At 37.2% G+C, this 43,394-nt stretch carries 36 protein-coding genes; 27 read left to right on the plus strand and 9 right to left on the minus strand.

Translation table 11 applies throughout. The annotated features are described in order from the left end of the window. Positions 1 to 141: 141 nt before the first annotated feature. Positions 142 to 1,392, minus strand: a complete 1,251-nt coding sequence (locus tag AC3WOM_RS17810) for a BaiN/RdsA family NAD(P)/FAD-dependent oxidoreductase (protein WP_492447808.1) — start codon at positions 1,390 to 1,392, stop codon at positions 142 to 144. Between the two features lie 294 nt (positions 1,393 to 1,686). Here AC3WOM_RS17810 and asnB point away from each other — a divergent pair, with 294 nt between their 5' ends. The 4 genes from asnB to AC3WOM_RS17830 all read left to right on the plus strand — a co-directional run bounded on the left by asnB (position 1,687) and on the right by AC3WOM_RS17830 (position 8,159). Further along, entirely contained in the window at positions 1,687 to 3,534 is a 1,848-nt protein-coding gene (gene asnB, locus AC3WOM_RS17815; RefSeq protein WP_492447809.1) for an asparagine synthase (glutamine-hydrolyzing), read from the plus strand. A gap of 600 nt (positions 3,535 to 4,134) precedes the next feature. After that, positions 4,135 to 5,748 (plus strand): putative polysaccharide biosynthesis protein, encoded by a 1,614-nt coding sequence (locus tag AC3WOM_RS17820; protein ID WP_427542968.1) that lies wholly within the window; start codon positions 4,135 to 4,137, stop codon positions 5,746 to 5,748. An 8-nt stretch (positions 5,749 to 5,756) separates the two neighbouring features. Beyond that, positions 5,757 to 6,470: a pseudouridine synthase gene (locus tag AC3WOM_RS17825; protein WP_492447810.1), complete on the plus strand. Its 714-nt coding sequence runs from the start codon at positions 5,757 to 5,759 to the stop codon at positions 6,468 to 6,470. Positions 6,471 to 6,641: 171 nt separating this feature from the next. Next, positions 6,642 to 8,159: a GGDEF domain-containing protein gene (locus AC3WOM_RS17830; protein ID WP_492447811.1), complete on the plus strand. Its 1,518-nt coding sequence runs from the start codon at positions 6,642 to 6,644 to the stop codon at positions 8,157 to 8,159. Positions 8,160 to 8,228: 69 nt separating this feature from the next. Here AC3WOM_RS17830 and AC3WOM_RS17835 read toward each other — a convergent pair whose 3' ends face one another. After that, complete coding sequence (locus AC3WOM_RS17835) at positions 8,229 to 9,398, minus strand: MDR family MFS transporter (protein WP_492447812.1); 1,170 nt, start codon at positions 9,396 to 9,398, stop codon at positions 8,229 to 8,231. 292 nt (positions 9,399 to 9,690) lie between these two features. Beyond that, positions 9,691 to 9,912 (minus strand): DeoR family transcriptional regulator, encoded by a 222-nt coding sequence (locus AC3WOM_RS17840; RefSeq protein WP_036118795.1) that lies wholly within the window; start codon positions 9,910 to 9,912, stop codon positions 9,691 to 9,693. 502 nt (positions 9,913 to 10,414) lie between these two features. Here AC3WOM_RS17840 and pepV point away from each other — a divergent pair. The 7 genes from pepV to AC3WOM_RS17875 all read left to right on the plus strand — a co-directional run bounded on the left by pepV (position 10,415) and on the right by AC3WOM_RS17875 (position 18,372). Beyond that, entirely contained in the window at positions 10,415 to 11,821 is a 1,407-nt protein-coding gene (gene pepV, locus AC3WOM_RS17845; RefSeq protein WP_492447813.1) for a dipeptidase PepV, read from the plus strand. A gap of 27 nt (positions 11,822 to 11,848) precedes the next feature. Further along, positions 11,849 to 12,703 carry a D-amino-acid transaminase gene (gene dat / locus AC3WOM_RS17850; RefSeq protein WP_492447814.1) on the plus strand — a complete coding sequence of 285 codons (855 nt, stop codon included), beginning with the start codon at positions 11,849 to 11,851 and terminating at the stop codon, positions 12,701 to 12,703. Between the two features lie 391 nt (positions 12,704 to 13,094). After that, positions 13,095 to 14,099 carry a nuclease-related domain-containing protein gene (locus AC3WOM_RS17855; protein ID WP_492447815.1) on the plus strand — a complete coding sequence of 335 codons (1,005 nt, stop codon included), beginning with the start codon at positions 13,095 to 13,097 and terminating at the stop codon, positions 14,097 to 14,099. Positions 14,100 to 14,102: 3 nt separating this feature from the next. Beyond that, on the plus strand, positions 14,103 to 15,053 hold the full coding sequence (locus AC3WOM_RS17860; protein WP_492447816.1) for a diacylglycerol/lipid kinase family protein: 951 nt from the start codon (positions 14,103 to 14,105) through the stop codon (positions 15,051 to 15,053). 76 nt (positions 15,054 to 15,129) lie between these two features. Then, positions 15,130 to 15,777: a tRNA (guanosine(46)-N7)-methyltransferase TrmB gene (gene trmB / locus AC3WOM_RS17865; RefSeq protein WP_427542992.1), complete on the plus strand. Its 648-nt coding sequence runs from the start codon at positions 15,130 to 15,132 to the stop codon at positions 15,775 to 15,777. An 11-nt stretch (positions 15,778 to 15,788) separates the two neighbouring features. After that, positions 15,789 to 16,652 carry a YtnP family quorum-quenching lactonase gene (locus AC3WOM_RS17870; RefSeq protein WP_492447818.1) on the plus strand — a complete coding sequence of 288 codons (864 nt, stop codon included), beginning with the start codon at positions 15,789 to 15,791 and terminating at the stop codon, positions 16,650 to 16,652. 493 nt (positions 16,653 to 17,145) lie between these two features. After that, the gene (locus AC3WOM_RS17875; RefSeq protein WP_492447820.1) at positions 17,146 to 18,372 is read left to right on the plus strand and encodes a carboxylate--amine ligase; all 1,227 of its coding nucleotides are present in this window, start codon (positions 17,146 to 17,148) and stop codon (positions 18,370 to 18,372) included. 54 nt (positions 18,373 to 18,426) lie between these two features. Here AC3WOM_RS17875 and AC3WOM_RS17880 read toward each other — a convergent pair whose 3' ends face one another. Next, entirely contained in the window at positions 18,427 to 18,741 is a 315-nt protein-coding gene (locus tag AC3WOM_RS17880) for a hypothetical protein (protein WP_283869213.1), read from the minus strand. Between the two features lie 165 nt (positions 18,742 to 18,906). Between AC3WOM_RS17880 and AC3WOM_RS17885 the strand changes: the two genes are divergently transcribed. The 9 genes from AC3WOM_RS17885 (at position 18,907) to AC3WOM_RS17925 (ending at position 28,841) form a co-directional block, all read left to right on the plus strand. After that, positions 18,907 to 19,983 (plus strand): M42 family metallopeptidase, encoded by a 1,077-nt coding sequence (locus AC3WOM_RS17885; RefSeq protein WP_492447822.1) that lies wholly within the window; start codon positions 18,907 to 18,909, stop codon positions 19,981 to 19,983. A 62-nt stretch (positions 19,984 to 20,045) separates the two neighbouring features. Further along, a complete protein-coding gene (locus tag AC3WOM_RS17890; RefSeq protein WP_427543006.1) occupies positions 20,046 to 20,567 on the plus strand; it encodes a DUF84 family protein in 522 nt (173 codons plus the stop codon). Between the two features lie 95 nt (positions 20,568 to 20,662). Beyond that, positions 20,663 to 21,181: a hypothetical protein gene (locus AC3WOM_RS17895; protein WP_492447823.1), complete on the plus strand. Its 519-nt coding sequence runs from the start codon at positions 20,663 to 20,665 to the stop codon at positions 21,179 to 21,181. A 148-nt stretch (positions 21,182 to 21,329) separates the two neighbouring features. Then, positions 21,330 to 22,154: a DUF1444 domain-containing protein gene (locus AC3WOM_RS17900; RefSeq protein WP_492447824.1), complete on the plus strand. Its 825-nt coding sequence runs from the start codon at positions 21,330 to 21,332 to the stop codon at positions 22,152 to 22,154. Next, a complete protein-coding gene (ytpR, locus tag AC3WOM_RS17905) occupies positions 22,151 to 22,765 on the plus strand; it encodes a YtpR family tRNA-binding protein (protein ID WP_492447825.1) in 615 nt (204 codons plus the stop codon). The genes AC3WOM_RS17900 and ytpR overlap by 4 nt, the downstream gene beginning before the upstream one ends. A gap of 188 nt (positions 22,766 to 22,953) precedes the next feature. Beyond that, positions 22,954 to 26,049: a DNA translocase FtsK gene (locus tag AC3WOM_RS17910; protein WP_492447826.1), complete on the plus strand. Its 3,096-nt coding sequence runs from the start codon at positions 22,954 to 22,956 to the stop codon at positions 26,047 to 26,049. Positions 26,050 to 26,278: 229 nt separating this feature from the next. Further along, the gene (murC, locus tag AC3WOM_RS17915; RefSeq protein ID WP_492447827.1) at positions 26,279 to 27,592 is read left to right on the plus strand and encodes a UDP-N-acetylmuramate--L-alanine ligase; all 1,314 of its coding nucleotides are present in this window, start codon (positions 26,279 to 26,281) and stop codon (positions 27,590 to 27,592) included. 111 nt (positions 27,593 to 27,703) lie between these two features. Continuing rightward, on the plus strand, positions 27,704 to 28,210 hold the full coding sequence (locus AC3WOM_RS17920) for a DUF948 domain-containing protein (protein WP_427543024.1): 507 nt from the start codon (positions 27,704 to 27,706) through the stop codon (positions 28,208 to 28,210). Positions 28,211 to 28,340: 130 nt separating this feature from the next. Beyond that, positions 28,341 to 28,841 carry a YtxH domain-containing protein gene (locus AC3WOM_RS17925; RefSeq protein WP_427543027.1) on the plus strand — a complete coding sequence of 167 codons (501 nt, stop codon included), beginning with the start codon at positions 28,341 to 28,343 and terminating at the stop codon, positions 28,839 to 28,841. Between the two features lie 58 nt (positions 28,842 to 28,899). Here AC3WOM_RS17925 and pilM read toward each other — a convergent pair whose 3' ends face one another. Next, positions 28,900 to 31,053 carry a pilus assembly protein PilM gene (gene pilM / locus AC3WOM_RS17930; RefSeq protein WP_427543030.1) on the minus strand — a complete coding sequence of 718 codons (2,154 nt, stop codon included), beginning with the start codon at positions 31,051 to 31,053 and terminating at the stop codon, positions 28,900 to 28,902. Between the two features lie 173 nt (positions 31,054 to 31,226). Here pilM and AC3WOM_RS17935 point away from each other — a divergent pair, with 173 nt between their 5' ends. Then, positions 31,227 to 32,312 carry a bifunctional 3-deoxy-7-phosphoheptulonate synthase/chorismate mutase gene (locus AC3WOM_RS17935; RefSeq protein WP_427543033.1) on the plus strand — a complete coding sequence of 362 codons (1,086 nt, stop codon included), beginning with the start codon at positions 31,227 to 31,229 and terminating at the stop codon, positions 32,310 to 32,312. A 182-nt stretch (positions 32,313 to 32,494) separates the two neighbouring features. After that, complete coding sequence (gene ccpA, locus AC3WOM_RS17940) at positions 32,495 to 33,499, plus strand: catabolite control protein A (protein WP_492447828.1); 1,005 nt, start codon at positions 32,495 to 32,497, stop codon at positions 33,497 to 33,499. A 203-nt stretch (positions 33,500 to 33,702) separates the two neighbouring features. Here ccpA and AC3WOM_RS17945 read toward each other — a convergent pair whose 3' ends face one another. The 3 genes from AC3WOM_RS17945 to AC3WOM_RS17955 are packed head-to-tail and all read right to left on the minus strand — an operon-like array spanning position 33,703 to position 36,168. Beyond that, entirely contained in the window at positions 33,703 to 34,863 is a 1,161-nt protein-coding gene (locus AC3WOM_RS17945) for an acetoin utilization protein AcuC (protein ID WP_492447829.1), read from the minus strand. Beyond that, positions 34,860 to 35,510 carry an acetoin utilization AcuB family protein gene (locus AC3WOM_RS17950; RefSeq protein ID WP_427543043.1) on the minus strand — a complete coding sequence of 217 codons (651 nt, stop codon included), beginning with the start codon at positions 35,508 to 35,510 and terminating at the stop codon, positions 34,860 to 34,862. The genes AC3WOM_RS17945 and AC3WOM_RS17950 overlap by 4 nt, the downstream gene beginning before the upstream one ends. A 25-nt stretch (positions 35,511 to 35,535) precedes the next feature. Then, positions 35,536 to 36,168 carry a GNAT family N-acetyltransferase gene (locus AC3WOM_RS17955; protein ID WP_427543046.1) on the minus strand — a complete coding sequence of 211 codons (633 nt, stop codon included), beginning with the start codon at positions 36,166 to 36,168 and terminating at the stop codon, positions 35,536 to 35,538. Positions 36,169 to 36,513: 345 nt separating this feature from the next. Between AC3WOM_RS17955 and acsA the strand changes: the two genes are divergently transcribed. Beyond that, positions 36,514 to 38,241 carry an acetate--CoA ligase gene (gene acsA, locus AC3WOM_RS17960; protein WP_427543049.1) on the plus strand — a complete coding sequence of 576 codons (1,728 nt, stop codon included), beginning with the start codon at positions 36,514 to 36,516 and terminating at the stop codon, positions 38,239 to 38,241. Between the two features lie 67 nt (positions 38,242 to 38,308). Here acsA and AC3WOM_RS17965 read toward each other — a convergent pair whose 3' ends face one another. After that, a complete protein-coding gene (locus tag AC3WOM_RS17965) occupies positions 38,309 to 38,674 on the minus strand; it encodes a hypothetical protein (RefSeq protein ID WP_492447830.1) in 366 nt (121 codons plus the stop codon). A 312-nt stretch (positions 38,675 to 38,986) separates the two neighbouring features. Here AC3WOM_RS17965 and argC point away from each other — a divergent pair, with 312 nt between their 5' ends. The 4 genes from argC (at position 38,987) to argD (ending at position 43,271) form a co-directional block, all read left to right on the plus strand. Beyond that, positions 38,987 to 40,021 (plus strand): N-acetyl-gamma-glutamyl-phosphate reductase, encoded by a 1,035-nt coding sequence (argC, locus tag AC3WOM_RS17970; protein WP_427543055.1) that lies wholly within the window; start codon positions 38,987 to 38,989, stop codon positions 40,019 to 40,021. 103 nt (positions 40,022 to 40,124) lie between these two features. Continuing rightward, positions 40,125 to 41,357 carry a bifunctional glutamate N-acetyltransferase/amino-acid acetyltransferase ArgJ gene (gene argJ, locus AC3WOM_RS17975; RefSeq protein WP_427543058.1) on the plus strand — a complete coding sequence of 411 codons (1,233 nt, stop codon included), beginning with the start codon at positions 40,125 to 40,127 and terminating at the stop codon, positions 41,355 to 41,357. Next, positions 41,320 to 42,108 (plus strand): acetylglutamate kinase, encoded by a 789-nt coding sequence (gene argB / locus AC3WOM_RS17980; protein WP_427543061.1) that lies wholly within the window; start codon positions 41,320 to 41,322, stop codon positions 42,106 to 42,108. The genes argJ and argB overlap by 38 nt, the downstream gene beginning before the upstream one ends. Before the next feature lie 32 nt (positions 42,109 to 42,140). Then, the gene (gene argD / locus AC3WOM_RS17985; protein WP_492447832.1) at positions 42,141 to 43,271 is read left to right on the plus strand and encodes an acetylornithine transaminase; all 1,131 of its coding nucleotides are present in this window, start codon (positions 42,141 to 42,143) and stop codon (positions 43,269 to 43,271) included. Positions 43,272 to 43,394 lie beyond the last annotated feature (123 nt).

A 43,394-nucleotide genomic window follows, 5' to 3' on the forward strand; every position in this document is an offset into this window, starting at 1 on the left:
CGTTTTGAAAAAGGGCTATACTTTTTAATTTGTCACCTTGATGTCATTGACATAATAGTATTTCAACAACATGAAAAACGTGTCCTATTTCCAGGACACGTTTTTCAATGATAAGAAGCGCCTTATTCACGTGGTAAATTATTAAAGTCCTGCGTTCATTCCAGCGATACGTCCAGTAACAAGCGCAGATGTAATATTATAGCCTCCTGTATAGCCATGAATATCTAGGATTTCTCCGCAGAAGAATAAACCATTCTTTTTCTTAGAGGCCATTGTCTTGGGCTCTATTTCCTTAATAGAAATACCCCCGCCAGTGACAAATGCCTTTTCAAGTGATTGTGTACCACTTACAGTCATCGTAAAATTGACAAGCAAACGAGCTAAATGACGGATTTTTTCCTGTGCTATTTCAGTGCCTGTCATCTGTACATCTATGCCAGCACGTTCACACAAAAACAGTAGCCATCGTTCAGGGGCTATCCCTTTCCACACATTTTTAACTGCCCTTTTTGAATCCACTTTCCATAGCTTATTTAAGTATTGCAGACATGTTTCTTCATTATAATGCACAAGCGTGTGAATACGGATTGTCACTGGTTCATAACCTGTTTTCATTAATTCTTTTACGATAAATTGACTACAGCGTAAAATAGCAGGACCACTTAATCCGAAATGAGTAAAGAGCATGTCCATTTGATGGGTTACGAGCACTTTGCCTTTTTTATTTAAAACAGAAACAGCAACCTCTCGTAAAGCCAATCCCTGAAGCTCACGATTTTGTATAAAGTCCTCCTTCGAGAGCACAGGAACCTCGGTAGGGAATAGCGTTGTAATTGAATGACCCGCTCTCTCTGCCCATGGATAACCATCACCAGTTGAGCCTGTCTGTGGAACAGCTTTCCCACCTACAGCGACTATTACAGCCTCACTCCGGACTTCTAATCCGTCTGCAAGGCGAACACCAAGAATTTTTTCATCATCCATTAATAGCTTACTGACAGGGGTATTTAACCGAACTTCTACATGCAAACGCTGTAATTGACGAATTAATGCGTCAACAACATCTTGCGCTCGATTAGACACAGGAAACATACGCCCGTGATCCTCCTCTTTTAGAGCAACGCCTAGCCCTTCGAAAAAGGAAATAATATCCTCATTATTATAAACTGTAAATGGGCTATATAAAAACCGCCCATTACCCGGTATATGTTTAACAATTTCTTCTATAGGTAAACGATTTGTCACATTACAGCGACCCCCGCCAGAAATAGCAAGCTTTTTACCAAGCTTATTCCCTTTTTCTACTAGTAATACTTTCTTTTTTCGTTCTCCAGCAGCGATTGCAGCCATTAAGCCTGAGGGACCTCCACCAATAACAATTACATCATACATATATAGAAACTCACTTTCTATTCAAATTAGGAATCCTTCCTATTATACATGAAGTCTATATATAGGGGCTTCTTTCGCATTGAAAATATTACGAAAGTGTTTTATAATTCCTTATCTCATCTAAACAGATGAAAAGTGGTTTTTTGATAGATAGAAGAATCGGTGTACGATTATTCATGTAAAATAGGCTACCCGATGAAAGTTTTTCATTATCTGTATTGTCAGCATGAAATGAACGTCTATTCGTGCTATTATGGAAAAGGTTATGCACTAAATTATGAGGTGAAAAATAGAATGTGCGGATTTATAGGCTATATTAATGGAACAAATGTAATCGATCATCATCAAACGATTGAAAATATGATGAATACAATTATTCACCGTGGACCAGATAGCGGTGGTATTCACAGTGACGATAAAGTAACGTTAGGATTCCGACGATTAAGTATTATTGACTTGTCAGATGTGGCAAACCAACCATTGTACAGTGCAGATGGTAACATTGTTCTTGTATTTAATGGAGAAATCTTCAACTTCCAAGAGCTGCGTGAAGATTTAATTGCAAAGGGACATACATTTAAAACACAATCTGATAGTGAAGTTATTATTTATGGTTATGTGGAGTATGGTGTAGAGTTTGTTAAGCAATTACGAGGTATGTTTGCATTCTGTATTTGGGATAAAAAGAATGATTTACAATTCATTGCTCGTGATGGCTTTGGTATTAAGCCATTATATTACTCAGAAAATACAACAGATAGTACCTTTATTTTCGGTTCAGAAATTAAGTCCTTCTTACCCCATCCATCCTTTATAAAAGAATTAAACAAAAATGCTCTTCGTCCATATTTAACTTTCCAATATTCATCAATGGATGAAACCTTCTTTAAAGGTGTTTTTAAACTACCACCAGCGCATTATATGTTAATTCAAAGTGGGAAAAAGAAAATTGTGCAATACTGGGATAAAAAATTCCATGCGAAAGAGGCACCAATTGAAAAATATGTAGAGGACATTCGTTCTACAGTAAGAGAATCAGTTGAGGCACATCAAATCAGTGATGTAAAGGTTGGTTCATTCCTATCAGGGGGAATTGATTCAAGTTATATTACGGCATTACTGCGTCCAGATAAATCCTTCTCTGTTGGTTTTTCTGACTATGAAGATATGTTTAATGAAACAAACCTAGCAAAAGATTTATCAGATACATTAAACATTCAAAATGAGCGTAAATATATAACAGCTGATGAATGCTTTGAGGCATTACCAAAAATTCAATGGCATATGGACGAGCCGCAATCTAATCCATCTTCTGTACCGCTATACTTCCTTTCAGAGCTTGCTTCAAAGGACGTAACAGTCGTCCTTTCAGGTGAAGGCGCGGATGAAATTTTTGGCGGCTACTCATGGTATCAAAACTCAGGTAAAATGCAACAATACGAAAAAATTCCTTTTGGTATTCGTAAAGCATTCCGAGGTATTGCAGAAGCATTACCTAAAAATCAATACACAAGCTTCCTTGTAAAAGGCGGTCAAACTGTGGAAGAACGTTTTATAGGTGAAGCGGTTGTCTGGGATGAAGAAGATGCATTAAATGTATTAAAGCCAGACTATAAAAATGGTCCATCTGTTAAGTCCATTACAAAACGTATATATGATGAAGTACCTGGCGATGATGACGTAACAAAAATGCAGTATTTAGATTTAAATCTATGGATGCCAGGCGATATTTTATTGAAAGCAGATAAAATGAGCATGGCGCATTCAATTGAACTACGTGTACCATTTTTAGATAAAGAAGTAATGGAATTAGCCAAGGACATTCCATCACGATATCGTGTCAACGACATTGATACGAAATATGTACTTCGTCAAGCAGCTCATCAGGAATTACCAGAAGAATGGGCAAAACGTCCAAAGCTGGGCTTCCCAGTGCCAATCCGTCATTGGCTGCGTGAAGAGAAATACTACAACATGGTAAAAGAGATGTTTACAACTGATTTTGCCAATAAATTCTTTGATACAAAGCAATTAGTAGGCTATCTCGATGAGCATTATGAGGGTAAGGCAAATCGAGGACGTTATATTTGGACTGCCTATGTATTTTTAGTATGGTACAAACAATTTTTTGTGGACATGTAATAGCTTTTGAATCGGTGGAGGTTTTTTAATCTCCACCGATTATTTTGAGCATTTTATAATTAGTGGGTAGAAACTTACTGTCTTTTTGATGGAATCGTCTATAGATAGAACTTTTTGATGGAATAATGCGTCTGTTTACCTATAAATATGTTAAGATTACAATTGGTTTACTTATATTGTGCTTATAATTTATATTTGACAGCGTTTGCATGCTGCTAAAGAAGTGGAAATTGCTTGAGATTGAGTAACCTGCTCAGGTATCCAGTAAATCCGCTCAGTTGACTGGCAAAACCGCTCAGGTACCAAGTAAAACTGCTCAGTAGACAGTCAGAACTGCTCGGGTATCCAGTAAACTGCTCAGTAGACAGTCAGAACTGCTCGGGTATCCAGTAAAACTGCTCAGTAGACAGTCAGAACTGCTCGGGTATCCAGTAAACTCTCTCAGTGGACTAGTAGAACTGCTCGAATACCAAGTAATATCACTCAGTAAGCAGCTAACTCGCTTAGATACCAATAAATCTGATTATAGTGAATATTTTCCAAATGTTATTCTGTGTGTTACGATGAAATTATTGATTTTACGATGAATGGATGGGTACAATGTCCAATTTAATGAAAGGTACTGCGATATTAACAATGGGGATGTTTTTATCGAAAGTACTCGGATTAATTTATATTTTTCCGTTTTATGCAATTGTGGGTGAGGAAAATATTGCACTCTATCAATATGCATACATTCCCTATTCGATTATGCTGGCAGTAGCCATCTCGGGAGCGCCAATTGCTGTATCTAAGTTTGTTTCTAAATATAATGCCATTGGTGATTATCAATCAGGTCGCAAGCTTATGAAATCAGGCATACTGATTATGATGATAACTGGTCTGGCCGCATTTACTGCCCTTTTTATATTAGCTACACCAATAGCGGGTCTTGTCATTAAAAGTGATGAGCAGGCATTTACAGTCGAGCAAATTGCTTCCGTTATTCGTTGGGTTAGCTTTGCTTTAATTGTTGTACCATTTATGAGTCTTTGGCGTGGATTTTTCCAAGGTTATGACAAAATGGAGCCTACAGCAGTTTCGCAATTGGTTGAACAAATTGTTCGTATTGTTGTGTTATTAGGTGGATCATTCCTAGTAGTAGTTGTCTTTAATGGCAAACCACAAACAGCCGTTTCCTTTGCAGTATTCGCTGCCTTTATCGGGGCTATTGGTGGATTGATGGTGCTCTATTATTATTGGAAAAAATATCAACCTGAATTTAACTTATTGCGCAGTCAGAGTGTTACATCTACCCAACTGCCAATGTCCAATATTTATAAAGAAGTTATTACGTATTCCATTCCAATGGTATTCGTAGGTATTGCCAATCCATTATTCCAACTAGTGGATATGTTAACGTTTAACGGTGCAATGACATCCATAGGCTTAGCAGAGGTAACCGATAAGTATTTATCAATGATAAACTTTACAACACATAAGGTTGTGATTATTCCGGTTATGCTAGCAACAGGTTTTTCGATGGCGTTAGTACCGACGATTACTAAGTATTTTACACAGGGTGAATATTTATCACTGCGACATGCAATGGATAAGACCTATCAAATATTAATTTTTATTACATTACCTGCTGTAGTAGGTATTTCGTTGTTAGCGAATGAAATATACTTTATGCTCTATTCTGAAAGTGAAATGGGGGCTACTATTTTAGCTCACTATGCGCCTGTTGCTATTTTATTTGCATTGTTCCAAGTAACAGCAGCTTTATTACAGGGAATTGACTTCCAAAAATGGATTGTCTTTAGCTTATTATCGGGTATTTTTGTCAAGCTAGCGATTAACATTCCTTTAATTCGATGGATTGAGGCTGATGGAGCCATTCTTGCCACAGCAATTGGCTATGGTGTTTCAATTATTATTAATATGTTAGTACTAAGAACAGCACTAAATTACAAATCAGAGATGGTTCTTCGCCGTGTCATGCTCATCTCTATTTTGACTCTAGCAATGGTAATAAGTGTATTGATCGTGCATAAGCTGTTAGGCTTAGTGATGGGACCAGTAGATGGAAAATTCTCTGCATTTGTTTACTCAGTTATCTGTGCTGGCGTAGGCGTTGGGGTATACGGTTATTTATCTTTACGTCTAGGCTTAGCTCAGAAACTACTCGGTGAACGACTAACAAAAATTACGAACAAACTTGGAATTAAATAGGAGGATTTATGCGTTTAGATAAATTGCTAGCAAATATGGGGTATGGGTCACGCAAGGAAGTGAAGCAGCTTCTTAAGCAAAAGGCAGTAACTGTAGATGGAGCATATGTAAAGGATGCAGCATTACATGTAGACCCTGAAAAACAAGATGTTTCCGTTTTTGGTGAACGTGTTGTTTATACAGAATTTGTATACTTTATGATGAATAAACCTCCTGGCGTTATTTCTGCAACAGAGGATGTACAAGATGACACGGTCATTGATTTGTTAGAGCCCTTACATCAACATTTTAAGCCTTTTCCAGTTGGGCGTTTAGATAAAGATACAGAAGGATTACTGCTACTAACGAATGATGGTCAGCTAGCGCATAATTTATTATCACCCAAAAAACATGTGCCTAAAGTTTACTATGCACAAATAGCAGGACTCGTGACAGAGGAAGACTGCAAAAAATTTGCACAGGGTGTAGAGTTGGACGACGGTTATATGACTAAACCAGGGGAGCTCAATATCTTAAAATCTGATCTTCAATCGGAAATCGAGCTAACCATTCAAGAAGGTAAGTTTCATCAGGTGAAGCGTATGTTTGAGTCAGTTGGTAAACGTGTTACCTATTTAAAACGTTTATCAATGGGAAGTCTAAAGCTTGATGACAATTTAGCTTTGGGAGAATATAGAGAATTAACTACAAAAGAACTAGATGACTTACAAAATAGGGATTAATAAGTACCTTGATGCTAATACGAATTAGTATCGAGGTATTTTTATATACATTCATAAACCAGTCACTGTATAATATAATGTAACCTTTAATAAGTTTATTATTTAGTCTTTAGAACTAATTTCAAAAAACTTCAGAAAAATGATTGTGGGAAAATAATAGAGGATACGTGCATGAAAAACCTTAGAATTAAATTATTAATCTCCTTAATTGCCTTTGCCCTAATATTGGTTGCAGTGATTTCTTATGTAAACAGGCAAATACTAGTGGCAGATATCGAACAACAAGAATCCATGAATAGGGCGTTAATTGAAAATCATATTTTGACTGATATGCAAACTGTAGATAATGCGCATTTTTATTTTGATCAAAATCTTTCAGATAAGATGGAGCAAGTACTCCGAAAGCTAGTTACATATTATGAAGAAAATCCAAAAGTGGCAACATGGGATTTACAAAAAATAAAAAACGAGAATGGCATGGATGTATACATAATTGATCAATCCAATACGGTTATTTATACAACTTTTGAAAAAGATAAAGGATTAAACTTTTCCTTATGCTGTAAACGATTTTCTACTCTACTAGATGAGCGTCGAACGAGTGGAGAATACTATAATGATGGCATAGATATCTCGACGACTACTGGAGGATATCGGAAGTTTGGTTATTTAGCGACACCTGATAAGAAATATTTATTAGAGCTAGGTATTGATTTATTAAATGATCCTGTCTTTCAAACCTTTAATTTTGGGAAGACCTCGAACTATTTAGTTGATAAATATATGGATTTAATAGAAGTGCAAACAATAAATGCGGGTGGCGTTTTCTTTGACGATTCAAAACCCGCTAAAATTACGGTGAAGGATCAAACAGCAATATTTCAAGAACATTTTGAGCTAGCTAAAAAGTCGATGAAGCCAACAGAATTTCAAAAGAAATATTCAAATGGCTTTATTGAAAAGTATCGTTTTTTACCATATGAAGCCGAAACAATTCGTGGTGAATCTACGAAAAGGATAATATATGTAAAGTATGGGAATTATACAGAATTAGAGGCACTATCTAAAAATACGAAGCAGTTTTGGCTATTGCTTTGTATTGCGTTAGGAACTTCATTTATTATGCTTATAGTCATTAACAAAATCCTTTCTAAAACTATCCATCTTGCAACATATGATCCGCTAACAAATGTCTTTAATCGAGCTACTTATATTAGAAAAATGGACAATCTTTTAAGGAAACGAAAGGAGAATCAACCAGGCTTATTGTTGATAGATTTGGATAATTTCAAGCTAGTGAACGATCAGTTTGGACATGGCGCTGGCGATAAAATCCTGATCGATACTGCAAGAATTTTAAAACAGGAGGTAGGAAATAATGGCATTGTTGTGAGGTTTGGCGGAGATGAATTTGCAATTGTTTTGTATGACACAAAGACAGAAAATATGCGTCAGTTAGCCAATTCGATATTGGACAAGTTCCGTCATTATAAGCATGTAGACAATGCCAATATCGATCAATGGTCTGTCCTCTCAGTCAGTATGGGGGGAGCCATTTGTTTTCATCCAGATGAGTCAGAAAGAAGCTTGTTTGAGCGTGCGGACAAGGCGTTATATCAGTCAAAAAATGCTGGTAAAGATCAATACACGAGCTTTGAAGAAGCTGAAGAGAGCTACGCTAAAGTTTAATAGTATAAAAAATGCTCCATAGCTTTTGTTAGTAAATCCAAAGGGTTCACTTCAAGCTATGGAGCGTTTTTATTGTGGCTTCAGCTTAGATTTATAGAAGAAGCAACTACATAATACAAGTGCAGCAATTACTACAAACAATGCGTTGATATAATGCGTTAACAGCCATCCACCGATAATTGGTCCAAGAAAGCCTCCTAAATTTTTGAATTGTGCAGCTCCTAAATAAGTTGCCTTTTGTGTATCAGGTGCAATCTCATCAATCATGACATTCATCGTTGGGAAGGCAAAAATTTCACCAATCGTAAAGATAATCATCGCAATAATATAAAGCGAATAGTTATTGGAGAAGCCGAACAATAATAGTCCGAATGCAAAGAACAGAACGCCTACTAAAAGAGTAGCAGTGGATGAAAAACGTTCTGATACAATACTAATTGGTAATTGGAGTAATAAAACAACCGCTGCATTTAGCGAGATAAGTAGCGAATAGAGTTTGGCACCGTCTTCAATTTTAAGCTCAATAACTTGTGGCAATGTTGAATCGAATTGAGAATAGCCAATATTGATTAAAATGGCTCCAAAAATAAAGCTTAGTAGAACACGATTTGTTAATAATAATGAAAAGGTTTGTAGTATTTTTGTTTGTGTTGTAGCTTTTGGCTGTTGCATTTCGTAACGATTCAGCACGAAAAATAAAAATACAGCATAAACAATATACATAATTCCTGTTAGCATAAATGGAATACTTGGACTAGACAATTGAGCAATATAAACACCAATGATCGGACCAATAACCGCTGCTATGTTAATAGCCGTATAGCGAAGAGAAAATAATCTTTTTCGTTTGTCAGCAGGTGTAAAATCAATCATTAATGCTTGTGTCGAAGGTTCAAAGAAAGAACGGCAAAGTCCATTCAAAGCATTGAATAATACAAAATACCAAACTACATGAGCCGTTGCAAAGCCAAAGAATACAAGACTCCAAATAATAATCGTCAGCAGAATAACACTTTTTCTACCAAAACGATCTGTTAGGTAACCACCAAAAAATCCGCCAATAGTAGAAATGAGTGGAGCAATACCAATTGTCAACCCGATTTGTAAAGGGGAGGCTTCAATTTCATTATGTAAATAGATTGCTAAAAAGGGCATTGCCATAAAGCTTGCAATACGTGTGAAAATCGTTCCGCCAAGAATAATCCAAACTAATGGATGAAACATCTTAGACAATTTCATATTAAATCCTCCTCTCAACATGTAGAATGTTTCGAGTTTAACGGATTGTTAAGCAACTGTAAATAGTCAAAATAATGAAGGTGAGGATTGATGGTAAGAAACGTAAGTGAAATGGGAATGCTTTTGTTTTCAGATAGTTGAGTGGAATGAGGCTTTAATTGAACATTCCTTTCTCATAATTGAGCAAAAAGAGGAGTTTTCAATTGTCTAAAAAATGACGAACAAAAAAGAATGACCCCGACGAAAGGCCATTCTTTTTCCATACTCAATGCTTTACGTACTCAACGTAAAACTAAGACGTCATTTTAACTTTTTTCTTCGTCGTTGTCCATTTGCCTCGACTTGGACTCATTACCAAATCGTTAAAGGCTAACACGTTCAAATCTCTTTGAACGGTGCGAGGAGTGATACTAAACTCTTCGACTAAATCCTGTGTAGACACGGTTCCTTTGTCTAAAATAAACATGTACACGTCTTTAATACGATTAAGCATTCGATCAGTAGTTGGTTTCATTAAATGAACCACTCCTTCATCTTAATTCTCTTGGCAAAGACTAGCGGACGACAATATGTGCGGAGTGCACTTAGGCTGATAAGTAGCTGCCTTAGACATCCCCTTTTCTATTTTTATATTCAGAACAATTATTCTGATAACTTTATTATATAGAAAAATTAGTTGATTTTCTAGTGAATGCAAGAGAAATTTACAATAAAAACAAAAAATTTATACTGTATTTTGTGGGAATGCGTGAAAAACATGCTATATGTGGTAGTCTTAGTAGTTGATACTGAAAATAGTTGTCAGAAAGATGATTGTTCTATATGTTGTAAGGTGTAGAATAATGTTTAACTTGATTCAGCAAATCTTTACTGTGCGAAAGCATAGCGACAGTAGCAAATCTTTACTGTACGAAAGCATAGCACAGGTACAGAATACTCCCACCTCTAAAGGCGGCGAGATAAATGCTGTTTTATTACGCTGGGGCGTAATTGATAATTTAAAGGAGGTATACCATATGGATTGGTTACAAGTTGCAAAAGAAAGGCAAGATGAATTAATACAAGAGTTACAGGAGCTTGTGCAAATTAATAGTGTTTTGGATGAGGAAACGATCACTTCTGAAGTACCTTTTGGTGATGGTCCACTTAAAGCACTGGAATGGTTGCTAGCTAAAGGTCAGGCTGAAGGGCTATTAACGAAAAATGTCGATAATTATGCTGGACACATTGAAATGGGTACTGGTGAAGATATATTAGGTATTTTATGTCATGTTGATGTTGTCCCTATTGGGGATGAAGCTGATTGGACATACCCGCCATTTAGTGGCACCATTGCAGATGGAAAATTATATGCTCGTGGTGCGATTGATGATAAAGGTCCAACAGTAGCTGCGTGGATGGCCATGAAACTTGTTAAGGATGCAGGTATTCAGCTTAATAAAAGAGTACGTATGATTATTGGTACGGATGAAGAAACAGGCTTCCGCTGTGTCGACCACTACTTTAAACGGGAGGAAATGCCGTCAATAGGTTTTGCACCAGATGCGGATTTCCCGCTCATTAATGCTGAAAAGGGCATTGCAGAGCTTGTGTTCTCTCAAAATAAAATAGGTGATGCAACGAAAGAACAGCTACTACTATTTAATGCTGGAAAGCGCCCAAATATGGTACCTGATTTTGCAGAAGCGAAGGTTCAGTTTGTTTCTCAACGGTTCGAACTGAATTTTCAAACATTTTTAAGCAAAAATCAGCTAGAAGGCACTTTATTAATAGAGGGTTCTCGCTATATAATAACTATCAAAGGTAAAGCAGCCCATGCAATGGAGCCAGAAAAAGGTGTCAATGCAGCTGTTTATCTTGCAGCATTTTTACAACAAGAATTGACGACAGAGGCAAGTAAGCAATTTGTCGACTTTATCGCAGATGTTTTTTACCAAGACCATTATGGTCATCAATTAAATTTACAATTTGAGGATGAAATGTCTGGGAAAACAACATTAAATCCAGGTATTGTAAGCTATGATGTGGCTAAAGGCGGCAGTTTGGTAATCAGTATGCGTTATGCTGTCACATATCCATTTGAAAAGAAAATTACGGCTGCACAACGCTTCACTGTGACGAAAGGTTTTTCATTGGATATTCGGGATGACTCGAAACCTCATTATGTAAGTGAAAATGATCCATTCATTCAAACACTAACGGAAATCTATAGGCGTCAGACAGGTGATTACGAAACACCACTGCTTTCTACAGGTGGCGGTACGTATGCACGTGTGATGAAAAAGGGTGTAGCATTCGGTATGTTATTCCCAGGTGAACCTGATGTAGCGCATCGTGCGGATGAGTTTGTTGTCGTTGAAAACCTAGTCAGAGCAGCAGCTATATATGCTGAAGCAATTGTTGAACTTGCAGGAAGAAAATAACTCAAATATGAAAAGGATGAGCGAAACATGGCATATTCATTATGGAATGATCAAATCGTTGAAGAAGGATCTATTACAGTATCACCAGAAGATAGAGGTTACCAATTTGGTGACGGAATTTATGAAGTAATCAAAGTTTATAACGGAAACATGTTCACAGCACAGGAACATATTGATCGTTTCTACGCAAGTGCCGATAAAATTCGTCTAGTCATTCCTTATACAAAAGATGTATTACACAAATTATTACATGAACTTATTGAAAAAAATAATTTAGACACAGGTCATGTTTACTTCCAAATCACACGTGGTGCAATTTCTCGTAATCATATCTTCCCAGATGCAAGTGTTCCAGCAGTATTAACTGGTAATGTAAAAGCTGGCGAGCGCGCCTATGAAAATTTTGAAAAAGGCGTAAAGGCAACTTTTGTTGAGGATATTCGTTGGTTACGTTGTGATATCAAATCATTAAATTTACTTGGTGCAGTATTAGCAAAACAAGAAGCATCAGAAAAAGGCTGCTATGAAGCGATTTTACACCGTGGTGATATTGTTACAGAATGCTCATCAGCCAATGTTTATGGTATTAAAGATGGTAAACTTTATACACATCCAGCAAATAACTTTATTTTAAACGGGATTACACGCCAAGTGATTTTAAAATGTGCTGAGGAAATTAATTTACCAGTAATAGAAGAGCCAATGACGAAGGCAGATTTATTAACAATGGATGAAATCATTGTATCATCAGTATCTTCTGAAGTTACTCCTGTTATTGATGTGGATGGCAAGCAAATTGGTGCTGGAGTTCCGGGTGTATGGACTCGTAAATTACAGCAAGCTTTTGAGGCTAAATTACCACTTTCAATTAATGCTAAGTAAATATTTCGAGAGAACTACCCTAATTTTGGTTTATACCAAGCTATTAGGGTAGTTCTTTTATCTTGATTCAGCAGATGTCATAGATTTTGAGGAAGAACTATTCGAGCGAGCTCAAAAAAATCCAGACGCAATTACACTGTGGCGTAATTTATTTTTCGTAAAAGGTATAGGTGTGGGAAAAGTGATCGTTTGCTGATTGAAGTTTTACATTATAGAGCAAATTATGGATGTTTTCTCCTGTACCGTCATGTAAAATAAATAAGATAGATTAAACTATAGAGATTTATATTTGGAAAGCAAATGTCGATGTAATAAAAGCGAAGCGATTAACTTCCTTCATTCAAAAAGGAATGATTACATAGAGGGCAAGTAAGAATGGAGTGACCGTAAAATGGCACAATTAGTGAAATTACAAGATTATATTTCACGTTATCAAATTGACTTAGCAAGATATCCCACACAATTTGTGCGTTTAAAGAAAAATCAGTGGGAGCGTGTCAAAAGACAGTGGGAGCTTGGAGAAGATATTACTGAATGGCAGCATGCTGATTCTGTTGCTGAACAAGAACCCTTTGAGGAAAAAGAACGCTTTTCTTTATTAAAAAAATTATTTGCTGGTCGTCACAAGGAAGAAAAAGAAGATATTGAACAACTCGAAATTTCAAATGAATTAGTCAGTGATGAGGACAGTATTCCAGAAGAAGAAACAACATTAACATTTGAACCGAAAATTGTCTATGCACCACAGTCTATCCATGAACTAAAAAGAATGTTTATCGATCAATTTTTCCATTTTCAGATGAAATGGGCGAGTTCAACATTACGTGAAAAGTCATATGTCGATCCTCGTTTTATGCGTGATTCCTTACTACGTAATTTGTTGCAGCAATTACCTGATAATTATTTACTTTTTTATTACCCGATTTTACAAATAAGAAAAGCACCCATAGAACTTGATGTTGTCCTAATGTCACCAACAGAATGTATTTGTATTACTGTATTAGAAGCGGAGAATCAGGCAGTTTACGTGGGAGGCAGTGATCGATTCTGGATTAAAAAGGTAGGAACAAAGGATTCTAAGGTCCTGAATCCAACGATTAATTTAAGTCGTATGGAATCTGTATTAACGCAATTATTTAAGCAGGACAATATTGACATGCCAATTCGTAAAGTTGTTTTAACACGTAATGGTTATTTTGACTATCCGGGATCACCATATGGTATACAATTTATTGATTATCGTAATTATGGAGGATGGATGGAGTATTTAAAAAAGGTATCCTCTCCAATGAAGCATATGCAAATTCGTGCTGCCCAAACGATTTTAAATAATGTACAAACGACATCCTTTAATCGGGATATTTGGCAGCAATCTTCTCAGCAAACTGAGGATTAATGCATGCAAGTATTATTTATTGTGAATGAGGCAGCAGGTAATGGAAAAGGTAAGAAGGTTTGGCGTCAGCTTCAACGTCATTTAACAATCGGCTATCAAGTTGTCTTCACAGAATATGAAGGACATGGACAAAAACTTGCAAAGCAATGGGCTCAAAATGCGCAAACAAAAAAACTATTGGTTATTGTTGGCGGTGATGGCACGATACATGAGGTTGTTAGTGGTGTTGTACATAATGAATATATAATTATTGGTGTGGTGCGTGCTGGCTCTGGGAATGATTTTGCTCGATATTTCACAACATTTCAAAATGCTCTACAAATTGAAACTTATATACAGGCAAATATGTCTAGCCTTTCGATGGATGCTGGTACCATTCAGCTTGGAGCACTTCAGCGTGAGATATTTGTTAATAATGCGGGTGTAGGCTTTGATGCTTTTGTTACAAAGCACATTAATAAATCTCGTTTGAAGTTTTATCTCAATAAAATAGGGCTTGGAAAGTTATCCTATGCTACAGCTGTAGTTAGAGGATTATTTAGCTTTGAACGCTTTGATGTAACTATTCGTACAAACAATCAACAATGGCAGTTCCAGCAGACATGGTTTGTCGCGATGAGTAATCATCCTTATTTCGGAGGAGGCATGAAAATCTCTCCTTGCTCCAAACCTAATGATGGGAAAATAGAACTAACAATCGTTCATGGTATTTCACGTCTTAAGTTATTACTTGTGTTTATTACTGTATTTTTTGGTAAGCATACTAAATTCAAAGAAATTACATTTTTACAAGGCAATGCATTTGAAATATTGCTGCAATCACAGCATGTTGATTGTCATACAGATGGTAACTATATTGGGGAAATTGATTATGGAACAAACATCTATTGTGCTGTTCAACGTGAAGCTTGGCATGTTGTAGCAGAAAAAGCTAATAATATCATTTCGCAATAATTTCATGCGAATTTTATAGTAATACGTTATACTATAAAAAATCAATAATTTTACATGAAAGAAATGAGGAAGAAAATTGAGATTAAGAAATAAGCCTTGGGCGGAGGAAATGATTACAAGTCATCCAGAGGTGATTGTTCCAAATCCTGAAGACTTTAAAGGAAATTGGCAGACTGTTTTCGGCAACGACAACCCGCTGCATATTGAGGTAGGTACTGGAAAAGGACAATTTGTTACTGGTATGGCCTTACAAAATCCTGATATTAATTATATTGGCATTGAGCTTTATGACAGTGTCATTGTATGTGCTTTGGAAAAAATTATAGAGGCTAAATCTCCAGCGAATTTACGATTATTAAAAGTAAATGGCGCAGATTTATATAAATATTTCGTAAAAAATGATGTAGATCGTGTGTATCTGAATTTCTCAGATCCTTGGCCGAAAACGCGTCATGCAAAGCGACGTTTAACGCATGGGGATTTTTTGAAATTATATGAGTCGATTTTAGTGGATAATGGGGAGATCCATTTTAAAACGGACAACCGTGGTTTGTTTGAATATTCATTAACTAGTATTTCTGAATATGGTATGTTGCTAAAGTATGTATCACTCGACCTACATGCGGATATGCCTGAGGATAATGTTATGACTGAGTATGAGCAGAAATTTTCTGCTAAAGGACAGCCAATTTATCGTCTAGAATCGCAATTCATTACTAAATAGGGGGAGTATGGATGGATCAGTTACAGTTTCACAATATGTCATTATCATGGCTAAATGGGGGTGTCACTTGCCTTGATGGCGGTGCTATGTTTGGAGTCGTGCCAAAACCACTTTGGTCACGCAAATATCCAGTAAATGAAAAAAATCAAGTTGAGTTACCAACTGAGCCAATTTTAATTCAATTTGAAGGTAAAAATTATCTTGTTGATACAGGTGTTGGCTTTAACAAATTAAATGAAAAGCAGCTTCGTAATTTTGGTGTTACTGAAGAATCAACATTATTGGATAGCTTACAGGAGCTAGGATTAACAACGGCAGATATTGATGCAATATTAATGACGCATTTGCATTTCGATCACGCTGGCGGTTTAACGCGATGGGAAGATGATGTACTTGTACCAACTTTCCCGAATGCCAAAATTTTCGTGACGAAAATTGAATGGGATGAGATGCGAGAACCAAATATTCGCTCAAAAAATACGTATTGGAAAGAAAACTGGGAGCCTGTTCAGCATTTAGTTGAAACGTATGAAGGTACGCTTGAGGTAGTGCCTGGTATAGAAATGATTCATACTGGCGGTCATAGTAATGGACATGCTGTTATTAAATTAACTCAAAATGGTGAAGTGCTGCTGCATATGGCAGATATCATGCCAACACATGCACATCAAAATCCATTATGGGTTTTAGCGTATGATGATTATCCAATGGCAAGTGTCTTTGCAAAGGAACGTATTATGAAAGAAGCACTAGCAAATGGTTATGGTTTTATTTTCTATCATGATGCATATTATCGTATGATTAAGTGGGATGAAACAGGTAAGGAAATAGTTGATAAACTTGAGCGTAGCAGACAAGCTGTCATTACATTTTAATAAGTAAAGAGCGTGCAAACTTAACAGTTTGCACGCTTTTTAATTTATCTTGATTTAACAGAATACTCTTACCTCTATTTCAGCGGGATAAAACACCTGCTGAAATAGAGGAACTGAGGCTAAGATCTTCACGCCTGAGTGACAAGCATCGTGTTGCTGCCGCTGCGTTAGCACTACGCTTTCGCACAAAAAACATCTGTTGGCCTAAAGTCTCTAGAGGATGTCACAAATTTTGTAAAGGAGCCTTTCAAGCGAGCTCGATAAAATCCAGATGTAATTACGCTGGGGTCTAATTAATTGGAATGAATAGTTTTTCTCCTTGCGTCCTGTTTAAATAGATTTCTACAAAGCGAATAATGGTAGAATTTATTATGTCGAAGTATTGGTGATTAATTGTCTATACCTTGCTTTTTTTGACCTTTTTCCGTGAACATTTTGGAAAATATGATACACTTAAAAACGATACTAAAACATAAAAGAGAGTTGAAATTACATGGCAATTGAGCAACCATTTTTACCGATACTATTAGGGTCAGATATGAATGCATACGGTATGGCACGAGCATTTTATGAGGCATATGGCATAAAGCCACTTGTATTAGGACGTTCACATTTAACAGCTACACAAGATAGTCATATTTTAGATTTTCAGGAGATAGACCGCTTAAATGAACAGGATGTATTTGCACCCGCCCTTGAACAGGTAGCAAAAAAATATGCTAATAAAAAGCTACTACTATTAGCCTGTGGTGATGATTACGCAAAGCTTATTATTAAAAATAAGCCAGCACTGCAGGAGCATTTTACAGTGCCTTATATTGATGAATCGCTGATGGATGAAATTTTGTTAAAAGAAAATTTCTACAAAATGTGTGATAAGTACAATTTTAAGTACCCAGGTACTACGACAGTTACAGCTGATAATTATGAAGATTTTATACCACCATTCGATTATCCGATTATTCTAAAGGCTTCGAATTCGGTTGAATATTGGGCATGTAAATTCCCTGGTAAGAAAAAAGTTTTTGTTGCATATGATGAAGATGAAAAAACAGCTATTTTAAAAGCAATCTATAGCTCAAGCTATCAGGATACAATGATCATTCAGGAATTTATTCCAGGTGATGATTCGTATATGCGTGTATTAAATGCCTATGTTGGCAAAGACGGCAAAGTTAAGCTAATGTGTTTAGGTAATCCAATTTTAGAAGAGCACTCGCCAGAGGGAATTGGCAGTTACGCAGCCATCGTTACCACATATGATAAAGAGTTACTGGATCAGGTACGTTCCTTCTTAGAGGATATCGGTTATACAGGCTTTGCTAACTTTGATATGAAATACGATGTTCGTGACAAACAGTATAAGCTTTTTGAAATTAACTTACGTAATGGACGCTCAAGTTATTATGTAACAGCAAGTGGTCATAATTTAATGAAGTATGTAGCTGACGATCATATGTTAAATATTGAGCAGGATTTAACATATGTACAGGACAAGCATTTATGGATGATTATTCCTAAAGGGGTATTATTCAAGTATGCATCCAATGAAAAGCTTAAGCTAGAAGCGAAAAAATTAATTCGTGAAGGAAAATATACAAATTCTCTCTATTTTAATGAGGATATGAATGCCAAGCGTTGGGTCAAGCTAACGTTAAATAATTTGAATTATTATCGAAAGTATAAAAAATACTTTAATAATAAAGGACTATCTGAGTAAAGCAAAGAAGCCATCTCATTCAACTGAGATGGCTTCTTTGTGTAAAAGAGATGGCTATACTTCTATTAGCTCTACCACTACACCAGAACGGGCATCCGCGGCAAATTCAAATGTTTGCATTTCTCCCGCATGCATACGAGAGATTCCTCCACGATATACTGGTATTGTCATAATGCCATTTGTGAAATCGTCTGTTTTCATATAAATCCAAGACCCATCGATGGGTGCATCTTTTTTAAATTCCTTTTTTATGTTTTCAAGTACTTGTCCTGCGGGTACATATGGAGAAACTTTTTCACTTGCTTCTTTAATAATGACTGCGGCAGCTAGACCAGTTGCGACACCAATTAAAAAATCACGTAATTTCATGCTTCTTTCCTCCTTTTTCTATATCTTCATTTTAGCATAGGACAGGGAGTGAATGCACGTTCACACTTTAGCGGTTTTAGTAAATGTATCAATATTTCGAAATCGGAAATAAATATGATACAATAGGCAAGGAAGAATATTCTACTTCGTGGGGAGAGAGTCATCATGAATGAGGAAACAAAGAATTTATTTAAAACATTAACAGAATTGCCAGGTGCTCCTGGGAACGAGCATGCTGTTCGTGAGTTCATGCGTACTGAGTTAGAAAAATACTCGGATGAAATCGTTCAGGACAATTTAGGGGGTATATTTGGTGTAAAGCATAGCGAAATTGCTGATGCACCAAAAGTATTGGTTGCTGGTCATATGGATGAAGTAGCATTTATGGTTACGTCGATTACAGATAATGGCATGATTCGCTTTCAAACGCTAGGCGGATGGTGGAATCAGGTAATGCTGGCACAACGCGTTGAAGTGTTTACGAAAAATGGAGCAATACCTGGTGTAATTTCATCGATTCCACCACATCTATTAACAGATGCTGAGCGTTCAAAGCCAATGGAAATTAAAAACATGCTAATAGATGTTGGTGCTGATAATAAAGAAGATGCGATTGCTCTAGGTGTTCGACCAGGACAATCAATTATTCCTATTTGTCCATTTACACCAATGGCTAATCCAAAAAAAATTATGGCAAAGGCATGGGATAATCGCTATGGATGTGGATTGGCAATCGAGTTAATGAAGGAAGTTCAACATGAAAAACTTGGAGTCCATTTATATTCTGGAGCGAACGTAATGGAAGAAGTTGGCTTACGCGGTGCTCAAGTATCTGCAAACATGATTAAACCTGATTTATTCTTTGCCTTAGATGCTTCTCCAGCGAATGATATGTCAGGAGAAAAAAATCAATTTGGTCAATTAGGTAAAGGGACTTTATTACGTATTCTTGACCGTACAATGGTTACTCATCGAGGAATGCGTGAATTCATCTTAGATACAGCTGAATCTAATCATATACCGTATCAGTATTTTGTGTCACAAGGAGGCACAGATGCAGGTCGTGTGCACACAGCAAATGACGGAGTGCCAAGTGCAGTTATTGGTATTTGCTCACGTTATATTCACACTTCTGCTTCTATTATTCATATTGATGACTATGCTGCTGCAAAGGCTCTAATTGTAGAATTAGTGAAAAAAGCAGATCGTTCGACATTAGAGACGATCCGCGCTAATGTATAATATAGGATGAAAAGATGCCTTAAAGGGCATCTTTTTCTATGTAAAGAAAGAGGTATTTAGACATGTATATCGCTATTGGTACAACAAACAAAGCAAAGATAGAAGCCGTTGAAATAATTGTTAGAAAACATTTAGATAATCCAACGTTTACTTATATTAAGGCTGCATCACAAGTGTCTAATCAACCTATGACTCATGAAGAAACAAGATTAGGTGCAATCAATCGAGCTAAAAATGCAATGATTGAAACTAGTGCTCAATTATCATTTGGCTTAGAAGGCGGCGTAACAGAGATTGATGGTTTAATGTATGTTTGTAATTGGGGGGCCCTTGTTGTAGCAAATGGCACAACCTATACGGCTGCTGGTGCACAAATACTATTACCAGAATCGATTGCCCAGGAAATAAGAGCAGGTAGAGAATTAGGTCCTGTGATGGAGCAATTTACTCAGCAAAGAGATATTCGTCAGGGTGTAGGCGCGGTGGGTATTTTTACACAAGGGTTAGTAAGCCGCCAGGTGATGTTTGAACATATTGTCTCTCTTTTGATTGGTCAATATTTGTTCACATTAGCACATAAATAGTTCGAGAGAATTAGTGATAATGGAATAGTGAAGTTGCAACTTTGCAAGAATTTTTTTAAAATAGAGAAAAAGTTTGCAATGAAAGGAAGAGAGACATGTCTCATACATGGCTACGTGCAGCAGGATTAATGCTTGTGCTGTTGGGACTTTCTGGCTGCAATCATTCTGTTGATGACCAAATTAGCAATGGGCTTCAAATAACAGAAACAGTTTTTGCAGAGGAGCCTGCGGAGCATACAGATAAAATTGGGAATGTAGAATTATACTTACCTTCTCACTTTAAAGTTGAAGATAGCTCAGATTCATATAATATATTAATAGCAAAGGGAAAAGAAAGTTTTATTCTGTTCATTAATGACCGTGAAGACACGGATAGTAAACTTTATTATAATCTGCTAAAAGAGGATAGTTCGAGAGAAATTATTAAAGAAAATACCTATGAAAAGAATGGCATTTTCGGTTTCTCTGCTGTTTCTAAAACTGATAATGAGAATGAATTTGAGCTAATTGTAAGCAGTGGTGGTATAAAAATGACAACTATTTCTCAGGCAAAAAGTATAGAAGAGAATTTATCAGAGATGACGAAAATCGTGCATTCGGTTAAGATTAAATAATTGGATAGTTTTGAACAGTACGGTTCACAAACAGGTGAACCGTTTTCATTTCGATTTCCTAGAGCTTAAGAGGCAAGGAACAAGAAGGTATTATCTGTTTAACTATAGCAATTACACTAAATGAAATGTAGAGAAGGATGTGAGCAAGGTGAAACAGATTAAATCGGAGCAACTTGTCTCCCTATTGAAACAACGTTTAAATGAAGAAAAATTCGATTTTGAATTTAATAAGAAGCATGATAAATTGCGCTTGAACCATAAAAAAACTGGTAAAGGAATGGAACTATCTCTTCCAGGTATTTTAGCGAAGTATAATGAAAAGCAGGAAGCTGCAATCGATGAAGTTGTTTATACAATTGAGCAAACCTTCCAGGCGATGGAGCAAGAAAAGGTACAAGGATTCCAAGCAACTACTCAAATTTATCCTGTCATTCGCTCCACATCCTACCCCAAAGCTTCAAAAGAAGGACATGCATTCATTACTACTGAGCATACAGCTGAAACACGTATTTTTTATGCGCTTGATTTAGGAAAAACCTATCGTTTTCTAGATGTATCCATGTTAGAGGTATTAGAATTAACTGAGGAACAGATACGTGAAATGGCACGTTTTTCTGTGAAGACACTACCAAATGTTTATAAGAAAGATGAAGTGGCAGGAAATATTTTTTATTTTGTCAATGCCAATGATGGGTATGATGCAAGTCGCATCTTAAATCAGAGCTTTTTAATAGAAATGAGCACGAAAATTGAGGGGGATATGACATTATCTGTGCCACATCAGGATGTCCTAATTATAGGTGATATTCGGAATGAAACAGGGTATGATGTATTAGCACAGATGACAATGCATTTCTTTACTGTCGGAACTGTCCCGATTACCTCATTATCTTTTGTCTATGAAGATGGGGAACTAGAACCAATTTTTATATTAGCAAAAAACAGAGTGAAAAAGGAGCAAGAAAAACAATGAACGTATTTTATAACAAAGAGCATGTTGGCGATGTATTGCTAGTTCAGTTAGCAACGGAGGCAATTGTAAAAACAGAAGTAGAGCGTGCTGGTGATATTGCTATTTTAAAAGAAGCCCAAACAGGCGAAATAAAGGCATTTAACTTATTTAATGCAAGCAGCTACGTACAAACAGAAGCTAAGGGTCTTGTTGAAGTAACACCTGAATTAGTAGCACAGATAGAAGCTGCTATTACTAAAAATGGGGCTGCTATTAGCTTAGATGTAGATTTTACGCCAAAATTTGTAGTGGGTCTTGTAGAAACAAAGGACAAACATCCAAATGCTGACAAATTAAGCGTTTGTACTGTAAATGTAGGTGAGGAGACATTACAAATTGTCTGTGGAGCACCGAATGTGGAAGCAGGTCAGAAGGTTGTGGTCGCGAAAATTGGTGCAGTGATGCCTTCTGGAATGCTTATTAAAGAAGGGAATTTACGTGGTGTGGATTCACATGGGATGCTGTGCTCAGCGCGCGAACTTGCTATACCAAATGCCCCTTCAGAAAAAGGGATTTTAGTGTTACCAGAAGATGCAACAATTGGTAGCACATTTGAAGCACCGACACGTTAAAATAAAAGATATATTCGTAAAATCGTTTTGCTGCTAAAAATGCTGGCAGCATAACGATTTTTTTGTATGGAGAGCCTCTAAATACAAGTTTCTATACCACTTTTATGGTATGCTTTTTGATATAGACATTGTGTTAGTTTACATAGACGATGCTATAAATGAAGTGTATGAGAAATGAGTGAAACAGAGTGAATTGGTTTAAAAAACAAATTAATAAATTTATAAATAAAGAAGACAGTGAATACGAATATGAGTATGAAGAAATGTATGAAAACTATGATGAACAGACTGAACAGCATGTGAAGGAAGCACCTGCATCAAAGCCAAAAACTTTTCGTTTCCCGTTAATTGAGGATATGGAAACGTCACCTTCACCAACATCAACACCACAACCAAAAGAAGCATTTAATCAAATGGAAGATGATTATTATGGACAAATCGAAGACTTATCATTGCCAAAGCATTTAAATAATCATATTGTTGATTCAAGTGTTTATGATGTGGAGGTTTCTGGCATTAGGGAATTATTGGCTAATCGTTCAAAGCGGACTGGCAGAACTACCATTACAAAAAGTCAGCCTGAAGAGGGATACCGCTCAAAAGCAAGTCTTGTTTTTCGAGATGCACAAAATGAACAGCCAATACCTAAACCAAAAGAGAATAATATTTCACCTGAAAGAACGGTAGAAAATAGTATGCCTGCTAATCGAAAACGTTTTGTGCCGAGTGATGTACCATCGCCGGTTTATGGTTTTGCAAAGCCTAGTCCTATCGAACAATTATTGGATAAACGCAAGGAAGAACTCGATAAAAAGGAGTTTTCAATTCCTGCAGAACCTAAGGTTTTAAAAGAAACGACAACAAATCAGGCTTTCGAAAATATAATAGAAGAAAAAGAGCCAATTCGCCCAGTTCAGCAAGATATCTCTGAACGATTTGAAATGCCAGAAACCTTTGAAGCATCAACGAAGCAACCGATTACGTTTGATGAGGATTTTTCACAAGAAATAAGCGATCCAAACGAAGTGGTGAAAGCAGAATTGCCCCTTCCGCAAACAACCTCTTTTGCTGTTGCCTTCGAAGATCAAGTAAAGGAAGCCGTTCAGCATGAATTGGATGTCGAGCAACTTACTGCGGACCAATCAGAAATTCATGTAAAAGAAGTCATTGTGGAGCAGGTTCAAATTGAAAATTCTACAATTCATATAGGTGAGGTAACAGTAGTTCAACCTGCAGTAAATGAAGTTATTGAGCAGGAAATGTTAGAAGGTCAATCATTTGACGCTATCCCTAAGCAAGATAGAAGTCGTATTCCTTTTAATGTATTAATGTTAAAAACGGATAAAGAGAAATGGCGAATTCAACAACAATCCAAAAATATAAAGCCATCTACGGTAGTTGAAAAAAAACAAGATGAGCAAAAGGAATCTTCTGAAACGATAAGTTTAGATGATGAACATCCATTGATACCATCCATACAAGAAGAAATAAAACATGCAGTTTCTACTCAGATTATTGAATTAGAGCTAGAGGAAGAAGAAGTAACATCTCAACAGGTGGAGAAAAATGAGTCATCTATTCAAAATTCTCCAATCAATGCTTCGTCAGATAGTGTCTCTGTTATTACAATGTCACCAGTAGCAACAGTGTCCAGCGTATCGACCTTAGAAAAAACAGCTATCGAAATAGATAGCTATCATGAAATTTCAGCAACTACTGATTTGGAGGCAACATCCATCACTGAACATGAGGATCACAGTGAAAATGTTGAGTTGCTACTAAAGGAAGAGCCTGTTGAAGCGGATGATCAAGAGCAGTCTTCAAATGAAACTCTCGAAGGACAAGAGAAGGAAAATCCTCCAAATCCTGTTCATGTGTATCAAAAGCCAACGGATGAATATTTAGAGCCACCTGAGGAAAAAACACAGGATACAGAGTGGATGGAGCAGCAGGGAGATACTTTAGTTGAAGCATTATCTTATTTCCAAGTGTCCGCTCAAATCGAATCCATCATGCAAGGACCTGCCGTCACACAATTTGAAATAACAGTGAGTCATGGCACAAAGGTTAGTAAAATCCGTAATCTGGCAGATGATTTAAAGCTCGCATTAGCGGCGAAAGATATCCGTATCCAAGCGCCTATTCCTGGAAAGAGTTCAATTGGGATTGAGATTCCGAACCGTGTATCTCGTGCTGTTCGATTATCAGAAGTAACAAATAGTGCCTCTTTCCTTGAATCAGAATCACCACTAGAGGCTGCTTTGGGGCTGGATTTAACTGGGAAACCTGTAACCATTGATTTACGTAAAATGCCTCATGGTTTAATTGCAGGGGCAACAGGCTCAGGAAAATCAGTTTGTATAAATTCGATTTTGGTTAGTTTGTTATATAAAGCTGCTCCACATGAATTAAAGCTAATGCTAATTGACCCTAAAATGGTCGAGCTGGCACCGTTTAATCATATTCCTCATCTAGTTAGCCCTGTTATTACTGATGTTAAGGCTGCTACAGCTGCATTAAAATGGGCAGTGGAGGAGATGGAGCGGCGTTATCAGCTATTTGCTCATGCAGGTGCGCGTGATATTACACGTTACAATGCATTAGCAGATAAAAATAATGAACATAGCCTTAAATTACCTTATATGCTTATAGTCATTGACGAGTTGGCTGATTTAATGATGATGTCTCCAGCAGATGTTGAGGAAGCAATTTGTCGTATTGCACAAAAGGCACGTGCATGTGGTATCCATTTAATTGTTGCGACACAAAGACCGTCCGTTGACGTGATTACAGGGCTTATTAAATCAAATATTCCTACACGTATTGCATTTGCAGTATCTTCACAAATAGATTCTCGTACGATTTTAGATGGGCAAGGAGCGGAAAGATTACTTGGACGAGGCGATATGTTATATTTAGGGAACGGTATGTCTGCACCGGTACGATTACAGGGAACATTTGTGACTGATGATGAAATCGAGTCGATTATAGAACACGTCCGTGAGCAAGGTGAGCCTGATTATATTTTTGATCAGGAGGAGCTTTTGAAGAAAACGGAGATTTCTGCAGAGCAGGATGATTTATTTGAGGAAGTTTGCCGATTTGTGTTTGAACAGGGAGGAGCTTCTACGTCCCTTATTCAGCGTAAATACCACATTGGCTATAATCGTGCTGCTCGTTTAATTGATATGTTAGAATCTCACGGCTTTGTATCCGAGGCTAGAGGTAGCAAACCACGTGAAAGTTATATTACAGAAGAAGATTTAATTACTATGTTTGAATAAGAATTGCATGGATTTCGTATAGATTATCTGATTTACGTCGAAATTAGTATTTTTAGAAAAGTTACACATTTATCCTTGTGCATAAATAGTGCTATAATAGACAAGATGTGATGACAAGTACGTATTTTTTAGCACGTTTAAAGGTATTAATACCTAATAATTGGTGAAATAATACGGTACACTTAATAGATGATAGATGGGATATTGATATTCCCGGGGGGTTTAATTAATGACAGTTTTTCATTTCACAGGCATTAAAGGTTCTGGCATGAGTTCACTTGCACAAATCTTATTTGATGCTGGTGAACAAATACAGGGCTCAGATGTTGATAAATATTTCTTCACAGAACAGCCGTTACGTGATCGAAATATTCCGATTTTTACATTTAATTCAGATAATATTAAAGAAGGTATGACAGTTATTGCAGGAAATGCTTTCCCTGATGACCATCCGGAGTTAGTGCGTGCACGAGAAATTGGTGTAGAGATTATACGCTATCATAAGTTCCTAGGAGAATACATCGGAAATTATACATCAATTGCCATTACAGGTGCACATGGTAAAACTTCTACAACTGGCTTAATGTCACATGTTGTTGGAGGATATAAACCAACTTCATATTTAATCGGTGATGGAACAGGAGCCGGACATGAAAATGCCGACTTCTTTGTGATGGAAGCGTGTGAATACCGCCGTCACTTCTTAGCATATAATCCTGATTATGCTGTGATGACTAATATCGATTTTGACCATCCAGATTATTTCGCTAATATTGAGGATGTTTATTCTGCCTTTCAATCATTAGCTTTACAGGTAAAAAAAGCAATTATTGCTTGTGGTGATGATGAACACTTACAACGTATTCAAGCAAAGGTACCAGTTGTTTATTATGGCTTTGGAGCAGAGAATGATTTTGAGGCACGTAATGTTGATAAAACAACAGAGGGAACTAAATTTGATGTTTTTGTGCGCAATGAATTTTACAGTACATTCTTTATCCCATTGTTTGGGGATCATGCAGTTTTAAATACATTAGCTGTTATTACACTTTGTCAGTATGAAGGTATCTCACCAGACATTATCCAGGAACGTTTAAATAGTTATAAAGGTGTAAAAAGACGTTTTACAGAAACGGATATTGGCAATAATGTTTTAATAGATGACTATGCCCACCATCCAACTGAAATTCGTGCAACGATTCAATCAGCACGTCAAAAATTCCCAGAGCGTGAGCTAGTAGCTGTTTTCCAACCACATACATTTACACGTACACAAGCTTTTTTACAGGATTTTGCGGATAGTCTAAGTCTTGCAGATACAGCATACTTATGTGATATATTTGGTTCTGCAAGGGAAACACAAGGTGCTCTATCAATCCATGATTTGGCGTCGTTAATTGAAGGCAGTGCAGTGATTACCACTGAAGGAATTGAAGTTTTAACAAAGCATGAGGGCGCAGTATTTTTATTTATGGGCGCAGGCGATGTTCATAAATTCCAAGATGCTTTTGAAACTGTGTTAAAAAACAACGAAACAGCTTAGTCCGTAAGGAATAAGCTGTTTTTTCTCAAAAATTGAGAAGGAATTCAGTTTTTTTTGTCGAAGATAGGGAAAGTAATAGTAAAGAGAATTTTACTAGCAGGAGGTCTTTTTATGGAAGTAATTTTGTATATTGCAGCGATTATAGCAGCAATCGGTTTTTTAATTTTATGTGTGAGTGTCGGAATGACATTATTCTCGCTAAAATCCATTTTAAACAGCTTAGCAGGAACTTTATCAGGTATTGAAGGACAAATGGAAGGAATTACACGTGAAACGACTTCCTTATTAACCAAAACGAATAGTTTGGCAGAGGATATTCAGCAAAAATCAGAACAGTTAAATTCTGTTGTTCATGCAGTCAAAGGAATTGGTGACTCAGTGAACGGTTTAAATACGTCTGTACAGCATATTACTTCCTCTATTTCAAAAAGTGTAGAACAAAATGAGGAAAAAATCGCACAGGTTGTTCAATGGAGTAATGTTGCAATGGGTATTGCTGATAAATGGAAGAAGCGTAAAGTAATTGATCAGGCTCAAGAGTTGGTTTCAGAAGACAGTTATGTTTTTGAGGCCGAGCAATCAGAAAAGCCAAAAAGAAAATGGGGTCGTAAAAAGTGATTATTATTCAGTAGACATTTCGTGTCATCTGAATAAAAATAAAGCCTTAGACATAAGTTGAAGATGCATCAACAAAAGTAGATGGACAACCAGTCTAGGCACTTGAATATAAGATGGGAGGAATTGTTGCATGACAACTCAAAAACCAAATTTTAATGAAGTGAAGGAACAACAGCTTGAAAGTTCATTACCGCAGCTTTATCATCCGCAAGAGTCTATTTATGAAGAGGAGCGTGTGAACATGAAAGATTTTGTTATTGGCGCATTAGTTGGGGGTATAGTTGGTGCGGCTGCTGGCTTATTACTAGCTCCAAAATCAGGAAAAGATTTACGGAGCGATGTAGCTGTACAAGCTGTAAACCTGAAAGATAAAAGTGCGGATTTTTCAACGACAGCAAAAGATAAGACGGTTCAATTATCTAAACAAATTCAAGAGCAATCTACACAATTAGTAGAGAAAGTAAAAACGTTAAAAACTGCAAAAGCACCAACTGTTTTTGACGATGGCACTGTTTCTTTCGAGGGTGAAGAACCGTTAGAGGATTATGTTTCTAATGAAGAGCCTAAAGCAGAAGAGACAGCTGAAACAAAGGAACAAGCCGAAGAAAAAAATGAAGAAGTTCGCGCTTAAAGCTTAGAAAAAAGGTATGATACGATCCCTTAAAGGACATATCATACCTTTTTGTTTTTTAGAAGATAATTGCCTCCTCCAATAAAATTTCTAACTTATCGCCACCGAAAATTTCCATGTCAAAGCTAGCAGATTGTCCATTTCGTAATATTGTAAAGTTGCCTTTAAATGTCGTAGGTAGCTGCCAGTTAGAGAAACGGAAGACATCTTGGTAAATCCAACGACTTCGATCCTTCTCCATAAATGAAACTGTCGCTCCATTTGGAACTGTTGACAATGGTGAAACCACACTATTGTTGACGAGAATTTCATTGGCCATCTTTTTCAGCTCCAGCACCTCGTTCTGGAAATGAATGATGATTTTATCCTCTAATAATATATTCATTTGATCGGCTATTCGTTGTACGGTTGGTAATGTTTGCTGCTGAAAGGTAATCATGTCTTCATCCTGCACTGCATATGACAATTTAGCTGGCTTATCATTAATCATTAACTGTGCAGAAAACTCAGGTAGGTAAAGTGGTTTTCCATCTACTTGAATATAAAAGGATTCAAATTGCTTTAATAAGGCCCAATTATTTGTAAGCTTAAATATCTCTTCAACTGTATCTGCGATTTCAAAAGCAACAATATCTCGATCATTTAAAGCACTATCGAGAGAGGCAGGAGAACCATTAATTGTAATTTTAGGTTCAATAACATATTTTGTATGTTGAATGAGTATTGTTTTGATAGCTGCATTGTCAACAATATCCCTTACAGTTGCTATTGCAGGTTGACCGTCTTGACCTTCAATTAGTTGGATGGCGTCTCCTGTTTTAATCATCGTTTTAGTAGAGGCTTGTTGTCCATTTACTAAAATTTCCGCAGGCTGACCGTGACCACCAGGGATGAAAATATCTTGTCCATTCACGCTAACTGACAATCCAAGCCCTGGTTTTCCATATAATTGTTTTGCACGAATATTTGCTGCTAAAAAAGCATCAGCAACGGTCATTTCTTTTAATTCAAAAAGACGGACCACTTGATCATTAACAGTAAGGCTCATGTATTGAATCGGCATTTTTTTTGCCGCAATGGCAATGCCTATTGGTGTCACTAATTCGGGTGATGCTTTAATATGTTCTTCCTTCGTTAGGTTCTGTATGGCATCTATTCCTCGAACGGCAATTCGATTTGCTGGTAAGTCTAATACTGCTCCAAGTTCAGTTGGTAGGTTTGGTGTTAAGCTTCCACCGCCAACAAGCATGACCGCCTTAGGAGCAGTACGATTATTAAGACGTAATATTTCTTCCCCAATGGCCTTAGCAAGTTGTTTGACAGCAGAATCAATTGCTTTAAGAACCACTTCTTTTGAGAAATACTGATCAAAGCCTAATATATCCTGAATTAAGATTTCTTCTTCTGTTTGCAATTGCCTTTTTGCTTTTTCAGCCACTGGGAAGTCGAGTAAATAATGATCACTCAATGCCTCAGTAATTTCATCTCCAGCTGTAGGCACCATCCCGTAGGCAACGACTGTGCTTTTATCAGTGATGGCAATATCAGATGTCCCTGCACCGATATCAACAAGTGCCACATTTAAACGGCGCATTGTCGGTGGAATAAGCACATTAATGGCAGCGATTGGCTCCAAAGTGAGTGCGTCCATTTCTAAATCAGCACGTTTCAATGCAGCAATAAGAGATTCTACAACTACTCGAGGTAGAAACGTGGCAATCACCTCAATTTGCGCCTCATCCCCTTGCTGATCAAGCAAGCTACCAATTTCTTCACCATCTAATCGATAATATAAAACCGAATAGCCTACACAATAGTAGTGGCTTATTTTTGCATCCTCTTTCTGTTGTAAGAGTTGCTGTTGTGCTTGTTGTACAGCTTGTAGCTCTAATCGGCTTATATCCTCTTCTGTAAAAATTGGACGATTTCGTATATTGATGGTTACACTCGCTTGTTCTGTTTTCAATGAGCGACCAGCTGCAGCTACACTTACCTTCGTTAAGCTGCCATGCTTATCTTCAAGCTCATGTTTAATTTCTTTGATTAAATCTGCCACATACATGACATTATGTATTTGACCATCGACCATAGCACGTTCTTTATGTTCTTTCACTAAAATATCTTCGACATGAAAATGGTCATTATTTTCAGTTAAGATTATGCCAACAACAGAACGTGTTCCAATATCAAGTGCAAATAGTTTTGAACTCAATGTAATCGCTTCCTTTCTTGTAATATTGTAAAATAATTTAGCGAGTTGAAGCGCTAAATTAAAAATGCGTGACATTCTGAACAACATTGATTATAATAATGCTAATATCTAAAAATGTAACATACATTTCAGAGTTCTGAAAGTGTCTGTCATGAGGAGAGGGGCAAGAAAGCATGAGCCAAAAAGATTTAGAAAGCTTACGTAGTCAAATAGACGGCTTAAACTTAGAAATTCTTCGTCTAATTAACGAACGTGCAACTGTAGTTAATGAAATCGGTAAGATTAAAGAAAAGCAAGGTGTGAATCGCTATGATCCACTACGTGAAAGACACATGCTTGATCTTATTAAGGAAAACAATCAGGGTCCATTAAACCAAATGACGGTTGATTATATATTTAAGCAAATCTTTAAAACTGCTTTAAAACAACTTGAAGCGGATAAGAAGAAGGAATTGCTTGTATCTCGTAAGAAAAAATCAGAAGATACAGTGATCGATATCAATGGTGAGTTAATTGGGCAAGGAAAGCCATCTTTCGTATTTGGTCCTTGTGCAGTTGAATCATACGAGCAAGTTGCAGCGGTAGCAGCATCTATTAAAGCAAAAGGTGAGAAATTAATTCGTGGTGGTGCATACAAGCCGCGTACTTCACCATATGACTTCCAAGGTCTAGGATTAGAAGGTCTTAAAATATTAAAGCGTGTGTCAGAGGAATATGGTTTAGGTGTTATTACAGAAATTGTTACACCAGGTCATTTAGAAGAAGCATTGGATTATATTGATGTTATCCAAATTGGTGCACGTAATATGCAAAACTTCGAGTTATTAAAAGCAGCAGGTGCAACAAACAAACCTGTCCTATTAAAACGAGGCTTAGCAGCAACTATCGATGAGTTCATTCACGCAGCAGAATACATTATGTCTAAAGGAAATGAAAACATTATCCTTTGTGAGCGTGGTATCCGTACTTACGAAAAAGCAACACGTAATACATTAGATATTTCAGCTGTACCAGTTTTAAAACAAGAAACACACTTACCAGTATTCGTAGATGTAACACATTCAACAGGACGTCGTGATTTATTATTACCATGTGCGAAAGCAGCTATTGCAATTGGCGCTGATGGCGTAATGGCTGAAGTGCATCCAGATCCATCTGTAGCACTTTCTGACTCACAGCAGCAAATGGATATCCCTACATTTGACGCATTCTATGAAACGTTGCAAAAATTCATGAAAAATCATGAAATTCATGCTTAAATCGTTTTAAAATATACCGCTTGCTAAATTAGCAGGCGGTTTTTACTATATCGTGACAAAATAATGTCTAGAATAGTACTATTTGAACTTGGTTTTTCTTATCGTGTACGTACTTCTTCTTGAAAAGAATATGAAAATTATCGTATGATAAGGCTATAAAAGGAAAAAGGGAGGCACGTACGATGACTGTTACAATTTATGATGTTGCAAGAGAAGCAAATGTTTCGATGGCGACGGTCTCTCGTGTAGTCAATGGCAATCAAAACGTAAAACCGGCAACACGAAAAAAAGTATTAGAAGTAATTGAACGATTAGAATATCGTCCAAACGCAGTAGCGCGAGGATTAGCAAGTAAGAAAACAACAACAGTTGGCGTGATTATCCCAGATATTGCAAACAATGTTTATGCGGAGCTGGCACGTGGTGTAGAGGATATTGCAACCATGTACCGTTACAATATTATTTTAGCTAACTCAGATCAACATGAAGATAAAGAGCTACAGTTACTGGATACAATGTTGGGCAAACAGGTCGATGGGATTGTCATGATGAGTGATGAAGTGACTGAAAAAATGCAACAAACAATGGACCATTCACCAGTACCAATTGTGCTTGCAGGTTCAGTAGATGAATCACAAACCATTGCAACGGTTAATATTGACTATTACCAGGCGGCTTATGAGGCCATCACAATACTTATTCAAAATGGACATAAGCGAATTGCCTTTGTAACAGGTCCACTTACTTATACGATTAATGGGAAATTTAAGCTTGAGGCTTATAGAAAGGCTTTACATGATGCTGGCTTACCCTTAGATGAATCACTAATTGCAGCAGAGGAATCAAGCTATGATATGGGTCTAGAGGCTTGGGAAACATTATCCTCACTGGAAAACCCCCCAACTGCATATTTTGCTGGCAGTGATGAATTAGCAATTGGACTGATTCATGGTGCACAAGACGCAGGAAAAGGTGTGCCTGAGGATATCGAAGTAATTAGCTTTGAAAATTCAAAATTAGCACGAATGGTTCGCCCACAGCTAACAAGTGTTGCGCTGCCGCTTTATGATATTGGAGCAGTTGCTATGCGCCTACTAACAAAACTAATGAATAAAGAGCCGGTTGAAGATGAAGCGGTAATCTTACCTCACCGTATTGAACATCGACAATCAGTCAAAAGTAAATAATTAAGAAACACGTAGGTCTCATTGAGGATTTGCGTGTTTTTTGTTGGAGTGAAGGATATAACTTCCGATGTAACGGATAGCAATCTTAAAACGATGGATAGGACTGCTACAATTGAGGATAGCAACCTCAAAGTGATGGATAGAGATAGCTGTCATCAAACCAATAAAAAAGCCTCACGAGTAGTCGTGAGGCGCATAAAAAGTTAAACACGTTTTTCATTACGAATAATATGTAGCGCTTTAGCTAACATTTGCGCATTTTTTTCTTCAATTTCTGCCTTTCGAGGAATTGGCTCATACAAGGGATTCGGATCCTCCCAAGTTGGAATAAATGGTACAGGCGCTTCAGGCTGCCACCGATCTAACCATGCTTGTGGAAGAGGTCCAGTTGGCATTTGCTGATCTGTCATTTCTAGCCATAGCATAGACCACGCGCGCGGTACAACACGCCAAATATCGTAGCCACCACCACCAACGGCAATCCATTTGCCATCACAATATTCATGTGCCAATTGATGGGCAAGTTTTGGGATTTCTCTGTAGAGATTCATAGTACCATATAAATGTGTTAATGGATCAAAATAGTGTGCATCAGCGCCATTTTGCGTTAGCACAACATCAGGCTTGAAAAATTCAAAAATTTCCCTCATGGATTTTTCATAGATTTCTAGGAAACTCTCATCCTCTGTAAAAGCATCAATAGGAAAATTAAAAGAAGTGCCATAGCCCTGTCCATTTCCTCGTTCAGTAATATTACCAGTTCCAGGGAAAAGGTAACGCCCTGTTTCATGGATAGACAATGTACAAACATCTGGATCTTCATAAAAGCTCCATTGTACACCATCCCCATGATGCGCATCGGTATCTACATACAGCACACGAGCATTATATTTTTCCTGCAAATAGCGGATAGCCACAGTACTATCATTATAAATACAAAAACCTGATGCACGACCACGGAAGCCGTGATGTAGTCCTCCACCTAGATTGAGGGCATGCTCGGCTTTTCCTTCCATAACATAATCGACAGCTGTTAGCGTTCCTCCTACAAGCTGTGCACTTGCTTCATGCATATTCTCGAAAATGGGTGTATCCTCAGTGCCAATGCCATAGCTTTCTCCTTGTGCATCGGAAAGTTCACCATGACCTGCTTTTTTGACGATATCTACATATTTGGGATCATGTGCTAGTAATAATTCTTCATCTGTTGCTACACGAGCTGGGACAACATCCACATCGACTAGAGCGTCAATATTTTTTAGCAAATCCATTGTAAGCGTCAAGCGTTTATGATTAAAAGGGTGAGTATCTGAAAATTTATATCCGAGCTGCTCTGGTGAGTAAATAAATACTGCCTTTTTCATTGTAACGAAACACCCGGTAAATTAGGCCATAGTACATCGAAGCCCTCTTTACGAAGATCTTCTATCATCGCTAATGGATTCAGTGTTTTCACTCGGACACTCAAAATTTTATTTTGTGTATTTTCAGAGTCAGGATAAACTAAGACGCTTTGGACATTTGCATGATGTTCGTGGAATATTTTTGTGATTTCAAATAAGATTCCTGGTGTGTCAGTTACACGTATTTCAATTTTTGAGCCAGGCTCAGTGGCACCAGTTAATTCAATATAAGTATAGAGCAAATCAGTAGTTGTGACGATGCCAACAAGCTTGCCACCAGAGACAATTGGCAAGCAGCCTACTTTAGATTCGTAAAATGTAAGGGCTACCTCTTCAACAAAATCAAGCGGATGACCAACTAATGGATTTTTAATCATTACTTCTTCTACTTTTGCATTAAATACAGGAGAATTTGGTTCATCCTGCAGTGAAGAAGGAAGTGCTTCTTTAATGTCTCGTTCTGTGATGACACCAAGAACATGCCGTTCTTCATCTACAACTGGTAAATGTCGTACTTTTTTCTCACGCATTAACTTTAGCGCTTCAAGCACTGTATTTGTTGGAGCCAGCGTGTAAGGCTCATCATTCATGATTTCTTCTACGATCATATACGCATCCCCTTTGTGTTGGTTTTTAATACATGAAGCGATTTCTAAAACGAAGCTTATCAAATCTTTCCATTGTTTCAGGAGGCACACGTTTTCCTTCACGGGCCATTAGGCAGTTAGCTGGGTGTGAAGTGATTTCAGGGTCATCTGTTGCAAAATATTCGAAGCCAGCGGAGCTCATCATTTTTTCCATCATCTTGCGATAATCCCAAACATTTAAACCAGTTCCTTTTAGGTCCCAATGCCAATAATATTCAGTAGTGAGTACAAGATAGTCTTCCATTTCATCTCCCATAAAAGAAACAGCCAGCAATGCTTTACCAGCACCTGTACCTCGATAGTCAGGTATAACTTCAATAGCGCCTAGCTCAATCATGTTATCAATACGATCCTCGGCCCAGCGTTCAAGTGGGTCTGGATATAGATAGGTGACGTAGCCTACGATAATATCCTCTTGGCGAATAATAATAATTCGCCCTTCAGGAAGTCCTGCAATTTCAATAATAGCTTGCTGCTGCTGTTTAGGAGGTCTAAAGGCAACCAAGCCTTCATGGAAAGAATATGTAGCTAATTTTTCTGGAGGAACAGGTCCTTCCACATACACAGTACCATGCTTTGTTTCCTTTGTGACAGAAAAAAAAGTTTTTTTATGTTCCATAATTACACCACCTGAGTTTAATAATTCCATTATAGCTGATTTCTTGCGGAAAAACGCTTATTTTTGCAAAATATACCTATATTTTTGGAAAAATAAAAATATTAGGACATTCTTAGTGAATTCGTGTAAAATAGATTTATATTGCATCTGTTATTTAACAGATAAATGTAGTGTGAATAAGAATTCATTTACTTTCTGCTACTAAAACTGTTGTATAACACTTGCTACATAACGTAATTGTCTTTGGAGAAGGTGGCAAATTTTAAAGGGGGAAAATTATAGATAGGATAATTTAAAGTTTGCTTACTAATGTACTAAAGCGATAGCAAAGAAAGGGGTAGTTTCATGGGGATGAAAATGATGGAGAAGTTAAAAGCTATACCAGGGCAACACAATTTACCTAATTATGAGGAAGCAGCTGCAACACATGATTGGGCAGAGACAGAGAAAGGATTCAGTTGGTACGAAACAGGTCGTGTGAATATGGCGTATGAGGCGATTGATCGACATACGGAAACACATCGTAAGAATAAGGTTGCACTTTATTTCAATGATGGTAAGCGAAAAGAGGCTTATTCTTTTAATGAAATGAAAAAGCAAACTAATAAAGCTGCGAATGTTTTAAAATCAGCGACAAATTTAGAAAAAGGGGATCGTATATTTATTTTCATGCCACGGTCACCTGAGCTTTATTTTTCATTATTAGGTGCATTAAAAATGGGCGTTATTGTTGGACCTTTGTTTGAGGCATTTATGGAGGGAGCAGTTTACGATCGGTTAGCAGATAGTGAAGCAAAAGCATTAGTGACGACACCAGAGTTGCTAGAACGAGTACCTTTAGAAAAACTCCCTAATTTACAGCACGTCTTTTTAGTAGGCTCTGATATAGAGGAAACTTCACAAATTTTAGATTTTAATAAACGTCTGAAAGAAGCTTCATCTCAATTTGACATTGAGTGGGTGGACAGAGAAGATGGCATGATTCTGCATTATACTTCTGGATCAACTGGTGCACCAAAGGGCGTATTACATGTCCATAACGCAATGCTTCAACAATATCAATCAACACAATGGGTACTAGATTTGCGTGAGGATGACATTTATTGGTGTACGGCTGATCCAGGATGGGTAACGGGGACTGCATATGGTATTTTTGGTCCATGGTTAAATGGTGTGACAATGCTAATCGTTGGTGGAAGATTTTCACCACAGGCCTGGTATCAAGCTATTGAGGATTATAGTGTAACAGTTTGGTATAGTGCGCCAACAGCTTTCAGAATGTTGATGGGTGCAGGTAGCGGCGTGCTTGAGAATTATGATTTATCTTCTTTACGTCACGTTTTATCCGTTGGTGAGCCTTTAAATCCAGAGGTAATTCGTTGGGGTAATGAAGAGCTAGGTCATCGTATACATGATACATGGTGGATGACGGAAACTGGCGGTCATATGATTTGTAACTATCCTTCTATGGATATTAAGCCAGGCTCCATGGGGAAACCATTACCAGGTATTCATGCAACGATAGTGGATGATGCTGGGAATGAAGTGCCACCGTTTACAATGGGGAATCTAGCAGTTCGTCGAGGTTGGCCGGCAATGATGCGTCAAATTTGGGGCAATCCAGAGCGTTATGAATCATATTTCTTAAAAGGTGAATGGTATGTATCTGGGGATTCTGCTTATATGGATGATGAAGGTTACTTCTGGTTCCAGGGGCGTGTAGATGATGTGATTATGACAGCTGGTGAGCGTGTTGGTCCTTTCGAAGTAGAAAGCAAACTACTTGAGCATCCAGATGTAATTGAAGCAGGAGTTATTGGAAAACCAGACCCTGTACGAGGTGAAATAATTAAAGCCTTTGTTTCATTACGTGAAGGTGTTGAGCCATCAGATGCATTGATTGAAGATATCCGTAATTTTGTCAAGAAGGGCTTATCGGCTCACGCAGCACCTCGTGAAATTGAATTTAAGGATAAGCTGCCAAAAACGCGTAGTGGTAAGATTATGCGTCGTGTGTTAAAGGCATGGGAGTTAAATCTGCCAACTGGGGATTTATCAACGATGGAAGACTAATAGTATCGTTATTAAACAGGAATTTTTTCAGTCAACGAAAAATTCCTGTTTTCTTTTTTACATGAATTTATCCTTCTACAAGTGCCTTATATATTCTTTGTTCACCATCTAATTCTACAATTATGGTGTAAGTGTTATGCTCGTTTGTTGCAAAGATTTCCGTTCCTATGGGTAATTTCGTTGCATAAAAATTTTTAAAAAATAAAGAGGAGGACGTCATCTTTTTGATTTCTCCTAGCTTAACACTTTTTATCAAATTTTCGTTTGCTAATTCTGGTTCAGTAATTTTGCTATAGATGAGTTGATTATATTGGAAAATATCTGCCTGAGGGTTTTCTTTCAAAAAAGATCTTGCTGTTGGATTGTCTGGTATAGCAGATGAGCACCCCGCTAGTACTAATAAAAAGATTACGTTACATAATATTAGCTTCAAAATGAAACGCCCTCCTATTTTGGAAATATGTATTCATTATTAATGGACTGATTTTTAGGAATATTATAATTATTTATGCGGTATTAAATAAACATTTGATACATTTAAATGTAAAGAAAAACAAATCCATATTGTTATCAAAACATGCATTTAATATCGGTTATTACTGCAAGATTGTAAGAATCTCGTTTATATTGTTAGACAAAATCTTGTATTCGTTGAAATTATTAATTTTTAAATAAATAAAAATTCAATTGACTTAATAATTATGCAGTCGTATACTAATTTTAACTTATTTCAGAGGTGAGTATATTGAAAGTAGGAATTGTTGGTGCAACTGGCTATGGCGGACTGGAGCTTATTCGATTTTTACATAATCATAAAGCGGTTGAGCAGATTGAGTTATTTACATCTTCTGAGGAGGGTGTAATTTTTTCTTCTAAGTTTGGACACCTCGTTCAAATTGCTGATACACCGTTACAAAAAATTGATTATGAAGCTTTAGAGAAATATGATGTAGTTTTTGCAAGTACACCTTCAGGGGTGACTAGTGAGCTTTTACCTCCATTAGTAGGGAAAGGTCCTAAATTAATAGACTTATCTGGTGACTTTCGATTAAAAGATCCTGCAAGCTATGAAACTTGGTATGGCAAAAAAGCAGCACCGCTGGATATTCTTCAGCAAAGTGTTTATGGCTTAACTGAATGGAATGCCGAAAATGTTCAACATGCATCCCTTATTGCCAATCCCGGATGCTATCCTACTGCGGTTCTACTATCACTATTACCGCTGATAAAGGAGCGATTAATCGATCCGAGCTTTTTAATAATAGATGCGAAAAGCGGGATTTCAGGAGCCGGAAATAAACCATCACAGACAACACATTTTAGTGAGACAAATGAGAATTTCTCAATCTATAAAACAAACTCCCATCAGCATATACCAGAAATCGAACAGGCGATTTCGATATTTGCAGGTGTTCAGACAGCAATAACTTTTAATACGCATTTAGTACCAATGACACGAGGGATTTTATCGACCTCTTATGCACCGGTTATGCCTGGTGTCACAGAAGAACAACTGATATCTTGTTTAAAAAATACCTATGACCAACATCCATTTGTTCGAATTGTTACGGATGTCAACGGGCTAGGAACAAATCGTGTAAAAGGTTCAAACTATTGTGATATTTTTGTAAAAGTAGACAGCAGAACAAATCGTGCCACGATTGTTGGGGTCATCGATAATTTAGTCAAAGGGGCGGCAGGGCAAGCCATTCAAAATATGAACGTTCAATTTGATTTACCACAAACAACAGGGCTGGATGTTGTGCCGTTCTTTATTTAATATTGTAACCTCAACTAAAAAGTTAGGTTGAAGAAAATTTTCACTTTATAGCATGCAGGAAACTGTATGCTTCTCTTATTTTAATTTAAGGAGGAATTATTATATGACACTAATAGCGTCAACGAATATTATGAAAAAATTATCAAGTAAAAATATTGTCTCACCTAAAGGTTTTAAAGCAGCAGGGTTACATTGTGGCTTAAAACATAAGAAAAAGGATTTGGCGATATTAGTAAGTGAAGTGCCAGCAAGTGTAGCGGGTGTATTTACAACCAACGCTGTGCAAGCAGCACCATTAAAGGTAACAAAGGAAGTTGTTTATACAACTAAGAAAATGCAAGCAATGATTGTGAATTCTGGAAATGCGAATGCGTGTACAGGAAAGCAGGGTGTGAAGGATGCGCAAACAATGCAGTCCCTTGCAGCAGAAAAGCTTGGCATTGAAGCAAATCTAGTGGGGGTTTGTTCAACAGGTGTTATTGGTGAAATTATGAAAATGGAGCCAGTAGCAAAAGGGATTATTCAATTAGAGCCGATGGGTGATTTAGAAAGTGCTATTGATTTTGCACAGGCAATTATGACAACTGATACGGTTATGAAAAACACTAGCTATAGTACAACAGTCGATGGTAAGGAGGTTATTATCGCTGGAGTGGCTAAAGGTTCAGGTATGATTGAACCGAATATGGCAACGATGCTCGGTTTTATTACAACGGATGCGAACATTGAATCGGAAGTATTGCAGAGTGCATTATCCGATATAACAAATTTGACGTTTAATGCCATTACAGTGGATGGAGATACATCAACAAATGACACGGTTGTAATTATGGCAAATGGTTTAGCAGGAAATGAATCATTAACTCCTGCACATCCAGACTGGCAAAACTTTTATTATACATTGAAAACAGTTGCTCAAGATCTTGCGAAGATGATCGCGAAAGATGGTGAAGGAGCTACGAAGTTAATTGAGGTTGAAGTAGAAGGGGCCATTTCAAATGAAGAAGCACGTAAAATTGCTAAAACAGTAGTTGGTTCACCACTTGTAAAAACAGCTGTATTTGGCTGTGATGCCAACTGGGGTCGTATTATCGCGGCAGTAGGCTATAGTGGAGCCACTGTTGATCCAGATAAAATTACGATTCAAATTGGCGGCGCAACGATGGTAGAAAACGGTGAGCCGATACCATTCTCAGAAGACGAGTTAATTCAAATTTTAAAAATGCATGAAGTAAAAATCTATGTGTCACTTGGTTTAGGTGAGGGCAAGGGGCATGCGTGGGGATGTGATTTAACTTATGACTACGTTCAAATCAATGCATCATACCGCTCGTAAACGTATGGTCATCAAGCTTGGTGGCAGTACGCTTGAAGGTTTAAATGAGTCATTTTTTGAAAATTTTAAAAGGCTTCAAGAAAGCGGTATAGAGCTTATCATCACGCATGGTGGCGGTCCAGCCATTAACCGTGAACTCGCGGCTCAAGGGGTAGAATCTTATGCCTTAAATGGAATCCGTGTCACAAGTGAAGCTGCAATTGACATTGTTCAGACAACACTCATTGGAAAAGTTAATCCGGCTCTTGTTCATGAATTAACATCAGCCGGCATTGCTGCCATAGGGTTAAATGGCTTTGATGGACAATTAATGGTAGCCGATTATCTTGACAAAGATGTATATGGATTTGTAGGTGAAGTTAATACAATTAATACATCCTTACTAGAAGCATTAATAAGTGCAAATATTGTGCCAGTTATTGCTTGTATCGGAGCAGATGAGTCGGGCCAGGCATTGAATATTAATGGAGATACAGTTGCTAGTGAAATTGCATTAGCTATCAAAGCAGATAGTCTATTACTAGTCACAGATGTAAGTGGTGTTCGTATTCATGATGAATATCAATCACAAGCAACACCTGCCTTAATCCACCAATGGATAGAAGAGGGACATATATACGGGGGAATGATTCCTAAAGTTCAAGGAGCCTTAGAATGCTTAAATGCAGGTATCCCATCTGTCCAAATTGTGGGTGAATCTTTAGTAGGAACGACCATTTTAGACAGTAAAAAAGTTTCTACTCCATTGTAGGGATTATTAATTTAGAATAGGGGCTGATGAAAATGAGTGCTTTATTTGGTAACTATGGCAAACGCCGTGCCCAAATAGTCAAAGGGCAAGGAACAGTTGTAGAAGATACTGCTGGAAAAAAATATTTAGATTTTACTAGTGGAATAGCTGTCGTAAGTCTAGGTCATGCACACCCTGCGATTGTGAAAGCAATCCAGGAGCAAAGTGAAAAGCTATGGCATATTTCTAATTTATTTGATATACCCGGTCAAGAAAAGGTTGCGCAAAAACTAATAGCGGATACACATTTTTCATATGCATTTTTCTGTAATAGTGGTGCCGAAGCGAATGAAGCGGCTATTAAACTGGCACGTAAACATACAGGGAAACATCATATGATCTCTTTTGAAAAATCGTTCCATGGAAGAACTTTTGGTGCAATGTCCGCAACAGGTCAGGGTAAGGTACATAATGGCTTTGGACCACTTGTTGGAAAATTTACAATTCTGCCTTTTAATGATGTGGATGCCCTTGAAGCAGCCATTGATGATTCTGTAGCAGCTATAATGCTGGAAATGATTCAGGGAGAGGGTGGCGTAAATAGTGTATCTGCGGAATTTGCAGCAGCGATTGCAAAAATTTGTAAGGATAAAGGGATTCTACTAATTGTTGATGAGGTTCAAACAGGAATTGGACGAACAGGAACAAGATTTGCTTTTGAGCAAACGATTTTAAAACCAAATATCGTAACATTAGCAAAAGGGCTAGGTGGTGGCTTCCCTATCGGTGGTATGCTTGGAACAGCTGAGTTATATGACACATTTGGTCCTGGAACTCATGGTACTACATTTGGTGGTAACCCGCTAGCGATGAGTGTGGCGGAAACTGTACTAGATCATGTATTTGATGCCGCATTTTTACAAAATGTACAGGAGCTATCTGCCTATTTTGTAAGTCAGTTAAAGATAAATTTGCCATCAACGTATACGGTACAGGGCCAAGGTTTATTGCTTGGTATTGGTTGCGGTGATACCGAAGTAGCGCCGTACATTGCGGCTGCAGAGGAAAAGGGCTTATTACTAGTAGGAGCGGGACCAAACGTTATTCGTTTATTACCGCCTTTGACAGTGACAAAAGAGGAAATTGATGAAGCGATTACTATTTTAAAAACAATATTACTTTAATTAAATTGTATCATTGAAGAATCTGCTAGTTTCAATCTAGCAGATTCTCATGTTGTTGAAATACTATTATGTCAATGAAATCAAGGTGACAAATTAAAAAGTATAGCCCTTTTTCAAAACGAG

It is taken from the genome of Lysinibacillus sp. FW301-JW8, assembly GCF_058788755.1.

Coding starts and splice junctions, on each gene's coding strand:
- AC3WOM_RS17810 (WP_492447808.1), bottom strand. CDS start 1,392: ATGTATGATGTAATTGTTATTGGTGGAGGTCCCTCAGGCTTAATGGCT.
- asnB (WP_492447809.1), top strand. CDS start 1,687: ATGTGCGGATTTATAGGCTATATTAATGGAACAAATGTAATCGATCAT.
- AC3WOM_RS17820 (WP_427542968.1), top strand. CDS start 4,135: ATGTCCAATTTAATGAAAGGTACTGCGATATTAACAATGGGGATGTTT.
- AC3WOM_RS17825 (WP_492447810.1), top strand. CDS start 5,757: ATGCGTTTAGATAAATTGCTAGCAAATATGGGGTATGGGTCACGCAAG.
- AC3WOM_RS17830 (WP_492447811.1), top strand. CDS start 6,642: ATGAAAAACCTTAGAATTAAATTATTAATCTCCTTAATTGCCTTTGCC.
- AC3WOM_RS17835 (WP_492447812.1), bottom strand. CDS start 9,398: ATGAAATTGTCTAAGATGTTTCATCCATTAGTTTGGATTATTCTTGGC.
- AC3WOM_RS17840 (WP_036118795.1), bottom strand. CDS start 9,912: ATGAAACCAACTACTGATCGAATGCTTAATCGTATTAAAGACGTGTAC.
- pepV (WP_492447813.1), top strand. CDS start 10,415: ATGGATTGGTTACAAGTTGCAAAAGAAAGGCAAGATGAATTAATACAA.
- dat (WP_492447814.1), top strand. CDS start 11,849: ATGGCATATTCATTATGGAATGATCAAATCGTTGAAGAAGGATCTATT.
- AC3WOM_RS17855 (WP_492447815.1), top strand. CDS start 13,095: ATGGCACAATTAGTGAAATTACAAGATTATATTTCACGTTATCAAATT.
- AC3WOM_RS17860 (WP_492447816.1), top strand. CDS start 14,103: ATGCAAGTATTATTTATTGTGAATGAGGCAGCAGGTAATGGAAAAGGT.
- AC3WOM_RS17870 (WP_492447818.1), top strand. CDS start 15,789: ATGGATCAGTTACAGTTTCACAATATGTCATTATCATGGCTAAATGGG.
- AC3WOM_RS17875 (WP_492447820.1), top strand. CDS start 17,146: ATGGCAATTGAGCAACCATTTTTACCGATACTATTAGGGTCAGATATG.
- AC3WOM_RS17880 (WP_283869213.1), bottom strand. CDS start 18,741: ATGAAATTACGTGATTTTTTAATTGGTGTCGCAACTGGTCTAGCTGCC.
- AC3WOM_RS17885 (WP_492447822.1), top strand. CDS start 18,907: ATGAATGAGGAAACAAAGAATTTATTTAAAACATTAACAGAATTGCCA.
- AC3WOM_RS17890 (WP_427543006.1), top strand. CDS start 20,046: ATGTATATCGCTATTGGTACAACAAACAAAGCAAAGATAGAAGCCGTT.
- AC3WOM_RS17895 (WP_492447823.1), top strand. CDS start 20,663: ATGTCTCATACATGGCTACGTGCAGCAGGATTAATGCTTGTGCTGTTG.
- ytpR (WP_492447825.1), top strand. CDS start 22,151: ATGAACGTATTTTATAACAAAGAGCATGTTGGCGATGTATTGCTAGTT.
- murC (WP_492447827.1), top strand. CDS start 26,279: ATGACAGTTTTTCATTTCACAGGCATTAAAGGTTCTGGCATGAGTTCA.
- AC3WOM_RS17920 (WP_427543024.1), top strand. CDS start 27,704: ATGGAAGTAATTTTGTATATTGCAGCGATTATAGCAGCAATCGGTTTT.
- AC3WOM_RS17925 (WP_427543027.1), top strand. CDS start 28,341: ATGACAACTCAAAAACCAAATTTTAATGAAGTGAAGGAACAACAGCTT.
- AC3WOM_RS17935 (WP_427543033.1), top strand. CDS start 31,227: ATGAGCCAAAAAGATTTAGAAAGCTTACGTAGTCAAATAGACGGCTTA.
- ccpA (WP_492447828.1), top strand. CDS start 32,495: ATGACTGTTACAATTTATGATGTTGCAAGAGAAGCAAATGTTTCGATG.
- AC3WOM_RS17945 (WP_492447829.1), bottom strand. CDS start 34,863: ATGAAAAAGGCAGTATTTATTTACTCACCAGAGCAGCTCGGATATAAA.
- AC3WOM_RS17950 (WP_427543043.1), bottom strand. CDS start 35,510: ATGATCGTAGAAGAAATCATGAATGATGAGCCTTACACGCTGGCTCCA.
- AC3WOM_RS17955 (WP_427543046.1), bottom strand. CDS start 36,168: ATGGAACATAAAAAAACTTTTTTTTCTGTCACAAAGGAAACAAAGCAT.
- acsA (WP_427543049.1), top strand. CDS start 36,514: ATGGGGATGAAAATGATGGAGAAGTTAAAAGCTATACCAGGGCAACAC.
- argJ (WP_427543058.1), top strand. CDS start 40,125: ATGACACTAATAGCGTCAACGAATATTATGAAAAAATTATCAAGTAAA.
- argB (WP_427543061.1), top strand. CDS start 41,320: ATGACTACGTTCAAATCAATGCATCATACCGCTCGTAAACGTATGGTC.
- argD (WP_492447832.1), top strand. CDS start 42,141: ATGAGTGCTTTATTTGGTAACTATGGCAAACGCCGTGCCCAAATAGTC.